General features: G+C 62.6%; 47 protein-coding genes (2 of these 47 running past the window's edge). 31 read left to right on the top strand and 16 right to left on the bottom strand.

The annotated features are described in order from the left end of the window. On the top strand, positions 1–1,778 hold the 3' portion of the coding sequence (locus AO268_RS25180; RefSeq protein WP_099170182.1) for a PAS domain-containing sensor histidine kinase. Its footprint begins 961 nt before the window's first position; the window shows 1,778 of its 2,739 coding nt (coding positions 962–2,739); its start codon lies off the left edge, out of view; its stop codon occupies positions 1,776–1,778. Here the strand turns inward: AO268_RS25180 and AO268_RS25175 are convergent. From AO268_RS25175 to pbpC, 6 genes are all read right to left on the bottom strand, one after another. After that, positions 1,775–3,787, bottom strand: a complete 2,013-nt coding sequence (locus AO268_RS25175) for a pilus assembly protein TadG-related protein (protein WP_099170181.1) — start codon at positions 3,785–3,787, stop codon at positions 1,775–1,777. The two genes, AO268_RS25180 and AO268_RS25175, sit on opposite strands and share 4 nt — an antisense overlap. 356 nt (positions 3,788–4,143) lie before the next feature. Next, positions 4,144–4,701 (bottom strand): DUF4136 domain-containing protein, encoded by a 558-nt coding sequence (locus AO268_RS25170; protein WP_099170180.1) that lies wholly within the window; start codon positions 4,699–4,701, stop codon positions 4,144–4,146. A 45-nt stretch (positions 4,702–4,746) separates the two neighbouring features. After that, positions 4,747–5,349: a DUF4136 domain-containing protein gene (locus AO268_RS25165; RefSeq protein ID WP_076961485.1), complete on the bottom strand. Its 603-nt coding sequence runs from the start codon at positions 5,347–5,349 to the stop codon at positions 4,747–4,749. 24 nt (positions 5,350–5,373) lie between these two features. Next, positions 5,374–6,123, bottom strand: a complete 750-nt coding sequence (locus AO268_RS25160; protein ID WP_076961486.1) for a methyltransferase — start codon at positions 6,121–6,123, stop codon at positions 5,374–5,376. Next, positions 6,116–6,424 (bottom strand): MazG-like family protein, encoded by a 309-nt coding sequence (locus AO268_RS25155; protein ID WP_076961487.1) that lies wholly within the window; start codon positions 6,422–6,424, stop codon positions 6,116–6,118. The genes AO268_RS25160 and AO268_RS25155 overlap by 8 nt, the downstream gene beginning before the upstream one ends. Before the next feature lie 156 nt (positions 6,425–6,580). Then, a complete protein-coding gene (gene pbpC, locus AO268_RS25150; protein ID WP_099170179.1) occupies positions 6,581–8,911 on the bottom strand; it encodes a peptidoglycan glycosyltransferase PbpC in 2,331 nt (776 codons plus the stop codon). Positions 8,912–9,010: 99 nt separating this feature from the next. Here pbpC and AO268_RS25145 point away from each other — a divergent pair, with 99 nt between their 5' ends. Then, the gene (locus AO268_RS25145) at positions 9,011–9,304 is read left to right on the top strand and encodes a hypothetical protein (RefSeq protein ID WP_076961489.1); all 294 of its coding nucleotides are present in this window, start codon (positions 9,011–9,013) and stop codon (positions 9,302–9,304) included. Between the two features lie 156 nt (positions 9,305–9,460). Here AO268_RS25145 and AO268_RS25140 read toward each other — a convergent pair whose 3' ends face one another. Further along, entirely contained in the window at positions 9,461–14,356 is a 4,896-nt protein-coding gene (locus AO268_RS25140) for an alpha-2-macroglobulin family protein (RefSeq protein ID WP_099170178.1), read from the bottom strand. Positions 14,357–14,831: 475 nt separating this feature from the next. On the opposite strand from AO268_RS25140, the gene AO268_RS25135 reads away from it, so the two are divergent. From AO268_RS25135 to AO268_RS25120, 4 genes are all read left to right on the top strand, one after another. Next, a complete protein-coding gene (locus AO268_RS25135; protein ID WP_076961491.1) occupies positions 14,832–15,131 on the top strand; it encodes a DUF6124 family protein in 300 nt (99 codons plus the stop codon). A gap of 197 nt (positions 15,132–15,328) precedes the next feature. Further along, entirely contained in the window at positions 15,329–16,846 is a 1,518-nt protein-coding gene (locus AO268_RS25130; protein ID WP_099170177.1) for a M91 family zinc metallopeptidase, read from the top strand. Positions 16,847–16,983: 137 nt separating this feature from the next. Continuing rightward, on the top strand, positions 16,984–18,327 hold the full coding sequence (locus AO268_RS25125) for an MATE family efflux transporter (RefSeq protein WP_099170176.1): 1,344 nt from the start codon (positions 16,984–16,986) through the stop codon (positions 18,325–18,327). 136 nt (positions 18,328–18,463) lie between these two features. Beyond that, positions 18,464–19,972 (top strand): M91 family zinc metallopeptidase, encoded by a 1,509-nt coding sequence (locus AO268_RS25120; protein ID WP_099170175.1) that lies wholly within the window; start codon positions 18,464–18,466, stop codon positions 19,970–19,972. 9 nt (positions 19,973–19,981) lie between these two features. Here AO268_RS25120 and speA read toward each other — a convergent pair whose 3' ends face one another. The 4 genes from speA to AO268_RS25100 form a co-directional block, all read right to left on the bottom strand. Then, the gene (gene speA, locus AO268_RS25115; RefSeq protein WP_076961494.1) at positions 19,982–21,895 is read right to left on the bottom strand and encodes an arginine decarboxylase; all 1,914 of its coding nucleotides are present in this window, start codon (positions 21,893–21,895) and stop codon (positions 19,982–19,984) included. A gap of 196 nt (positions 21,896–22,091) precedes the next feature. Continuing rightward, positions 22,092–22,463 (bottom strand): translation initiation factor Sui1, encoded by a 372-nt coding sequence (locus tag AO268_RS25110; RefSeq protein ID WP_029297635.1) that lies wholly within the window; start codon positions 22,461–22,463, stop codon positions 22,092–22,094. A gap of 183 nt (positions 22,464–22,646) precedes the next feature. After that, positions 22,647–23,183, bottom strand: a complete 537-nt coding sequence (locus AO268_RS25105; RefSeq protein ID WP_076961495.1) for an NUDIX hydrolase — start codon at positions 23,181–23,183, stop codon at positions 22,647–22,649. 3 nt (positions 23,184–23,186) lie between these two features. Continuing rightward, entirely contained in the window at positions 23,187–24,254 is a 1,068-nt protein-coding gene (locus tag AO268_RS25100; RefSeq protein WP_076961496.1) for a DUF2333 family protein, read from the bottom strand. Positions 24,255–24,528: 274 nt separating this feature from the next. Between AO268_RS25100 and AO268_RS25095 the strand changes: the two genes are divergently transcribed. The 13 genes from AO268_RS25095 (at position 24,529) to AO268_RS25035 (ending at position 41,520) form a co-directional block, all read left to right on the top strand. Continuing rightward, positions 24,529–26,199 (top strand): response regulator, encoded by a 1,671-nt coding sequence (locus tag AO268_RS25095; RefSeq protein WP_076961497.1) that lies wholly within the window; start codon positions 24,529–24,531, stop codon positions 26,197–26,199. 54 nt (positions 26,200–26,253) lie between these two features. Further along, on the top strand, positions 26,254–28,215 hold the full coding sequence (locus tag AO268_RS25090) for a methyl-accepting chemotaxis protein (protein ID WP_076961498.1): 1,962 nt from the start codon (positions 26,254–26,256) through the stop codon (positions 28,213–28,215). A 278-nt stretch (positions 28,216–28,493) separates the two neighbouring features. Continuing rightward, positions 28,494–28,949 carry a type II 3-dehydroquinate dehydratase gene (gene aroQ / locus AO268_RS25085; RefSeq protein WP_057437567.1) on the top strand — a complete coding sequence of 152 codons (456 nt, stop codon included), beginning with the start codon at positions 28,494–28,496 and terminating at the stop codon, positions 28,947–28,949. A 24-nt stretch (positions 28,950–28,973) separates the two neighbouring features. Then, on the top strand, positions 28,974–29,438 hold the full coding sequence (gene accB / locus AO268_RS25080) for an acetyl-CoA carboxylase biotin carboxyl carrier protein (RefSeq protein WP_076961499.1): 465 nt from the start codon (positions 28,974–28,976) through the stop codon (positions 29,436–29,438). A 17-nt stretch (positions 29,439–29,455) separates the two neighbouring features. Next, the gene (gene accC / locus AO268_RS25075; protein WP_076961500.1) at positions 29,456–30,817 is read left to right on the top strand and encodes an acetyl-CoA carboxylase biotin carboxylase subunit; all 1,362 of its coding nucleotides are present in this window, start codon (positions 29,456–29,458) and stop codon (positions 30,815–30,817) included. Positions 30,818–31,090: 273 nt separating this feature from the next. Next, positions 31,091–31,969 (top strand): 50S ribosomal protein L11 methyltransferase, encoded by an 879-nt coding sequence (prmA, locus tag AO268_RS25070; RefSeq protein ID WP_099170174.1) that lies wholly within the window; start codon positions 31,091–31,093, stop codon positions 31,967–31,969. Positions 31,970–31,999: 30 nt separating this feature from the next. Beyond that, positions 32,000–33,211 carry a DUF3426 domain-containing protein gene (locus tag AO268_RS25065; RefSeq protein ID WP_099170173.1) on the top strand — a complete coding sequence of 404 codons (1,212 nt, stop codon included), beginning with the start codon at positions 32,000–32,002 and terminating at the stop codon, positions 33,209–33,211. Positions 33,212–33,397: 186 nt separating this feature from the next. Next, complete coding sequence (dusB, locus tag AO268_RS25060) at positions 33,398–34,411, top strand: tRNA dihydrouridine synthase DusB (RefSeq protein WP_076961503.1); 1,014 nt, start codon at positions 33,398–33,400, stop codon at positions 34,409–34,411. Then, positions 34,408–34,728, top strand: coding sequence for a DNA-binding transcriptional regulator Fis (fis, locus tag AO268_RS25055; protein WP_003186237.1), 321 nt, complete (start codon positions 34,408–34,410; stop codon positions 34,726–34,728). Before dusB ends, fis begins: the two co-directional genes overlap by 4 nt. 81 nt (positions 34,729–34,809) lie before the next feature. Then, positions 34,810–36,417 (top strand): bifunctional phosphoribosylaminoimidazolecarboxamide formyltransferase/IMP cyclohydrolase, encoded by a 1,608-nt coding sequence (gene purH, locus AO268_RS25050; RefSeq protein ID WP_099170172.1) that lies wholly within the window; start codon positions 34,810–34,812, stop codon positions 36,415–36,417. 113 nt (positions 36,418–36,530) lie between these two features. Continuing rightward, positions 36,531–37,823, top strand: coding sequence for a phosphoribosylamine--glycine ligase (gene purD, locus AO268_RS25045; protein WP_076961505.1), 1,293 nt, complete (start codon positions 36,531–36,533; stop codon positions 37,821–37,823). A 103-nt stretch (positions 37,824–37,926) separates the two neighbouring features. Continuing rightward, positions 37,927–40,704 carry a hybrid sensor histidine kinase/response regulator gene (locus tag AO268_RS25040; protein ID WP_076961506.1) on the top strand — a complete coding sequence of 926 codons (2,778 nt, stop codon included), beginning with the start codon at positions 37,927–37,929 and terminating at the stop codon, positions 40,702–40,704. 219 nt (positions 40,705–40,923) lie between these two features. After that, on the top strand, positions 40,924–41,520 hold the full coding sequence (locus AO268_RS25035) for a MarC family protein (RefSeq protein ID WP_003171467.1): 597 nt from the start codon (positions 40,924–40,926) through the stop codon (positions 41,518–41,520). A gap of 8 nt (positions 41,521–41,528) precedes the next feature. On the opposite strand, the gene AO268_RS25030 is transcribed toward AO268_RS25035, so the two are convergent. From AO268_RS25030 to cobG, 5 genes are all read right to left on the bottom strand, one after another. Continuing rightward, a complete protein-coding gene (locus AO268_RS25030) occupies positions 41,529–42,311 on the bottom strand; it encodes a hypothetical protein (protein WP_076961507.1) in 783 nt (260 codons plus the stop codon). A 298-nt stretch (positions 42,312–42,609) separates the two neighbouring features. Then, positions 42,610–44,247 carry a precorrin-3B C(17)-methyltransferase gene (gene cobJ / locus AO268_RS25025; protein ID WP_099170204.1) on the bottom strand — a complete coding sequence of 546 codons (1,638 nt, stop codon included), beginning with the start codon at positions 44,245–44,247 and terminating at the stop codon, positions 42,610–42,612. Further along, positions 44,247–44,981, bottom strand: a complete 735-nt coding sequence (locus AO268_RS25020; RefSeq protein ID WP_373562154.1) for a precorrin-2 C(20)-methyltransferase — start codon at positions 44,979–44,981, stop codon at positions 44,247–44,249. Before AO268_RS25020 ends, cobJ begins: the two co-directional genes overlap by 1 nt. Beyond that, complete coding sequence (locus AO268_RS25015; RefSeq protein ID WP_076961508.1) at positions 44,978–45,604, bottom strand: precorrin-8X methylmutase; 627 nt, start codon at positions 45,602–45,604, stop codon at positions 44,978–44,980. Before AO268_RS25015 ends, AO268_RS25020 begins: the two co-directional genes overlap by 4 nt. Continuing rightward, positions 45,597–46,895 carry a precorrin-3B synthase gene (gene cobG / locus AO268_RS25010; RefSeq protein ID WP_099170203.1) on the bottom strand — a complete coding sequence of 433 codons (1,299 nt, stop codon included), beginning with the start codon at positions 46,893–46,895 and terminating at the stop codon, positions 45,597–45,599. Before cobG ends, AO268_RS25015 begins: the two co-directional genes overlap by 8 nt. Before the next feature lie 112 nt (positions 46,896–47,007). Here cobG and cbiE point away from each other — a divergent pair, with 112 nt between their 5' ends. The 12 genes from cbiE to AO268_RS24950 all read left to right on the top strand — a co-directional run. Beyond that, positions 47,008–48,213 carry a precorrin-6y C5,15-methyltransferase (decarboxylating) subunit CbiE gene (gene cbiE, locus AO268_RS25005; protein ID WP_099170171.1) on the top strand — a complete coding sequence of 402 codons (1,206 nt, stop codon included), beginning with the start codon at positions 47,008–47,010 and terminating at the stop codon, positions 48,211–48,213. Beyond that, positions 48,210–48,935 (top strand): cobalt-precorrin-6A reductase, encoded by a 726-nt coding sequence (locus AO268_RS25000; RefSeq protein ID WP_099170170.1) that lies wholly within the window; start codon positions 48,210–48,212, stop codon positions 48,933–48,935. The genes cbiE and AO268_RS25000 overlap by 4 nt, the downstream gene beginning before the upstream one ends. Before the next feature lie 56 nt (positions 48,936–48,991). Further along, complete coding sequence (locus AO268_RS24995) at positions 48,992–49,324, top strand: type II toxin-antitoxin system RelE/ParE family toxin (RefSeq protein WP_076961511.1); 333 nt, start codon at positions 48,992–48,994, stop codon at positions 49,322–49,324. A 5-nt stretch (positions 49,325–49,329) separates the two neighbouring features. After that, on the top strand, positions 49,330–49,653 hold the full coding sequence (locus AO268_RS24990) for a helix-turn-helix domain-containing transcriptional regulator (protein WP_076961512.1): 324 nt from the start codon (positions 49,330–49,332) through the stop codon (positions 49,651–49,653). 102 nt (positions 49,654–49,755) lie between these two features. Next, a complete protein-coding gene (locus tag AO268_RS24985; protein ID WP_076961513.1) occupies positions 49,756–50,151 on the top strand; it encodes a DUF2946 domain-containing protein in 396 nt (131 codons plus the stop codon). Between the two features lie 45 nt (positions 50,152–50,196). Continuing rightward, positions 50,197–50,679, top strand: a complete 483-nt coding sequence (locus AO268_RS24980) for a copper chaperone PCu(A)C (RefSeq protein ID WP_099170169.1) — start codon at positions 50,197–50,199, stop codon at positions 50,677–50,679. A gap of 19 nt (positions 50,680–50,698) precedes the next feature. Next, entirely contained in the window at positions 50,699–51,121 is a 423-nt protein-coding gene (locus AO268_RS24975) for a DUF2946 domain-containing protein (protein ID WP_099170168.1), read from the top strand. A 94-nt stretch (positions 51,122–51,215) separates the two neighbouring features. Further along, the gene (locus tag AO268_RS24970) at positions 51,216–53,291 is read left to right on the top strand and encodes a TonB-dependent copper receptor (protein WP_099170167.1); all 2,076 of its coding nucleotides are present in this window, start codon (positions 51,216–51,218) and stop codon (positions 53,289–53,291) included. Positions 53,292–53,378: 87 nt separating this feature from the next. Next, positions 53,379–54,761, top strand: a complete 1,383-nt coding sequence (locus tag AO268_RS24965; RefSeq protein ID WP_099170166.1) for a PepSY-associated TM helix domain-containing protein — start codon at positions 53,379–53,381, stop codon at positions 54,759–54,761. 285 nt (positions 54,762–55,046) lie between these two features. Further along, a complete protein-coding gene (locus tag AO268_RS24960) occupies positions 55,047–55,835 on the top strand; it encodes an ABC transporter ATP-binding protein (RefSeq protein ID WP_099170165.1) in 789 nt (262 codons plus the stop codon). After that, entirely contained in the window at positions 55,832–56,779 is a 948-nt protein-coding gene (locus tag AO268_RS24955; protein WP_099170164.1) for an ABC transporter substrate-binding protein, read from the top strand. The genes AO268_RS24960 and AO268_RS24955 overlap by 4 nt, the downstream gene beginning before the upstream one ends. Next, on the top strand, positions 56,776–57,671 hold the 5' portion of the coding sequence (locus AO268_RS24950; RefSeq protein WP_099170163.1) for a FecCD family ABC transporter permease. The gene runs 115 nt beyond the window's last position; 896 of the gene's 1,011 nt are visible here — the first part of the coding sequence; the start codon lies at positions 56,776–56,778; its stop codon lies beyond the right edge, outside the window. Before AO268_RS24955 ends, AO268_RS24950 begins: the two co-directional genes overlap by 4 nt.

Below are 57,671 nucleotides of genomic sequence, written 5' to 3'. Positions count from 1 at the left end.
TTCTGCTGGCGCCGCAACTGATGCGCAGCCTGAGCCCGGAAGATGCACCGACCCAACAAGTGCTGGCCAACTGGCTGGAACTGATCCACCCCGCCGACCGCCAGGAACTCAACAGCCGCCTGCAAGACCTGCAGACCCTGGGCAAGCCCTTGTTGACCAGCGTGCGCCTGCAACGCAGCGACGCCAAGCAGAACCCCATTTGGTATCGGGTCCAGGGCCAGGTGCTGGGGGCCGGCGAGCAGCGGCGCTGGATCGGTTTCATGCTCGATATCAGCGACATCAAGAACCAGCAACTACAGGCCGCCGCCGCCCATGCACGGCTGGACAACCTGATCGCCAGCTCCCCGGCAGTGATCTACGTGCAGCGCTACGTCAACGGTGCGCTGCACCCGGCCTTCTTCAGCGACAGCCTGCTGCCGCTGCTGGGCTGGACCCTGGCCGAATGCACCCACGACACCTCCGTGGAGTGGGTGCACCCCGAAGACCGCGACCTGTACTTCGAGCGCACCCGGCAATTGCTGCGCGAAGGCAGCGTGCGCAGTCGCTACCGTGTGCGCGATCGCCAGGGCAATTACCACTGGTTGCTGGACGAAGCCAAGCTTTTGCGCGACGACCTCGGCCAACCGGTGGAAGCCGTCGGCCTGTGGCTGGACGTCACCGAAGCGACCCTGGCGGCGCAACAGATCAAGGACAGCGAAGAGCGCTACCGCCTCCTCGTCGAAGACTCACCGGCGATGATCTGCCGCTATCGCCAGGACCTGACCCTGACCTTCGGCAACACGCCCCTGGCCAACTACCTGGAATGCACGCCGGCACAACTGCCGGGGATCAACCTGGGCCACTGGTTATCGGAGGAGCAACGCAGTGCCTTTGTAAAACGCATCGGCCAGTTGAGCCCGGAATTCCCGGTCAGTACGGCTGAGATCAGCCTGCAACTGCCGGGACGCGAACATGCATGGTGGGTCTGGTCCGACCGTGGCGTATTCGACGAGCACGGCCAGTTGCAGGAAATCCAGGCCGTGGGCCGCGACAACACCGAAGTGCGCCGCTCCCAGCAGCAACTGACCCAAAGCGCCAAAATGGCCACCCTGGGCGAGATGGCCACCGGCCTGGCCCATGAGATCAACCAGCCACTGAACGTGATGCGCATGGCCATCGTCAATATGCTCAAGCGCCTGGGCAACGGCGACGTGCAGATCGACTACCTGACCGAAAAACTCCAGCGCCTCGACGCCCAGGTCCAGCGCGCGGCCAGGGTGGTGGACCATATGCGCGTGTTCGGCCGCCGCTCGGAGGTCGAGCAACAACCTTTCGACCCGGCCCAGGCGGTGGAAGGCACCCAGTCACTGCTCGGCGAAGGCCTGCGCGGCAAAGGCGTGGACCTGCGCATCACCCCCATGGACGGGCACGTGCAGGTCAACGGCCATGTCGATCAACTGGAACAGGTGCTGATCAACCTGGTGGTCAACGCCCGTGACGCGCTGATGGCGCGGCACGAAAAAAACCACGACTTGCGCCCATGGATCGCGCTGTACAGCGAACACGACAGCCGCCACATACGCATCTGGGTCGAAGACAACGGCGGCGGCATAGACGCGCGCTTGCTGGAGCGGATTTTCGAGCCGTTCTTTACCACCAAACCGATTGGCGTCGGCACCGGGCTGGGGCTGTCGGTGAGCTACGGCATTGTGGAAAACATGGGCGGACGCCTGAGCGTCGTCAACAGTGAGCATGGGGCGCGGTTTTGTGTGGAATTGCCGGTGGTGGGTGGGGGTTAGATTACAAGGTAGGCGTGGCCAGATTGGCAGCTCAGGTTGGCGCCTACATCCCCTTTATTTAGATCGACGCCTAAGGCCAGTAAGAGGGTGTTTATCAGCGAGTCCAGTAACGGTGTCAGTGTGGTTTTGATCGTACTGATCAGCAGGGAAGTGACGCTATTGAGCGTGGTTCCAAGACCACCAATAAGATTGCCTAGCAAATTTTCGTTTCCGGGCTGCGGGCCATACATATTTAGAACAAGCCCCGCTGCTGCTCCCTTGGCAGGGTCCGTGAGCCCACTAACGATATTGCTGGTGGTGTAAGCGTAATAAAACGGTTGCTGCGAAATTTCCGGCAAATCGGGAGAGAGGTAAGTATGCGCAAGGTTTTTACTCCCTCCGACATCGATATTGGCAGATAACCCAATACCACCTCCTACAGAGGGAATACGGGCATTGCAGTCATTGAATATCAGAAAGCGGCGGCATGACTCAGTACCGATATCAACAATCTTCAAGGGTTTCACAACCATCTGGGGCGGAGCTTGACTGCTGCCGAAAATGCTGGATAAGCCGTCAACTTGACCCAGTTTCAGATTGACCAGCGAGGTATTGGTGCTGGTTGTCAGGCTTTTATTGGTAGGGCTTGCGCAGCTGTAGGCAGTTACCCAACTACTGGCGCTGGCAGCCTCTACCGCAATATCCACATGGACAGGCGGAGGCAGAATCTGCAGGTTGGGTGAAGTACACAGTGCACCCAAACCACATGTCAGCGCATTGATCGCGCCCACAATATCAAGCTGTAGCAGCGCTCCCACCGTGTTTGCCAGAGGGCCCGCCAATCCGGTCACGCCGTTCACCAAATCCAGGACCGTGTTCAGTACGGGCAAGTTGACCGAGAGCAGAACTCGTAGTTGAGACGTGCGCACATAGATGCGATTCGGACCGGTTTCAGGATTATGTCCTGCTGCTACAGCTTTGGCTGGATTGCCAACAGCAGATAATTGAGGCGGCTGTAAAACCTGAACCGTAGCGGTGATTTGCGCCACTCCAGGCAAGTCAATCGGGACACTTGCCAACAGGCCGTTTTTCTTGTTGGCCAGTTGCACAAAACCTTCGATCAGATCAAACACCCGCATGTTCACTGCCAGAGACGCCACATCAGTGCCACTCGCAATCTGCAGAATATCGCCCAATACCACTTGAGTAGTACCTGCTGCCGTCTTGAGCGCTTTCAAGCCGACAATCGTTACATCCGTGGTCAGGGTGTTAGTGGGATCCAATACATTGATCGCACTTTGAATTAACTGGCCGACACCGAGGGTATTGCCAAGAACTTCTGTATAACCAACCGCCGTCAGACCCAGATCAAGCTTTAGTCGATCCAGATAATTCAGCAGAGAGATATTGGTATTAATCAAACCATTCCACCCGGCCACCGACAGGTTCAGTCCACCGCCCAACAACCCGCCGAACAAAGCGTTGAGAACAGAGGCCTTGCTGGCTGAGTCCACAACCACGGCGGTGCTGCGAATTGTGAGTGCGGCCACTGGGGTCGCCAACGCCGCCACCGCCGTCGCACTCAAGGTCGTATTAGCGTTATACGTCCCACTGAACAACCGCCACACCCCGTTGGCGATACCGGTTGTGATCGTGTGGGTAGCGACAACGCGGATGGCTTCGTTCTTGGTGGCATCGACAGTGAAGACACGGATGTTGAGGGCATTGGTCAGCAACGTCCCGCAAGTCACCGCCAGTGCGCGGGAGCTGTCGCTGGCGACGACGGTGAAGCCGTTGCGGGTGGCATTCTGCTTGGCGTAATCGACGGCCGTGGTGCTGCCGGAACACTGCCCGCCACGGTTGGCGGCTTCCAGGGCGGCGGTGTCGGCAATGGCCTGCAGCTTGCGTTTTTCCAGGTACAGGCGGCCGCTATCGACCACCAGCAATAGAAACACCAGGGCCAATGCCAGAGTGCTGGCGAATACCAGGCCGATTGCGCCACGCTGGCCAGAACGAAGTCGGGGAGACATCGAGCACTCCTTTGCCGGCGAACTGCCGAGCGCTTACTCTCCTGTAGTGAACAGCAGTGTAGACAAGGCTTGCAGGGGGCGCTGGCAAGTTGCCAGTTTGGCGACTGGCGGGAAGCCCAAGGGCACACGCAACACCTGTAGCTGCGATGCGGGCATCTCGGGGTATCGGGTGTACCGAGGCGATCCCATCGCAGCCTCGCCGGGGCTCGACAGCTCCCACAAGGGAGCGGCGGCACCTGCAAATTTGTCTCAAGGAACACAGATCAAATGTGGGAGCTGTCGAGCCCCAGCGAGGCTGCGATGGGATCGCCTCGGTGTACCTGTTGCACCGCAGCACCCGCATCGCAGCGTGCGACTTACCGTGGCGGGTAGTTGGACAGCACCTTGGTCACCGTCGCGCGGATCGCGGCGCTGCGGTCCTGTGGGTTGGGCGAGCTGCTCATCATCTGTTCGTCGCTGCCGCGCCATACCAATTTGCCGTCCTTGCCGTCGAGCAGGTCGATCTGGAGGGTGGCGACCTTGTAGGTGACGTTGCGGGTTTCGTTGTACATCGGCGCGCCCCAATAACCATTCCACGGGCCGCCCCAGGCGCCGCCGTAGTGGGTGGTGACTTGTTGCTGGCGGTCTTCGACGATCAGGTAGGCCTGCACGTTCACATCAGCCTTGGCCCCGGGGGCTGCCGGGCGCAGGCCGCGTTGGTCGAGCTGGTCGGCCACTGCCTGGCGGATGCGCTGTTCGGTGAGGTCGCTCTTGATCCGTGGATCATCGGGGCGGTACTGCAACGCTGGGTCTTTCCAGGCCCAACTGCGGTAGGCGGCAAAGTCGCGGCTGGCGTCAAAGTCGTGGTTGACCTGATGGGTCTGGCATCCGCCCAGCAGCACGGCAAAAGCAAGCAAAGCGATACGACGCAACATGGTAGTTCTCCAAAGGGCAAACCCAATCTGAGATGAGAATAGCTGTTAACTCGGAGGATACGCCGTCATGGCCTTCTGCACAGCCTGGCGCAAGGCATCGCCGCGTTCACTCAGGCTGCCCTGGCTGCCCGTTTCGGCGCTGGCGCTCCAGACCGGCTGGCCCGTGCGAGCGTCGAACAGGTTGACGCGCACCACCACGACCTGCACTTCATAGGTGCGCACGATCGGCACCGAGTTGTACATGCCGTAGCCGTTGCCATAGCGGTTGTAGCCACCGTAGCCATAGCCATAATCGTCCTGTACCTGGCGCAGGCGTTTCTCCAGATGCACATCGGCGCTGACCAGCAAGTCCGGCGCGCGCGGGCCATGCACCGGGCGCAGGCCGCGCTGGTCGAGGGCGCCACTGACGGCTTCGGCGATCTGCGCAGGATCTGCCCAGGCCGAGCCCGCCGGCAACTGGCCGTTGCGCCAGGCCCAATTGCGGTAGGCGCCATAGTCGCGCACCGGCGCCGGATAGGCGCTGGCGTCAAAGGTGTTGGCCGCCTGGGCAGGCGCCGGCGGCATGGGTTTGGACGCCGCCACATACGGGTTGTGGCTGGAGCAGGCGCCCAGCCCCAGGCACAGCAGGATCAATGCACAGCGCTTCATTTCGATCTCCGCAGACTGGGCCGCTTAAACCGGACGGCAGATCCAGTGCAAATAACGCCCAAGTCCGGCAAAGCTTGGGTGACGACGGTGAGCGAGTTCCATCTCCAACACGTCCTGCAAATGGGTACGGGCCTGGAATTCCATCGGCATATAGTCGTGGAACACCCGCACCCCGCTCTGGCTTTCGACCTGCCACAGGCCTTCAAGTTGCGCCGCCAGCTCCCGTGGGTCCAGGGGCTGTTGCGGGGTCAGGCTGTGTTTTTCGCCGGCCATGTCGTTCTTGCGCATCTTGCGAAAGTGCCCCTTGAGCAAGTTGCGGTAAATCAGCGCATCCCGGTTGTAGAACGCCAGGGACAACCAGCCCCCCGGCGCCGTCAACTGGTGCAGCACCGGCAGGATCGCGTGGGGCTCGGCCAGCCATTCCAGCACGGCGTGGCACAGCACCAGGTCGTAGGGCTCGGTGAGCTGGCCCAGCAGGTCCTGCCACGGCGCCTGGATGAACGTTGCACGCTGCCCCGCCTCGGCGAACCGCTGGCGAGCGCCCTCCAGCATCGGCTCGGCGGGCTCGGCCAAGGTCACCTGATGCCCGCGCTCGGCCAGCCACAACGACATATGGCCCAGGCCTGCGCCGATATCCAGCACGCGCAACGGCCGCGCCGGCAAAGCCTCGGCCAGGTCGGCCTGCAACACTGCCAGACGGATCGCGCCCTTGGCGCCACCGTAGATCTTCTCGGCAAAGCGCGTGGCCAACTGGTCGAAATGACGATCACTCATGGCTAAACCGCCGCTCATTGTCGGCCAGCTTGGCGCTGACCACCTGGTTCATGTCCAGGCCCAGTTCGCCGCACAACAGCAGCAAGTAGAGCACGATGTCGCCCACTTCCTGGCCGGCATGGGCGAGTTGGTCGGCGGGTAACTGGCGCGACTGGTCTTCGCTCAGCCACTGGAAGATCTCCACCAGCTCGGCCATTTCGACGCTGGCGGCCATGGCCAGGTTTTTCGGGCTGTGGAATTGTTTCCAGTCGTTGTTATCGCGGATGCGATGCATGCGTTCGGTAAGGTGTTCGAGATTCATGGGGCGCTCCTGAAGGGGTATAGCTTCGGGCTCAAAGGCGGGGATGGCAAATAAATTTACGGCGCTTGTCAGGGCGCTATCGCAGGCAAGCCAGCTCCCACATTTGGCGGTGTTTACAAATCAACATGGGGGAGCTGGCTTGCCTGCGATGGCGGTCTAATCGACCACGCTGAACTCAACCCTGGCCGTCTGCCCCGCCTCATCGAGCACACTCAGTTGATAGCGCCCCAACTGCTCCAGGCTGGCATTGATACTGTCCTGGTTGGCACTGTCGCCCAGCGGCGCGCCATTGAGGAACCACCAGCGCCGCCCACTGCCGCCCAACGCCGATAGCTTCAAGCGCAGTTGCTGCTGGCTACCCGCCGGCAAGCGCAGCTGGTCGCCCTCACGCACGCCCACCACCGACAACGGCGACGCCGCTGCCAGCGCCGGGGGCGGGCAATCCGGGTCTGGCGCCGGGATACGCGCGTCACGCCGCTCGATCCTCGGCAACCACGGCTCCAGCGGCGCCGGCCACAGGGCAATGTCCCGTGAGACCGCGCCCGGGCAACTGGCCGCCACGCGCAAACCCTTGGCATTGACCCACACGGTTTCCATCAAGCCGACACCCAAGGGCTGATCCAGGGCCTGCAAGGTCGGCGGCGTGGTGCTGTCCAGCGTCCAGGCAAACCGCTGGCGCCGGCAATTGGGGTCGCTGCGGCTCATGGGCTGGCCCAGGGGCCAACAGATCGCCGCCACGCCGACATTCATCGGCACCGCTTTAACCGGCGCGGTAATGCCGCGCTGGCTGTCGCGGTTGGTCAATACATCGTGCACTTGCAGCATCAACGGCGCCGCCGACGCCAGGCCGAACTGGCCGGGCACCGGGGTGCCGTCCGGGCGGCCGATCCACACACCAATCAAATAGCGCGGCCCGACCCCAATGGCCCAGGCATCGCGAAAGCCGTAGCTGGTGCCGGTCTTCCAGGCCAACACCGGGCGCTGCACCAGCTCGGCCCGGGGGTCGCGGTCTGGCCGCGCCTGGCCACTGAGGATGCGCCGCACAATCCACGCCGAGCCTGGCGATAACAGAGGGCGCTCCTTGAGCACATCATCGGGCTGCAAACGAATGGCCGCGCTCTTGCCGTCGCGGGCCAACGCGCTGTAGCCGCCCACCAGATCTTCCAGGCGGCTGCCGGCGCCGCCCAGGATCAACGCCAGGTTCGGCTCGGCCAGCGCCGGTAGCGCCAGGGGCATGCCGCCGATGCGCATTTCGCCAGCAAAGCGCTTGGGCCCATAGGCTTCCAATAGTTGCACCGCCGGCAGGTTCAGCGAGCTGGACAGCGCCGTACTGGCCGGCACCGCGCCGGTAAAGCCCATGGAGAAGTTGCCCGGCCGGTAATCGCCATAGCGCCGTGGCACGTCCTGCAGCAGCGATTCGGAGTGAATCAGCCCCGCGTCCAAAGCCATGCCATACAGGAAGGGCTTGAGGGTCGAGCCCGGCGAGCGCAGGGCGCTGATCATATCCACATGGCCAAAGCGCCGTGCGTCGTTGATATCCACCGAGCCCAGGTAGGCGCGCACGGCCATGCTTTCTTCCTCAACCACCAGGATCGCTGCCGAAGTGTGCTCCGGCAGCCGCGCACGCCAACCCAACAGCAGGTCTTCGAGACGGCGTTGCAGGGTCGCGTCGAGAGTGGTGCGAATCAGTGGCGGGCTGTCAGGGCGGTTCAGGCGGCGCGCCAGCAGCGGCGCCAGGCTGGGCTCCAGGCGCGGCGCCAGCAACAGGGGTTCTTCCAGGGCTTCATCGACCGCCGATTGCGGCCACACCTGGAACTCGGCCAGGCGCCGCAGCACTTTGTCCCGGGCCTCCTGGGCGCGCTGCGGGTGGCGGTCCGGGCGCAGACGGCTCGGCGCCTGGGGCAGCACTGCGAGCAAGGCCGCTTCGGCGTGGGTCAGTTGCTGCGGCGACTTGCCCAGGTACGCCCAACTGGCCGCCGCCACGCCCTGCAACGTGCCGCCGAACGGTGCGCGATTGAGGTACAGGTTGAGGATCTGGTCCTTGGACAGGTGCCACTCCAACTGCGCCGTGCGCCACAGCTGGCGCAACTTGCCCGGCAAGGTGCGCGAATGGGGGTCGAGCAAGCGCGCCACCTGCATCGACAAGGTGCTGCCGCCCGACACCACCCGTGCACCGGTGAGGTTCTGCCAGGTCGCCCGCACCAGGGCCAGCGGATTGACGCCGGGGTGCTGGTAGAACCAACGGTCTTCGTAGGTCAGCAGCGCATCGAGGTAATACGGCGAGACTTCGCCGGTGGCCACCGGGTAACGCCATACGCCGTTGGCATCGGCGAAGCGCCACAGGGGCGTGCCGTCTTCAGCCAGCACCACACGGGCCAGGTCGTCCTTGGGCAGCGGCAGGGGCCAAAGGCGGTCGGCCAGCCACAGCAGGGCGATCACCACCAACAGGCTACCCAGGGTAGCGCGTGCAACTATTCGCAAATTCAAACGGGCAAACCTCTATGCTTCTAGGGAACTCGCCCAGGGGATTGGCGACCAAAGGCTCAGGTCCGGCAGATACGCCCACCCTTTCATCAGGAAACTCATATGCAGGTAGAAAGCTTTTTTGAATGGCTGGGCCAGGCGCTCGGTTCGATCATCCGCTTTATCGTCGACGGGCTCAGTGGCTTGTTCGGCGCCCTGACCCATGCCGGTGGCAACTTTATCGATGGCCTGTCGCGCACCCTGGGCATGGATACCTCGATCGTCAGCATCATCACCCTGATCATTGGCCTGATGCTGCTGTATTCGGCAGTCCGGGCGTTTATGCGGGCCTCGATCATCATGGGGATTATCTGGTTGATGCTGGGGTTGTGGCTGCTCAGTTGGGTTGTGCATTAAGTACAGACCCTGTGGGAGCGGGCTTGTGTGGGAGCAGCGGTGCGACTTGCTCGCGATAACGGTGTATCAGCCACCGAATGTATGGGCTGAAAGATCGCTATCGCGGGCAAGCCCGCTCCCACATAAAGCTACCGCCAGTTCCTATAGGGGTTGGGCTTAACGGCCCTTGATCACCATATCGGCCGGGGTCTCCCCCACTGCCTGCCAGTTCGGCCGGTACATCGACTCCACTTGCGGCGGCGGTACGCGATAGGTCCCCGGCGTGACCGCGCGGGCCAGGTACAGCAGGTGCGTGGTGCCGTAACCATCCAGGTTCAGCGCGGCCACATAGCGATCATCGCGGTATTCCTGATGCTTGATCGACGCATTTTGCATCGACTCGCGCCATTCCTTGACCTGGCTGCTGGCGTTTTCCAGGCTGGCGGCGCTTTGCCCCAGGTTCTGGTTTTCCAGCTCCAGGCCGGCCGGCAACAGGTCCACCACCAGGGCATCCGGCACCCGTTGCTTGTTGGCGCTGACGGCAATGTGCACCAGCACCAGGTCGCCGCTGCGTAGGCTTTGCAGGTTCAGCGGCTGGCCATTCATCCCCAGGTACTCGCGGCGAATGCTCAGGTTTTCGCCGCCCGCTACCGGGGCGTGCTGTGGATAACCGGAGATGCTCAATTGCTGGTAGATCGGCTCGCTGCCCGGGTTGCGCAGGGTCAGCGGTGAAGCCAGCAACGGACCTTCCAGCTTCAGGCCGGACTGGCCATTGTTCAGCTCACGGGTTTCGCCGCCGCTGTGCAGTTGCGCAGTCCAGTTGGTTTCCGGCTTGCCCAGCAAGCCACGCCCGGCGAGGAACAGCGAGTTGCGCTCCTGGGTCGACAGCCATGGGCTGGCCGCCATCTGATCCGACAGCTCGAACAGGCGTTCTTCACGCTTGCCCTTGGCCAGGTCGTTTTCTTCCAGCAGGGCCAGGATCATCGCCTGGTCGCGCAGCGGGCTGCCGTAGTCGGCCAGCCATTCATTGGCCTTGCGGCGCACCGCCAGACCGGCCAGCAATGCCTGGTCGGCACGTGGCTGGTCGCCCATCTTCTGCAAGGCAATCGCCAACTGCACCAGGGGCAGGCCGGAACGCGCATCGCTGCGGCGTTCAAACAGGCTGCGCAACGCGCCCAGCGGGGCCTGTTGGGTGCGCGCCAGCACCAGGCCGGCATAGGCCTGTACGGCAAAACGCGTGTGGTCGGCATTGTCGCTGTAGTCGACCTCGATCAGGTTGCGCTCCTGCACATAACGCAGCAGGCGTTCGCTGGCCTTTTTCAGCGCCTCGGGCGGTACGGCAAAACCCTGGTCGCGGGCGCGTAGCAGGAAGTCGGTGACATAGGCCGTCAGCCAGTATTCCTCATCGCCATCCGCGCCCCACAAGCCAAAGCTGCCGTTATAGCGCTGCATACCCAGCAGGCGCTCGATACCCAGTTCGATCTTGCGCTTGCGCTCGGCATCCGGCTCGCCGGTCAGGCCCAGGCGCGTCAGTACGGCGGCATCGGCATAAAGGGATGGGTACAGGCCGCTGGCCGTTTGTTCCAGGCAGCCATACGGGTAGGCCTTGAGCGCACGAATCTGCTCGCCCAGGTTCAACGGCGGGCGGCTCGATAGGCTCAACAGCGCCTCACGCCCGGCCGGTTCAAACAGGGCCAGCTCGCTGTCCGGCAGGCTCCAGGCCTCGTCCTTGAGCACCGCGCGGTATTGCTTGAGCAGCGCCGGATAAGCCGGGCGCACGCCCAATGTCCATTCGCGGGTAAACGCCGGCAGGTTCTCGCCCGGCAGGTCCAGGCCATTGACCGTGACCTTGAGCTTGCCCTGGCCAAAACCGCCCAGTGCGCGCACCGGAATCTGCAAGGTGGTGCGCTGGCCCTGGGTCAGTTGCACACTTTGCGATGGCTCGCCCAGCAGGGTCAACTGCCCTTCGGCAGTCAGTTGCACATCCAACTTCTGTGCCTTGCCCGACAGGTTGGACAGGTCCAGCGCCAGGCGCGTCTGGTCGCCGCCCGCGAGGAAGCGCGGGGCCGACAGCTCGGCAATCAACGGCGCGGCGATCACGGTCTTGGCTTCGGCCATGCCGTAGCGGTCATCGCTCCAGGCCTGGGCCATCAGGCGCAACTCGCCGTTGAAGTCGGGGATATTCACGCTGACTTCGCCCTCGCCCTGGTCGTTCAAGGTCACCGGCGCGCTTTGCAGGGCGACGATGGTGACGCTGGTGTCCGGGCGCTTGCCGCCCTTGGCCAGCGCCGCGTCACCGCCAAAGGCCAGGCTGGCCAGGCGCCCCTGGCCGGCTTCGATCAACTGCCCGTAGATATCGAACTGGTCCACCCCGTAGGCCTTGCGACCGAACAGGCTGGCATACGGATCCGGCGTCGGGTATTCGGTGATGTTGAGGATGCCCACGTCCACCGCCGCCACCAGCACATGCACCTGTTTGGGCACGCTGCCATCGGCATTTTTTGCCGCGACCTTGACCGTCAGTGGCTGCTTGGGGCGCATTTTTTCCGGCGCCGTCAGGGTCAGGCCCAGCTTGCGCTGAGTACGGTCCAACGGCAGATGCAGCAAGCCCACTGCGCGTTTGGGGGTGATATTGGCCTTGCGCTCGCCGGGACGGATCACCAGAGCACTCACATACAGATCATGGCGCGACCATTTCGGGTCGAGCTTCACCGCAAAGCTCTTGCCTTCGGCCGGCACCTCGATCTCTTGCCACCACAACGGGCCTTCGCTGGACTCCACCAATAGGTAGCCTTTACCGGCCGCCGGTGGGGTGACGGTGACGTTGGCCGTGTCGCCATCGCCATACGCCGGTTTGTCCAGCGCCAGCTTGACCTGGTCCGGGCGCACGGCGCCGCCTTCGGTGTTGTCCTGAGCCTGGTAGCCGGCCCAGAAACGCTTGCTGCTGATCAGCCCGGTCTGCGGGTCTTCGACTTCAACGCGGTACGGGCCCCACTCCACCTGGAAGCTGACCTTGGCCGTGTCGCCGGCCTTGATGTTGACAGTCTGCTCATCGAGGTTGAGGAATTTCTCGTTGTAGTGATAGCTCCAGCCGTCGTTGTCCGAGTAGTTCCAGTAGTAGTCGCGGCGCTCGCGGATCAGGCGCACCTTGAGGTTGTCGGCCGCGAGTTTCTGACCGTCCTGGTTGGCCAGCAGCACCTCGAATTCCGCGGGGCCATCGCCATCGGTTTCCTTGCCCTCGAACAGGCCGCGCAGGCCGGGCAGTTGCTCGGCCGGCCAGACCGGTTGCACCAGGCGCCGGGTGATCGGGCGCCCGCCGGACTCTTGCAGGCTGGCCTGCACGATCAGTTGCAATGGCGACTTGGCCTCGCTCCACTTGCTTTCCAGGGTCAGTTTTTCCTGGCCCTGGGCATCGAGCACGCTTTCGTCCAGCTCAAAATCCTGGCTCAGTTCTTCTTCCGTTACCGAGCCAAACTCATAGCCTGGCAGGGCTTTGACCGCCTCGCGCAGCGGGCGCACATACACTTGCCCGCTCAGGCGATTACCCGCCGCCGGGGCGCCATAGAGGTAGCGGCCGTTGACCTGGATAACGGCGTTGTCCGCCGGGCTCAAGGGCGTGTCGCTGCCCTTGAGCTCCAGGGCCAGGCGCTCGGGCAGGAAGTCCTCGACAAGGAACTCATACAGCTGCGGCCTGCCGTCACCCAGGTCGAACACCAGTTGCCAGCGCCCGGTCGGCGCTTCGCCGGCCAGTTGCAGGGGGTATTGATAGAGGCCCGAGGCATCGGCCTCCCATACAAATTTGCGGCTGACCTGTTCATCCGGGCGGCGCACTTCGACACTCACCGGTTGCGGCTTGACCGCATTGCCGTCCTTGTCACGCAGCAGGGCGTTGAGCAGCACGGTTTCGCCAGGGCGGTACAGGTCGCGCGGGCCGAACACAAAGAACTGCAACGGGTGTGCGGGCTGGCCGCCGATATCGAACTCGGCCAGGTCCAGCGCCGCGCTGTCGAGGCGCAACAGGCTGGTTTGCTCGCCCTGCTTGGCCAGCAGCACCTGGGCCTTTTTCGGCAGTGGCAGTTCGGCGTGGCCGCCCTTCTCGGTCTTGCCCTGGCCCAGCACGCGGCCTTCGGCATCGAGGACTTCCAGCTCGACGCCATCCAGCGCCTTGCCGCCTTCCAGTGCCTGGGTAAACACATCCAGGCGGTTGGCATAACGGTGTACCGACAGGCCGATATCACTGAGGGTAAACAGCGTGGCCGGTTGCGAATAGTTGTAGGTGCCCGAAGCGCGCATCACCGCCAGGTACACGCCCGGCTGTTGCAGTTGCTTGAGGCCGGCGATGGGCAGCAGCAGGGTTTCGCGGGTATTGCGCGCAGGATTGAGATCGAAACGGCCGCCGTACACCAGGTCGGCCATGGGCAGCAGTTCGCGGGATTCATAGCTTTGCAGGCTGGTATTGCGACCCCACTGGGCGAGGAAGGCCGGCAGCGATTCAGGCTTGATACGGAAGAACTCAACGTCGATCTTGTCGACATTCAGCGCGATCACCGGCAAACCTTCGGCCAGGCGGGTGGGCAACAGGGTGCCACGGCTGGCGAAACCGACGGTGGCTTGCAGGTCGCGGGTTTCCAGGCGCGCAATGTACTCGGCGGCGAGCTTGGCGTCATTGACGCCGCGCAGGCCGGCGTCCACAGTCAGCACCAACTTGCGCTGGGGCTCCAGGTGGCGCAGGCGCAGCTCCATCAGGTTATCGGAAAGCTCCCAGGCACCGTCGACCTTGCCGGATTTGCTGTCCACCAGGTGCAGCTTGTCGGCGAACTTCTGGTCTGGGTCCAGCGGGATCGAAAAACTCACCGACAAGGTGCTGGCGCCATCCAGTTGCACCTCAGACACGTCCACCACGCTTAACTCACGGCCGGCATAACGCTGCTTGAGCGTCGCCACATCCACCGCGGCCTTGGCCGGCGCCGTCACCGCTGCCGCAGGGGCCGCGGGAGCTGCTGGTTTGTCGGAAGAATCGCAGGCGCTCAGCAGGGCCAGCGCACAGGCCAGGAACAATCCTTTGTTAAGCATGGGGCACTCGTTGTAAGGGTGTCTGAGGGGTGAACTATATATCAGCGCCAGTGAAGCGGGTTATGGTGGCGATCACATTGACCGACGGAGGGTGGTTTGGTTCTCGATCACCTCAAAAGCGCAGAAAATTCCCTATGGGAGCTGGCTTGTCGGGCTGGCATTTGGTCATGGTTTGTAAAGGGCCAGCAAGGCGTGTCGCTTTAAATTGCAGGACGTTTCCTAGACAATCCTTGGCGCCTTGTGCCTGTTGGAATCGGTGACTAGTCTGCGATCCGTCACTGCTTATCAGTGATCGGGTTTAGTCGCCCGACTCCAAATTCGGCGCATGGTCCATGTAGTTTTATGGTGGCTGTGCGCAGGGCGCCTTCGGGTGCGCCGGAGTTTCCGATTTTGGCCGGTCGACTAACCTGCGTACAGCCGCCACCTTCGTTAGTCGCGACAGGTTCGGCTTCAGAATCAAATTCGGAGCTAAGCCATGAATAAAATTGTCCCCGACCCACCCTGCGACCTGCTCAACGACCGCGCCGCCTTCAATCGCGCCCTCAGCCACTATCTACCGACCCAGGGCTTCCACTCCATCAGCGAAGAACTGAGTTTTGAAGACTCCCTGCTCTACACCGCCAGCCTGCTGAACAGCGCCTCGGCCACTGCGCTCGACTGTGGTGAACACTTGCCCGGTGCCGAACGGGCCAAGGTGCTGGCGGTGTGGCATTTGCTGGAGATCGCCAAGACCACGGTCGACCGCTCTATCGAGTGCTTGCATCCCCCGGGATAAACGCGATCAACAAGGTAGGAGCCTGCTTACCGACTCCTACCTTCAAAATCCAATAAACCCGCTCGCTGATCCCGGACAACCAACTCCTCGCTCTCGATTAGTTACAAACACATGCAGCTTTTTTTCGGATTAAAAACCACAGATTCTTTAAACCTGCGAGGTTAAACAGTGGCCCTCATAACAAGGTAGATCTGTAAATGAATATACTCCCGAGCCCATCAACACCGCCCACCCCCCCTCCAGCTGCCAACACGCCTAAAATACAAGAAGGCCTACGTTACCTCACGCCTTTAGTCGATGATGGCAACGCCAATATCCAACATCTATCAGATTATAAAACCGACCCTCAAGGCAAGCTGGTCCCGAATGCCAGCAGAGTCCTGATTACCACTGCAGATCGGGCTGACACTATCAACATCACGATAGGGGCAGACCAACAACTCAATGCACGTATAAATGGCAAAGACTACAAACTACCACTGAATGCAAACAACGATGTGCACTCGCTGAGAATCCAGACCCAAGGAGGTAATGACCGTATTACCGTAGACAAGAACATCAACATCGAAATGCACATAGACGGTGGCGACGGTGATGACTATATCGAGGCCAATGGACGAACCGGCAGCGTATTAGGAGGCAAAGGCAACGATTACATACGCCTGGGCACCGGCCATATGGTTGCCTTGGGCGGAGATGGCGACGACATCATGATCGCAGGCACCGGTAACTCCACGATGCTGGGTCAAAAAGGCAACGACAAGTTATACGCCGACTATCCCGCACCGAAGACCAACCTACGCCAGGTTTACCTCAATGGCGGCCAGGGTAACGACGAACTCTATGCCGGGACCGGCAAAACCATCTTGAACGGCGGCCCCGGCAACGATAAGCACGTAGGTTATCGTCAGACTACTTTCTATACCGGCGCGGGCCAGGATACAGTCCATTCCTATGATGTTCAGGATCGGATCTACGCTAAAAAAACCGACACGATCCACAAACCCGCACAGGTAAACACCACCCATGTTGAATACAACAGCAACGCGGGTAAAAAAGGCCTGAAAATAGAAGGCACTCCAGAGTTCACTGAACAAACAGAGGATTACCTTGAACAACTCAGGGGATCGCCGGTCGGGCAGAAAGTACTGCAGGAAATGGACCGCCTTGCCGAAAAAAATGGCACCCACGTCACCATAAGTAGATCCCCGCTGTTTGAGGCGAACACTTACAGCCAATCTAATTCGGTTGGAGAGATCCCACGCGCCAGCCGGCTTCCTGAGCATGAATTTCTGCCTGAATACGGCCATATAACAAATGGCGTCGCCGGATCAAAAGCCGTAGATGGCGTAATCGGCTTTCTTCCAGAGCATTTCACGAAGGCCTTTGACACATCCCCCTTAATCGCCATGGACCATGAAACAATTCATGCCATCGTCTTTGCCGAGGGCAAAGGCATAGCCGGCGATAAGCCGATCTTTGATAAAGAAGGCAAGCCGGTCATGTTCCAGGGCGCACAGCTCAGGGTGAAGAACGCAGAGTATCAAGCTGTCGGTCTTCCAACCAAAACCCGACCCTTCGACTTCGACAACGATCCCTCGACACCGCCCACAACAACCAACACGTCGCCGTTCACGGAAAACGCCCTGCGTGAAGAAATGGGCGTACCGCTACGCGATCGATACGCGGAAGAAGAGCCCCCACTCATCGGTTAGGGCTGGGGCACAAGCCCCTTCACAAGACTGCGCCTGGGATCACGCTGGCTGTTTTTCAGCTAGCATAACCAGCCCCCCTATCCAATCTGCTGTACTGCCAATGCATGGGTACAATGCTCCTCCCCCAAGGAGCCCCCATGTCCACCTTACTCACCGACTGGCGCCACCGCCCCACCCATCGCCGTGTCTGGGCCCTGGCCGCGCCGATGATTCTGTCGAATATCTCGGTGCCGCTGGTGGCCCTGGTGGACAGCATGGTCATCGGCCACCTGCCCCACGCCCACCAATTGGGCGCCGTGGCCGTGGGGGCCAGCCTGTATACCTTCCTGGCCTGGGCCATGGGGTTTCTGCGCATGGGCACCACCGGCTTTGCCGCCCAGGCCGCGGGGCGCAATGATGGCGCGGCGCTGCGGCAAATCCTGTTGCAAGGCTTGTTGCTGGCGCTGGGGTTGGCGATGGTGCTGGGCACGGTGGGCATTCCCTTGAGCCACTTGGCGCTGGAGTGGATGCAGCCCTCGGCCGAGTTGAATCAACTGACCCGCGAATTCTTCCACACCCGGCTGTTCGGCCTGCCTGCCGCCCTGGCTACCTATGCCTTGGTGGGCTGGTTCCTGGGCACGCAAAACGCCCGGGCGCCGCTGGCGATTCTGTTGACCACTAACCTGGTGAATATCGCCCTGAACCTGTGGTTTGTGCTGGGCCTGGACTGGGGCGTGGTCGGCTCGGCGCGGGCCTCGGTGATTGCCGAGTGGACCGGCGCCCTGCTTGGCCTGGCCCTCACGCAAAAAGCCTTGCGCGCCTACCCCGGGCATATCGCCTGGGCGGCGCTCAAGATCTGGCAAAGCTGGCGCGCGCTGCTGGCGGTCAACCGCGACATCTTTATCCGCAGCCTGGCGCTGCAATCGGTGTTTTTCATGATCACCGTGCAAGGCGCGCGGCTGGGCGATGCCACCGTCGCCGCCAATGCGCTACTGCTCAATGGGCTATTGCTGACCGCCCATGCCCTGGACGGTCTGGCCCACGCGGTGGAAGCGTTGTGCGGCCACGCCATTGGCGCCCATGACCGCCAGGCCTTGCGTCGCTCGTTGGTGGTCGCCTGTGGCTGGTCGCTGATCGCCAGCCTCGGGTTTGTGCTGTTGTTTACCTTCGCCGGCCACTTGTTTATCGCCATGCAGACCGATATCCCCAGCGTGCGCGAAACCGCCGATATCTACCTGCCATACCTGGCGGTACTGCCGTTGATTGCGGTGTGGAGTTATCTGTTGGACGGTTTGTTTATCGGCGCGACCCGTGCGCGGGAGATGCGCAACGGCATGTTGCTGGCGGTGCTGATTATGCTGCCGCTTGCCTGGGCGTTGCAGGGGCTGGGTAACCACGGGCTGTGGATAACGTTCCTGCTGTTTATGGCAGTGCGCAGTTTGACGTTGTGGGCGATTGCCTGGCGGCTGCATCGGCAGGGGCTGTGGCTGGGCGCTAACTGAAGGAGCACGGTCCAAAACGCTGGGCCCTGCGTGCAAAAATCAGCAACCATGGCTTACAAAGTGCCTTAGCGCTTTCCAGAGACGGGAACCACACAACCAGTGTGTTAACTCCCCACTCTCAAGTAGGCCAACAACCATGTTTATTAAAACATCCGCGACTTCGACCCCTACTCCTGGACACCTCACTACGTCCCTGTCTAACACCCCCAATGCTGGAGCGCCCAGAAACCCTTATGAAAAAGTGTTGGCGGATGATGGCAATGTCAAAATACTGTTTAAACCCATCAAAGAAAGAGACCCACTTTCCAACACCCTAAACACGCGTAACCAAGTACAACTCAGTACTACTTACCGCTCGGACAAAGTTCATATCAGCGTGGATCAAAACAACAAGCTTGTCGCCTCCGTCAACGGAAAAGACTACAAGCTTCCGCTCTCGGCAGATAATAAATCGCACTCCTTGAATATCATGACCGGAGGCGGTAACGACCATATTTCCATTGATAAGCGTGTCAACATAGAACTGCACATCGACGGCGGAGACGGCAATGATGTAATTCATGCAGAAGGAAACACAACCACGGTAAAGGGTGGCAAAGGCGACGATCAGATCATCCTGGGGCGTGGCAATACCGCCGCATTGGGCGGGGACGGCGATGACATCATGATTGCAGGCAGCGGCAATGCGGTCATGTCCGGCGGCAAAGGCAACGATCGCCTGTATGTCGGTGCCGGGCCCGACAATAGAGTGCTATACCTCAATGGCGACCAGGGTAACGACCTGCTACATGCGGGCCCTGGCACTGTTGTGTTAAACGGAGGACGAGGAAATGACATACTTTCTGGTTATAACCAAACTACTTTCTATAGCGGTGACGGGAAAGACACCATTCACTCCTATAATAAAAACGATAAAATTTATGCAAAACCCAAAGACAAAATCAACAATCCAATGGCAGCCAAAGTCACCCATTTGGAATATGCCGAGAGCGGTAAGAAAGGTTTGAAAATAGAAGGCACACCCGAATTTATAGAACAGATGGAAGACATTGTAGATCGCCTAAGAGGCTCCCCCGTCGGCCAGGAAATGCTAAAAAAGATGGATCAATTCGTCGACGGCACGCGCGCGCCCATCACCGTCGCCGAGGGTGATTTTGAATACGAGCCGCATATTGACCACGTAGAAAACTTATCGGTCAAAGAGCTTCAAAACGATCCATATCCATCAGAATTTGGCTTTATAAGAAATAACCAACCGGGCTCAGTTTCGGCTCACTCCAGGATCGGCGCCAATCCCGTTTTTTTTGATAAGGATTTTGCCACGCCACCTGAGATCGCGTTCCAACATGAACTCGCTCATGCCTACGATGGCGGTACCGGAACGTTAATACCCGGCAGCGGTGATGTAATAGGTACAGATGGGATCCCCATCTTCCAGTTCGGAGAGCCGGCTCAAGTCGAAAACAGGGAATATCAAGCCGTTGGACTTCCCACGGCAGCCACCCACTTCGATGCTGAAAACGACCCTGACAACCCGATGAACAGCAAAAACCCCGCCCCCCTCACGGAGAACGCCCTGCGTGCCGAAATGGGCGTTCCGTTGCGCGACCGGTATGACGTGGATGAAGCGCCGCGCATCGGATAAGCCCGTGGCTCAGGAAGACAGGTAAGACGAACGCGTCAGCCCCAGGCGCAACGCATCCAGGAACTGGGTACGCTCCGCCGCTGTGATCTTCGCGCTGGCGCACTTGTCGCGGTAGTGGGTCATCAACTCCTCCGGCGACAAGTGCACGTAGCGCAGCATGTCTTCGATGGTGTCGTGGGTCTCGATCCCGGCGCTGTACACCGAACCGTCTGCGCGCTGGTAGATGTTCACCGAGTCGGTGTCACCGAACAGGTTGTGCATGTCCCCGAGGATTTCCTGGTAGGCGCCCACCAGGAAGATCCCCAGCAGGTAGTCTTCGCCTTCGTTCAAACCATGCACCGGCAGGCTGGTCTCGATGCTTTGCTCGTCGACGTATTGCTTGATCTTGCCGTCGGAGTCGCAGGTCAGGTCTTGCAGTACCGCACGGCGCATCGGCTCTTCGTCGAGGCGATGCAGCGGCAGGATCGGCAGGACCTGGCCGATGGCCCAGGTGTCCGGCAGGCTCTGGAAGACCGAGAAGTTGCAGATGTACTTGTCGGCCAGCTTGTCGTTGAGCTCGTCCAGCACCTGGCGGTGCGAGCGCTGGCGGGCCTTGAGCGAGTTGTGCAGGCGGCGACACACGGCGAAGTAGCATTGTTCGGCCAGGGCCTTTTCCGCGAGGGTCAGCTTGCCGTCGGCGTACTGCGCGGCCACGTCGCTCATGTAGTGGGTGGCGCGCCAGTAGGTTTCGGTGACCATTTCAATGTCGGTCGGGCCCAGCAGGTCGACCAGCCATTGCACGGTTTCCGGCAGGCTTTCCTTGTTCTCGATCACCGGCACGTCGTCGTTGTGTTTCTCGACGTCGGTCACCTGCACCACCAGCATGGCGTGGTGGGCGGTCAGGGAGCGGCCGCTTTCGGAGAAGATGTTGGGGTGCGGCAGGTTCTGCGCGTCGCAGAATTCCTTGAGCATGCCCACCACGACGCCGGCGTAGTCATCCATGTCGTAGTTGATCGAGCTGGCATTGCGCGAGTGGGTGCCGTCGTAGTCCACGCCCAGGCCGCCGCCAACGTCGATGTGGTCCACCGGCAGGCCGAGGCTGCGCAGTTCGCCGTAGTAGCGGATGGCTTCCTTGAACCCGTGCTGGTAGTCCGCCAGGTTGGCGATCTGCGAGCCCATATGAAAGTGCAGCAGGCGGATGCCCTGGTCCAGGCCCGCAGCGCGGAAGCGCTCGACCACCGACAGCAACTGCGCTGCCGACAGGCCGAACTTGGACTTCTCGCCACCGGTGTCGGCCCACTTACTCGACGCCAGGGACGACAGGCGCACCCGCAGGCCGACCTGGGGCTTGACCTTGAGGTTGGCGGCTTCTTCGATCACCAGGCCCACTTCGGACTCTTTCTCGATCACGATAAACACGTTGTGGCCCAGCTTCTGGCCCATCAGCGCCAGGCGGATGAACTCACGGTCCTTGTAACCGTTGCAGACGATGGTGCCGCCTTTCGGCGCCAGGGCCAGCACGGCCAACAGTTCAGGCTTGGAGCCGGCCTCCAGGCCGATGGACACGTCCTGGGTGGCGATGATGTTCTCGATCACCGCTTCCTGCTGGTTGACCTTGATCGGGTAGAGCGCGGTGTATTTGCTCTGGTATTCCAGGCGTTCGATGTTCGCGTCGAAGGCACCGGTCAGCTGGCGCACGCGGTCTTGCAGGATATCCGGGAAGCGCACCAGCAGGGGCAGGGACAGGCCGCTTTTGCGCAGCTCGTCCACTTGCTCGTACAAATCGATGGGCGAACTGTTCGGGCCGTTCGGACGGACTTCAACGCGACCGGCATCATTGATCGCGAAATACCCGGCCCCCCAATGGCGAATCCCGTAAACACTGCGGCTGTCCGCAACTGTCCATTGGCTGCCATCGTCTTTGCGTGTGCGTCGTACGGACATCGAAGTCCCCTATATAAAGTCGAAGAGCGCCACCCAAGTTAGAGGCTGGCGCAGTCTAAAGAGTGAAAATGACGATTTGCCTGTGAGAGAGGTAGACCCCCCTTGCAGGACAGAGTTTAGACACCGGTCAGGAACAGGCTCTGTGAAACCATGGAGACGACGAGCGCGCTCGTCGGTGCGGGTTTCACAGAGGCTGCTAGCCGCCGGACTTCTTCGCCTTGTAACCGAGCTTGATCAACTCGGCCAACAGCAACTCGACGTGGTCGCCCTGGATTTCGATGATCCCGTCTTTCAGGGCGCCACCGGTGCCACAGCGCTTTTTCAGCACGGTGGCCAACTCCTTGAGTGGCTCGGCCGCCAGGGGCACGCCGGTGATGGTGGTCACCGTCTTGCCGCCACGGCCCTTGCTCTCGCGGCGTACGCGGGCAATACCGTCACCTTCGGGAATCAGGGTCTGTTTGCAGGTACAGGCGTCCACGGGCTGGCGACAGTCCGGGCAATGCCGACCTGCGTCGGTGGAAAACACCAGGCCACCAAGGGCGGCGAAGGATGCGGCTTTTTTGGCCACCGGCAATCCTCTTGGGAGGATGAAGACTGATCAGTGCCCGTCAACGGGATCACCGACCGCGAAGCCCCACTCAGGCAGGGGCAGCGCTACCGAACCGCCAAGGCGGTTCGGCTTGAAAAGTCGCGCAGTGTAACGGCAAAAAGCCTACTTGCTAAGAGCCAAATGGCGCCAATTTATGCAACTTTAGCGACGCGCCGCCAGATAGCGTTTTAAGGCGGCCAGGGAGTCGGGGCAATAGGACTTTTGCTCGATATCCTCCAGCACCGCCTCGATGGGCATAAAACGCGCCTCCAGCACCTCTTCGGGCTGCAATTGCAGCGGCCCGTCCCAGACCGCCGAGAACGCCGAGCACCAGAGCCGGTTGCCCGTGTCTTCGAAAAAGAAGTGGTCGTGGGCGGTCAGTTCCACGCCGCTGACGCCCAACTCTTCTGCCAGCTCGCGGGCGGCCGACTGCTCGTAGGTCTCGCCCGCCGCCACCATGCCGCCCGCCGCCACGTCCCAGTAACCGGGATAGATGGCTTTGCTCAGGGTGCGCCGATGCACGCACAGCTCACCCTTTGAGTTGAACAGCATGATGTAGGTGCCGCGCCCGATCAGCCCACGCTCGCGCAGGTCGGCACGCACCAGGGCGCCGAGCAGGTTGTCCTGCTCGTCGACCCAGGCAATGTGCTCGGCATCCGAGGCCGCGCGGTGCGCGACCTCCTTGGCGCTATCGACCATGGCTCAACCCTGGTTCAGCAGTTGACGCAAGTCGATCACTGCCGCGTTGGCACGGGAGATGTAGTTGGCCATTACCAGCGAGTGGTTGGCCAATACGCCGTAGCCGCTGCCATTGAGGATCATCGGGCTCCACAGGGTTTCCTGGGAGGCCTCCAGCTCACGAATGATCTGGCGCACGCTGACGGTGGCGTTTTTCTTGGCCAGCACGTCGGCAAAGTCGACTTCGATGGCGCGCAACAGGTGGGACAGGGCCCACGCCTGGCCGCGGGCTTCGTAGAACACGTTGTCGATCTGCATCCATGGGGTTTCCACCACTTCCTCATCGACCTGCGGCACTTCGCCCGGCGCCAGCGCTTCGGTTTTCAGCGCGGTGTTGAGCTTGACCCGGCCGACGCTGGCCGACAGGCGCTGCGACAACGAACCCAGGCGGGTGGCGACATCGCCCAGCCAGTTGTTCAGGTTATCGGCGCGGGCATAAAACAGGGCGCCCTTTTGATTGGGGTCGGACAGGCGTGCCTGATAGCGGTTCAGGGAGTTGATGCCTTCCTGGTACTCCGATTCGCTGGAAGGCAGCACCCAGCTCTTGTTATCGAAGTTGAAGCGCGGCTCGGCCTTGGCCAGGTCGGCATCTTCGGCCGATTGCGATTGCGAGCGGGCGAAGTCCTTGCGCAGGGCGCGGGTCAGGTCACGCACCTGCACCAGCACGCCATATTCCCAACTGGGCATGTTGTCCATCCACAACCCAGGCGGGAAGCGGTCGTTGGAAATGTAGCCCCCAGGCTTGTTGAGCAGGGTGCCCACCACGGTCTTGACGGTTTCGACGGTGGTAAAGCCGATCACCATTTGCTTGCCGTCTTTTTCGGCGGCCAGTTGTGCGTTTTGCTGGACCGGGAACAAGGCCGGCTCCTGGCTCCAATACCAACCCAGGCCACCGGTGACCAACAGGTAAATCACAACCAGGGTCAGCAGGGCCCGGCTCATCAGCAGATTACGAAAATAGCTGCGGGAGGCCGACGTGGGCGCAGGGCTTGGGCCTGGGGCGCTGCCTGCACGGTTTTTCCAGTCCAGCATGGCGGATATCCTTTCAGTCACTTGAGTTCAATAGCTACGACCACAACCCTACCCCATCGTGCCCGTCGGTGCGGGGCTTTTCATCAAGGTGGCGCAAAGCTGGCACTCAACTATAAAGGATGGGCGCTGATGCGCCTACGCGACCTAACGGTCAGCAAATGAATCCTTTGGACAGTGCAGTTAATTGACGTATGACACGCGTGCGAATGAAAAGAGGTGCTAGCATAGAGCCACCAGTCGACCTCAGCATGCACCCTTACCTAGTAGTCAGGATATGACCGAGCCAGAAGACCCAAGCCGTGAGCGTCTCAAGCAGCACTTTGCCCAGCGGGTAATTCATCAGGCGCGTCAAATTCTTGAGATCTGGCAGCGTTTGCAGCGCAGCGAATGGTCGAACGCCGAATTGAGCGAACTCAGCGAGGCCAATCTGCGCCTGCTACGGTTTGCCGAGCGTTTTGAACAACCCGAGCATGGCCAGTTGGCCCGGCACATCATCGAGTCGCTTAAAGCCGTGGACGAAAACCGCGGCCGCCTGAGCAGCCACCTGATCACCGACCTCAACCGCCTGATGCAGCGCCTGTCGCGCACCGGCCTGCGCCAGGGCGACCAACTGGACCAGACGTTCCTGCCGCCGATGCGCAAGCCCATCTACGTGATGCTGGCCGATCACGACCGCGCCGAACGCCTGGCCAAGCAGTTGGAATTCTTTGGCCTGAGCGCGCAATCCCTGGACAGTGTGGCCGCCTTCCGCGACGTCATGGCCGACCGCCTGCCGGCGGCGATTGTGATGGATGTGGACTTCTGCGGCGCCGGGCTGGGCCTGAAGCTGGCCGCCGAAGCCCAGGAAGGCCTGGAACAGAAACTGCCGCTGCTGTTCTTCAGCCTGCACGAAACCGACACCCCTACCCGCCTGGCCGCCGTGCGCGCCGGTGGCCAGGAGTTTTTGACCGGCACCCTGGAAGCCTCGAGCCTGCTGGAAAAAATCGAAGTGCTGACCTGCGTCGCCCAGTACGAGCCTTATAAAGTACTGATCATCGACGACTCCCGCGCCCAGGCCATGCACACCGAGCGCCTGCTCAACAGTGCCGGGATCGTCACTCGCACCCTGATCGAGCCGATCCAGGCCATGGCCGAACTGGCGGACTTCCAGCCCGACCTGATCATCCTCGACATGTATATGCCGGCCTGCACCGGCACCGAGCTGGCCAAGGTGATCCGCCACAATGACCGCTATGTCAGCGTGCCGATCATCTACCTGTCGGCCGAAGACGACCTGGATAAACAACTGGACGCCATGAGCGAAGGCGGCGACGACTTCCTCACCAAGCCGATCAAGCCGCGCCACCTGATTACCACCGTGCGCAACCGCGCCGCCCGCGCCCGCCATCTCAAGGCGCGGATGGTGCGCGACAGCCTGACCGGCCTGTACAACCACACCCATATCCTGCAACTGCTGGAAGATTGCAGCTTCCGCTCGCGCCGCGAGAACAAGCCGCTGAGCTTTGCCATGCTCGACATTGACCACTTCAAGCGGGTCAACGACAGCCACGGCCACCCCATGGGCGACCGCGTGATCAAGAGCCTGGCGCTGTTTCTCAAGCAGCGCCTGCGCAAGACCGACTACATCGGCCGCTACGGCGGCGAAGAGTTCGCCATTGTCATGCCCGACACCGACCTGGACGCCGCCTGCAAAGTGCTCGACGAAATCCGCGGGCGCTTTGCCGAAATCCATTACCCGGCCCAGCCCCAGGATTTGTGGTGCACCTTCAGCGCCGGCGTGGTCGAGCTGTGCGGCGGTTCCGACAGCCTGATGATGGCGGCCCAGGCCGACGAAGCGCTGTACCGCGCCAAGGATGCCGGGCGCAATCGCGTACACGCTGCGCGTGCATCAAAGCAAAGTGCCATCTTTTCACCGGACGCCACTGACTCCGTCATAACCTTGTAACCAAAGCGCAATAACTTCAGGCAACTATCCTTCCGCCGTTGGTTGAAACCACGCATGCGCCTGAAGCTGCTGACGAATCTGAACACCCTTCTGCTGGTCGCCGTTTGCCTGGCCCTGGGCGCTACGCTCTGGTGGTCGCAACGGGCCCTTGAGCGGCCCTACCTGCTGATGGAGCGCTACCTGGGCCTGTCCCAGGCCTTCCAGAACCAGACCGCGCGCAATATCGACGATTACCTGGCCAGCGGCGACGCCCTGCGCCTGAGCGCTGCCGGCCAGAGCCTGGAAACCCTGCTCCAGCACCTGGATGAGCTGCCGCCTGAGCTGACCCAACAGTTGCGCCCCGGCCTGCTGGACCTCGACGGCTTCAGCAAGACCGACCTGCTGGCCGCCGGCAAACTGGCCGGTGACCCACAAGCCCTGTTGCTGCAAGCCGAGCGGGAACTGGGGGCCAATCTGGAGCAACTGGGCCAGTACGCCATGGGCGTCAATTCATTGGACGCGGCGCGTTATCTGCCGCCGCTGCTCGCCGCCTCGCAGCATCTGGGCCGACTGTCCCTGGCGCGGGACAAACTGGTGAGCAGCGGGCGCAGTGAACTGGCCGACGATGTGGAGCGTGAACTGGCCACTATCCGCAGCCAGGCGGACGTGCTTGAACAGCTACCGCTGTTGGGCGTGACCGCCAGCAGTGCCTCCAACAGCGATGACTTTTCCGCCTTGATGGGCCTGGAAAGCAGTCAGACCACGGTGGCCGAGGACACCGGCGTGGGCCTCAAGCGCGAGCTCAACAGCCTGCTCACGCGCTACCCGGCAGAGCTTGCGCGGACCCGCGAGCAAATCCACAAACGCACCGAACTGGCCGCCGCGACTCATCTGAAAATCAACACCGTGCAGCAAGCCATCGCCGCGCTGGAGCCCGAAGTGCGTGCCCAGCACGCCCGGATCCAGGGCGAAGTACGGGTGATCCAGGGCGTGATGATCGGCCTGATCCTGCTGATCGCGCTGCTGATCGACACCCTGCAACGGCGCCTGGCGCGGGTGCTGACCGGCCTGGCGCCGGCCTTGTCGACCTGGGCCGAGGGCGACTTCAGCCAACAGATCGCCCTGGGGGCGACCAACCGCGAACTGCATGATATTGAAGCCTCGCTCAATCGCCTGCGGGCTTACCTGGTGAACCTGGTGGGCACTATTCGCGCCAATGCAGAAGAAGTGGCCGGCAGCAGCCGCGCCCTGGCCGAACTGAGTGGCGGCCTGCATGACGGCGCCGAACGCCAGGCCGGCGACACCGCGCAAATCCGCGATTCACTGGGGGAACTGGAAGCCACCATCCAACAGGTCGCCGGCGACGCCAGCCAGGCCGCCGGGGCCAGCCGCAGTGCTGGCGAGGCCGTGGAGCATGGCCAACGGGTGATCGGTTTGAGCCTGACCGGCCTGCACGCGCTGGTGGGCGAAGTGCAGGACAATGCGCAGATGATCGAAAAACTCGCCGAAGAGTCCGCCACCATTGGCAGCGTGCTCACGGTGATCCGCTCGATTGCCGACCAGACCAACCTGCTGGCGCTCAACGCCGCCATCGAGGCCGCCCGCGCCGGTGAAGCCGGGCGCGGGTTTGCGGTGGTCGCCGACGAAGTACGCTCCCTGGCCCAGCGCACGGCCGGCGCCACCGCCGAGATCCAGACCCTGATCGCCGGCCTGCAAACCGCCGCCCGACAATCGGTGGACGGCATGCGCGCCCAGGTCGAACACGCCGAAGCCACCGCCCAGCAAGCCCAGGCGGCCGACGGCGCGCTGGATGAAATCGTCGGCGCGATCCAGACCATCTCCGACACAGCCATCCGTATCGCCGACGTAACGGCCCAGCAGAGCGGCGCGGTCAGTGAAATCCGCGATAACAGCGAGCGCATCCACCAGTTGGGCGAGGACAATCTGTTGCGCATTGGCCAGGGCCGCAGCCAGGGCGAGCATCTGCTGGTGCTCGGCGGGCAGCTCAATACCGCCGTGCAGGCCTTCCGCGTCTGATCGTTCCCACGTTCCGCTTGATCGTTCCCACGCTCCGCGTGGGAATGCATCCAGTGACACTCTGTGTCACGACGTTAAGGCGGGACGCGGAGCGTCCGGGGCAGCATTCCCACGCGGAGCGTGGGAACGATCAATGACCGGATCGCGCACCTCAGTCACATACTTTGCGCAATCCTCGCTAATCGTGCTGGCTATTGCAGAGAACTGGACAGTCACAAAGGCTTTGCGGCATAGTCGCCGGGTTCTGGCGTACCCACCTCCAATAACAAGGAACAGCGATGGCGACCTTACTGGTTCTGCACGGACCCAACCTGAACCTGCTCGGCACCCGCGAACCGGGTGTGTACGGTGCAGTCACCCTCGAACAGATCAACCTCGATCTGGAGCGACGGGCCCGTGAAGCCGGCCACCATCTGCTCTACCTGCAAAGCAATGCCGAGTATGAATTGATTGATCGGATTCACGCCGCGCGCAGCGAAGGCGTGGACTTTATCCTGATCAATCCCGCCGCTTTTACGCACACAAGCGTTGCATTACGTGACGCGTTGCTGGCGGTGAGCATCCCATTCATCGAAGTGCATTTATCGAACGTGCATAAACGCGAAGCTTTCCGCCATCACTCTTACTTCTCCGACGTAGCGGTAGGAGTGATCTGCGGCCTTGGCGCCAGCGGTTACCGACTGGCCCTGGAGGCCGCCCTGGAACACATTGAAGAACAGGCTAAACGCCCCTGACCGACCCTTGGGAGTTGATGATTCATGGATATCCGTAAAGTTAAGAAACTGATCGAACTGCTGGAAGAATCCGGTATCGACGAGCTGGAAATCAAGGAAGGCGAAGAGTCCGTACGGATCAGCCGCCACAGCAAGACCCCGGCCCAACAGTTCTACGCGCCACAGATGCAAGCGCCGGCGCCTGCCGCTGCTGCTCCGGTCGCCGCACCTGCTGCCGCCGCAGCGCCTGCTGCACCGGCCGCGCCAGTGCTCAACGGTTTCGTGGTCAAGTCGCCAATGGTCGGTACCTTCTACCGCACCCCAGCACCGACCTCGCCAGCCTTCGTTGAAGTGGGCAAGACCGTGAAAGTGGGCGACACCATCTGCATCGTGGAAGCGATGAAAATGATGAACCACATCACGGCCGAAAAAGCCGGCGTCATCGAATCCATCCTGGTAGAAAACGGTCAGCCGGTTGAGTACGACCAGCCGCTGTTCACCATCGTTTGAACCGCGGAGCGCCTTCGATGTTGAAACCTGCGAAGAAACTGCAAAAAGTCCTGATCGCCAACCGCGGCGAGATCGCGCTGCGGATCCTGCGCGCCTGTAAGGAAGAGGGCATCAAGACCGTCGCTGTTTACTCGACGGCCGATACCGAACTGATGCACGTGAAACTGGCGGACGAAAGCATCTGCATCGGCCCGCCACTGGCCACGAACTCGTACCTGAAGGTCTCGAACATCATCGCCGCGGCTGAAGTGACTGGCGCTGATGGCATCCACCCTGGCTATGGCTTCCTCGCGGAAAACGCCGATTTCGCCGAACAGGTGGAAAAATCCGGCTTCGCCTTCATCGGCCCGAAAGCCGAGACCATTCGCCTGATGGGCGACAAGGTATCGGCCAAGGACGCCATGATCGCCGCCGGCGTGCCAACCGTACCAGGTTCCGACGGCCCGCTGCCGGAAGACGAGGAAACCGCCCTGCGCATCGGTCGCGAAGTCGGTTACCCGGTGATCATCAAGGCCGCCGGCGGTGGTGGTGGTCGCGGCATGCGCGTGGTGCACAAGGAAGAAGAGCTGATCGAAGCCGCCAAGCAGACGCGCTCCGAAGCCGCTGCCTGGTTTGGCAACCCGATGGTCTACCTGGAAAAATACCTGACCAACCCACGTCACGTGGAAGTCCAGGTACTGTCCGACGGCCAGGGCCACGCCATCCACCTGGGCGACCGCGATTGCTCGCTGCAACGCCGTCACCAGAAGGTCCTGGAAGAAGCACCGGCACCGGGCCTGGATGAAAAGGCACGCCAGGAAGTCCTGGCACGCTGCGTCAAGGCTTGCATCGACATCAACTACCGTGGCGCCGGGACCTTCGAGTTCCTCTACGAGAACGGCCGCTTCTACTTCATCGAGATGAACACTCGTGTGCAGGTAGAGCACCCGGTGTCGGAGATGGTCACCGGTATCGACATCGTCAAGGAGATGCTCAGCATCGCCGCTGGCAACAAGCTGTCGTTTACCCAGGACGACGTGAAGATGCACGGCCACTCCCTGGAGTGCCGGATCAACGCCGAAGACCCGAAGACCTTTATCCCAAGCCCTGGCCTGGTCAAGCATTTCCATGCGCCCGGCGGCAACGGCGTACGTGTGGATTCGCACCTGTACAGCGGCTACAAGGTTCCGTCCAACTACGACTCGCTGATCGGCAAGCTGATCACCTGGGGCGCCACCCGCGACGAGGCCATGGCCCGTATGCGCAACGCCCTGGACGAAATCGTGGTCGACGGCATCAAGACCAACATCCCTCTGCATCGGGATCTGGTTCGTGATGAAGGCTTCTGCGAAGGCGGTGTGAACATTCACTACCTGGAACACAAGCTGGCCAACCAGTAAGTTCGTGCTCCACCCACAAAACCGCCTTCGGGCGGTTTTGTCGTTTATGGACCCACAAGAACACCACAACCCCCTGTGGGAGCTGGCTTGCCTGCGATAGCGGTGGGCCAGGCACTGATGAGCAAGCTGACACCCCGCCATCGCAGGCAAGCCTGCTCCCACATTTGGCCCCCGTGCTGTCAGTGGTGTCGTCTTATCCTCGCCGCTCGCGTAAACTTGCGCCCTTTCGCAGCCCCACCCCGCTGCACACTCATTTTTTCAAAGGTGCCCGCCATGCCTTGGCTGCAAGTCCGTCTCGCCATCAGCCCAGAACAAGCCGAAACCTATGAAGACGCGTTCCTTGAAGTAGGCGCCGTGTCGGTGACCTTCATGGACGCCGAAGACCAGCCGATTTTCGAGCCTGAGCTGAACACCACACCCCTGTGGTCCCACACCCATTTGCTGGCGCTGTTTGAAGACGGCACCGACGCCAGCAGCGTGTTTGCCCATATGGAACTGCTGACCGGCGGCCCGCTGCCCGAGCACCATAGCGAAGTGATCGAAGACCAGGACTGGGAACGCAGCTGGATGGACAACTTCCAGCCCATGCGTTTCGGCCAACGCCTGTGGATCGTGCCAAGCTGGCATGCCGCTCCCGAGCCTGAGGCGGTCAACCTGCTGCTGGACCCGGGCCTGGCATTCGGCACCGGCACCCACCCGACCACCGCCCTGTGCCTGGAATGGCTCGACGGCCAGGACCTGCAAGACTGCAACGTGCTGGACTTCGGTTGCGGCTCGGGGATCCTGGCCATCGCCGCGCTGCTGCTGGGCGCCAGGCAAGCCGTCGGCACCGATATCGACGTCCAGGCCCTGGAAGCCTCCCGCGATAACGCCGGGCGCAACAACATTGCCGAAGGCAAATTCCCACTGTACCTGCCCGAGGATTTGCCCCAGGTGCAGGCCGACGTGCTGGTCGCCAATATCCTGGCCGGGCCGCTGGTCTCGCTGGCCCCGCAACTGTCGAGCCTGGTCAGGCCGGGTGGGCGCCTGGCGCTGTCGGGGATCCTCGCCGAACAGGGCGAAGAAGTCGCCGCCGCCTATGCCCGGGACTTCGACCTGGACCCCATCGCCAACCGCGATGGCTGGGTACGCATCAGCGGTCGTCGGCGCTAGAATGAGCGCCTGTATGAATCGGATGGCCGCATGACCGACAGTTTCGTCACCCAGTGCCCGCATTGCCAAACCCGTTTCCGCGCAAGCCATGCTCAATTGAGTGTGGCCCGTGGCGTGGTTCGCTGCGGCTCGTGCCTGCAAGTGTTCAATGCCGCCCGGCAACTGCTGGAGCAGCGTGCCCACGCGCCTGAAACGCCGGCCGCCGAAGCACCGCCACGCGCCATCAGCCAGAAACAGTGGGCCGCCGAAGAGCTGGACCTGGACCACCTGGACCTCGACGAAGAGCTGGCCAAGCTGGAGCGCCGGGAGATCCAACACACCCAGCCCCAGGGCAGCGACCGCCGCCAGGCCGGCGCAGACCGTCGGCAAAAAGACGAACCGATGAGCGCCAGCCGCGACACGGCCAAGGCTGAAGAAGAACAGTGGGCCGCCAGCCTGTTCAGCGAGCCGCCGGACGAACGGGCTGCGACAATCGCCCACGCCGAGGAAACCGCCGAGCCGGCCCCGGCCCCCGTGGGCAAACCCCAGCGCACCGAACCCTCGATGTCCTTCGACCTGCACGAGGTGGACGACGAGCCCACGGTGCATGCCGACGATACCCGTACCGCGCCCGAGCCGCTCATCGACAGCGAGCCGGACGCGCCCATCGAGCCCGAGCCACGCCGCAAGCGCACGCGCGCCACGGGCAACGCCCATGACGAGATGCTGCAAGACCTGGAAGACGATCCGCTGCACCTGTACAGCGGCAAACGTCCCGCCGGTTGGGGCCGCCGCCTGCTCTGGCTGACCCTGGCGCTGCTGGCCGCCGCCGCCCTCACCGGCCAGTACATTGCCTACCAGTTCGACGACCTGGCCCGCCAGGACAAATACCGGCCATGGTTCCAGGAACTGTGCCCGACACTGGGCTGCACCGTGCCATCACGGGTCGATATCGCCCACATCAAGAGCAGCAACCTGGTGGTGCGCAGCCATCCCGAGTTCGCCGGCGCCCTGGTGGTGGATGCCATCATCTATAACCGCGCCACGTTCTCCCAGCCGTTCCCCCTGCTGGAGCTGCGCTTTGCCGACCTCAATGGCCGGATGATCGCCAGCCGGCGCTTCAAGCCCGCCGAGTACCTGAGCGGCGAGCTGGCCGGCCAGACCGAGATGCCGTCCCAGACCCCGATCCATATCGCCCTGGACATTCTCGACCCAGGCCACAAAGCCGTGAACTACAGTCTCAGTTTCCACTCCCCCGAGTGATTGGCGGCGCGCATCAAGGTTCGGACGGCTGGGTATTGACTTGGCCGTCCACGACCAAACCGCTGGCAATAAGAAAATAACTGCTCAGATTTTATCCAATTCAGCCTTTAACCAGTCATCGAGAGCGGGTATCATGCCAACCCTTTTTCGAACTCTAATGATCCGGCCCCACAACAGGGAAGTCCTATGTCGGCGGTACGCATCGGCCCATATACATTGCCAAACGCTCTGATTCTCGCCCCGATGGCGGGTGTCACCGACCAGCCCTTTCGTCAGCTGTGCAAACGTTTGGGCGCAGGCCTTGTAGTCTCGGAAATGGTCACCAGCGACATGAGCTTGTGGAACACCCGCAAATCGCGGATGCGCATGATCCACGAAGGTGATCCCGAGCCACGCTCGGTACAGATCGCCGGTGGCGATGCGCAAATGCTGGCGGATGCGGCCCGGGCCAATGTGGAGCTGGGTGCACAGATAATTGATATCAACATGGGCTGCCCGGCCAAGAAGGTCTGCAACAAGGCCGCCGGTTCCGCCCTGTTGAAAGATGAGCAGTTGGTGGCCGAGATCCTGCACGCCGTGGTGGGTGCAGTGGATGTGCCGGTCACCCTGAAGATTCGCACCGGCTGGGACCGGGACAACAAGAACGGCCTGACGGTGGCGAAGATCGCCGAACAGGCAGGCATTACAGCGTTGGCGGTGCATGGCCGCACCCGCGCAGACCTTTATACCGGTGAAGCCGAATACGACACCATTGCTGCCATCAAGCAGGCGGTGTCGATTCCGGTCTTTGCCAACGGCGACATCGACTCGGCCGAGAAAGCCCGGCGCGTACTGCACGCAACCGGTGCCGATGGCCTGTTGATCGGCCGGGCTGCCCAGGGGCGGCCATGGATTTTTCGTGAGATCGAGCACTTTCTGCGTACTGGCGAAATCATGCCGGCACCGGCACTGTTCGAGGTGGAACGTATTCTGCTAGAGCATCTGGCCGCCCTGCACACCTTCTATGGAGACGTGATGGGCGTGCGCATTGCTCGCAAGCATGTGGGTTGGTATCTCGCAACCCTGCCCGGCGCCAGAGAGTTCCGTACCGGGTTCAATCGTTTGGATGAAACGCAAGCACAGGTCACCGCCGTTCGTGAGTTCTTTGCCGAACGAGACAAGAGCCTGAGAGCAGGGGACGGAGAAGGGGTGGCCGCATGACGATGATGACCGAGACTTTAGTGAGTGGAACAACACCCGTGAGCGACAACGTCAATTTGAAACAGCACCTCAACACGCCGAGCGAAGAAGGCCAGACCCTTCGCGGGAGCGTGGAGAAAGCGCTGCACAATTATTTCGCCCACCTTGAGGGCGCGGCCGTCACGGATGTGTACAACCTGGTGCTCTCCGAAGTCGAGGCGCCCCTGCTCGAAAGCGTGATGAACTACGTCAAGGGCAACCAGACCAAAGCCAGTGAGCTGCTGGGCCTGAACCGTGGGACCCTGCGCAAGAAGCTCAAGCAGTACGATTTGCTGTAAGCATTCAATCAAACCAGAAAGGCGCCCGCGTAAAACCGGTCGCCTTTTTTGCTGACTCCTTTGCTTTTGATGGAAATTGAGATGACCGACCAGACTACCCGCCTGCCGATCCGCCGCGCCTTGATCAGTGTTTCCGACAAGACCGGGATCCTCGAATTTGCCCGGGAGCTGGAAGCCCTGGGTGTGGAAATCCTCTCCACGGGCGGGACCTTCAAACTGCTGCAGGACAACGGCGTGGCCGCAGTAGAAGTCGCGGACTACACCGGTTTCGCAGAAATGATGGACGGTCGGGTCAAGACCCTGCACCCGAAAATCCACGGCGGCATCCTCGGCCGTCGCGGTATCGACGATGCCATCATGAGCGAGCACGGCATCAAGCCGATCGACCTGGTGGCCGTCAACCTCTACCCGTTTGAAGCCACCATCAACAAACCAGGTTGCGACCTGCCAACCGCGATCGAAAACATCGATATCGGCGGCCCGACCATGGTGCGCTCGGCCGCCAAGAACCACAAAGACGTGGCCATCGTAGTCAACGCCAGCGACTACGGCCAAGTGCTGGAAAACCTCAAGGCCGGGGGCCTGACCTACGCCCAGCGCTTCGACCTGATGCTCAAGGCCTTCGAGCACACGGCCGCCTATGACGGCATGATCGCCAACTATATGGGCACCGTGAACCAGGCCGCCGAAACACTCATCACTGAAGGCCGCAGCCAGTTCCCGCGCACCTTCAACAGCCAGTTCATCAAGGCCCAGGAAATGCGCTACGGCGAGAACCCGCACCAGAGCGCGGCGTTCTACGTGGAAGCCAAGCCGGCCGAAGTGGGGATCGCCACTGCGACCCAGCTGCAAGGCAAAGAGCTGTCCTACAACAACGTGGCCGATACCGACGCCGCGCTGGAATGCGTGAAAAGCTTCGTCAAGCCGGCCTGCGTGATCGTCAAGCACGCCAACCCGTGCGGCGTGGCCGTGAGCCCGGACGCTGAAGGCGGGATCCGCCAGGCCTACGAACTGGCCTACGCCACCGATACCGAATCGGCATTCGGCGGCATCATCGCCTTCAACCGCGAGCTGGACGCCGAGACCGCCAAGGCCATCGTCGAGCGTCAGTTCGTCGAAGTGATCATCGCGCCAAGCGTTAGCGAAGAGGCCCGTGCCATCGTTGCGGCCAAGGCCAATGTGCGCCTGCTGGCCTGTGGCGAGTGGTCGGCTGACCGCGCTGCGGCCTGGGACTACAAGCGTGTCAATGGCGGCTTGCTGGTACAGAGCCGCGATATCGGCATGATCGGCAGCCAAGACTTGAAAGTGGTCACCCAGCGCGCACCGACCGAGCAAGAGATCAACGACCTGATCTTCGCCTGGAAAGTGGCCAAGTACGTTAAATCCAACGCCATCGTCTACGCCAAGAACCGCCAGACCATCGGTGTCGGCGCCGGCCAGATGAGCCGCGTGAACTCGGCGCGTATCGCCGCGATCAAGGCCGAACACGCCGGCTTGCAGGTGGTGGGGTCGGTGATGGCATCGGATGCGTTCTTCCCGTTCCGTGATGGCCTGGACAACGCTGCAAAAGCAGGTGTGACGGCCGTGATCCAACCGGGTGGTTCGATGCGCGATGCCGAGGTGATCGCCGCGGCTGATGAAGCCGGCATAGCCATGGTCTTTACTGGCATGCGCCACTTCCGCCACTGATTGATCGCGCCCACGCTCCGCGTGGGCGCGCAGCCTGGGACGCAGAGCGTCCGTAGAGGCATTCCCACGCAGAGCGTGGGAACGATCAACTAACAGAATTTGAGGTTTTTGAAATGAATGTTTTGATCATTGGCAGCGGTGGCCGTGAACACGCTCTGGCCTGGAAAGTCGCCCAGGACCCACGCGTACAGAAAGTCTTCGTCGCCCCCGGCAACGCCGGCACCGCCATTGAAGCCAAGTGCGAAAACGTCGCCATCGACGTCTTGGCCCTGGAGCAACTGGCCGACTTTGCCGAGAAGAACGTGTCCCTGACCATCGTCGGCCCTGAAGTGCCGCTGGTGGCCGGTGTCGTGGACCTGTTCCGCAGCCGTGGCCTGGACTGCTTCGGTCCGACCGCCGGCGCGGCCCAGCTGGAAGGCTCCAAGGCGTTCACCAAGGATTTCCTGGCCCGCCACAAGATCCCGACCGCCGACTACCAGAACTTCACCGAGATCGAGCCGGCCCTGGCTTACCTGCGTGAAAAAGGCGCGCCCATCGTGATCAAGGCCGATGGCCTGGCCGCCGGCAAAGGCGTGATCGTGGCGATGACCCTGCAAGAAGCCGAAGACGCGGTGCGCGACATGCTCGCCGGCAACGCCTTCGGTGACGCCGGTTCGCGGGTGGTGATCGAAGAATTCCTCGACGGCGAAGAAGCCAGCTTCATCGTGATGGTCGACGGCAAGAACGTCTTGCCGATGGCCACCAGCCAAGACCACAAGCGCGTCGGCGACGGCGACACCGGCCCGAATACCGGCGGCATGGGGGCCTATTCCCCTGCCCCGGTGGTCACCGCCGACGTACACCAGCGTGTAATGGACCTGGTGATCTGGCCGACCGTGCGTGGCATGGCCGATGAAGGCAATGTCTACACCGGTTTCCTGTACGCAGGGCTGATGATCGACAAGGCCGGCAACCCGAAAGTCATCGAGTTCAACTGCCGCTTCGGCGACCCGGAAACCCAGCCGGTGATGCTGCGCCTGCAGTCGAGCCTGGTGCTGCTGGTGGAAGCCGCCCTGGCCCAGGCCCTGGACAAGGTCGAAGCCCAGTGGGACCCGCGCCCGAGCGTCGGCATCGTGCTGGCCGCCGGTGGCTACCCTGGCGACTACGCCAAGGGTGATGCGATCCAGGGCCTGGACGCAGCGGCCACCCTGGAAGGCAAGGTGTTCCATGCCGGGACCGCGCTCAAGGATGGCCAGGTAGTTACCGCAGGTGGCCGTGTGCTGTGCGCCACCGCCATGGGCGCCAGCGTCGATGCCGCCCAGCAGCAAGCCTACACGCTGGCCGCGAAGATCGACTGGCAGGGCTGTTTCTACCGCAAGGACATCGGCTACCGCGCCATTGCCCGTGAGCGGGGCGAAAATCAGTAAAACAGCTATCCGTTCGGCTAGGCAGGGGCCTTTTGCCCTTGCCGTCCGATTACGGTCCCGCGCATAGTTAACCCCGTGCATTAACCTACGAAGGGATTTCGCCGTGCGCTGGCTCAGGATCGCCATAGTTTTTACTGTCAGCCTGCTGACCCTGCTCTGTCTGTTGCCGGCCCAGGCCGTTGCCCAAGGCAGCGGCTGGGCCGTATTGCTGGATGAGCAGGCTGACCTGCAACTGAGCGACATTCGCTCCCCACGCTACACCAACCAATTCAGCCCCATCGAACTGGACCGGATCACCGCCGCCGAGCCCAATGGTGCGCTGTGGGTGCGCTTCAAGCTGCAACCCGGCAAGCACGAGCAAGTGCTGCGGGTCTTCGCGCCGGACCTGGCGCACCTCAATCTGTATGTGCTGGACGGCGACACGCTGATCGAGCAACTGAACACCGGCACCCGCCAGCCCCAGGCCGAACGCCCGCTGCCCAGCAGCGACTTCATGCTGCCCATGCCCCAGAGCCAGAAGCCCCTGGACGTGTATGTGCGCCTGGTCTCGGAGCATGAACTGCGGCCGTACCTGACCCTGGAACCGGCCGTGATGGCCGCCGCCAACCAGACCCAGACGCTGGTGTATGGCCTGCTGTTCGGCTGCCTGCTGATGCTGATCCTGCACAACCTCGCACGCTACGCCTACCATCGCTCGCGCAGCAGCCTGTGGCTGGCGGCCTGCGAAGTGTTGCTGTTACTCAGCCTGTTGCTGCTGCTCAACCTGCTGGGGCCGTGGCTGCCGGACTGGCACGCCATCCAGACCCCAGGCGCTTATATGGCCTTGCTGCTGACCGCGCCCTGCGGCTTGATGTTCGCCTACCGTTTCTTTGCGCCCCTGGGTCCGCACCCGCTGAACAAGCTGCTGATGGCGGATATCCTGTTGATCGTGCTGTGTGGCCTGTTGCTGTTGTTCGTCAACACCCTGCCGCTGAATATCATCACCTACGCCCTGGTGGCGTTGGCCGGCCTGAGCATGCTGTTTGTCTCGGCCTACCACTGGCAAAAAGGCTACCGGCCGGCGCGGCTGTTCATGCTCGCCATGCTGGTGTTCAACACCGGCACGCTGATTATCCTGCCGGCCCTGCTGGGCCTGACCCTGGTGGCCCCGCAAGGCCTGATCATCACCCTGCTGGCGGTGATCTGCCTCAGCGGCCTGTTGATGAGCCAGGCCCTGGGCGAGCGCCAGCGCAGCATTGTCGAGGATCGCTTCAGCCTCAGCCGCGACCTGGCCGCCAGCAACGCCGAAATCGCCGCCAAAGCCGAGTTCCTGGCAAAGATCAGCCATGAAATCCGCACGCCCATGAACGGCGTGCTGGGCATGACCGAGTTGCTGCTGGGCACGCCTTTGTCGGTCAAGCAGCGCGACTATGTGCAGACCATCCACAGCGCCGGCAATGAACTGCTGACGTTGATCAACGAGATTCTCGACATCTCCAAGCTCGAATCCGGGCAGATTGAACTCGATGATGTGCAGTTCGACCTCAATGCCCTGATCGAAGACTGCCTGAGTATTTTCCGCGCCAAGGCCGAGCAGCAGAACGTCGAGCTGATCAGCTTTATCCAGCCCCAGGTGCCACGGGTCATCAGTGGCGACCCGACGCGCCTGCGCCAGGCCCTGTTGAGCCTGCTGGAAAATGCCCTGCAAAAGACCGACGAAGGCGAAGTGCTGATCGTGGTGGCCCTGGATGAACGCAGCAGCAAACCGCGCCTGCGCATTGCCGTGCAAGACAGCGGCCTGCCGATGGAAGCCGCCGAGCGCGATGCCCTGCTGCACAGCGAACTGCACAGCAAGAACTTCCTCTCGGCCACCCGCCTGAGCGGCCACCTCGGCCTGGTGATCGCCCGCCAACTGATCCTGTTGATGAATGGCGAGTTCGGCATCAAGGCGGGCAGCCAGCAAGGCAGTACGCTATGGCTGACCTTGCCCCTGGACCCGGAGCGCCTGGAGCACCCGACTTCCGACCTCGACGGCCCGCTGCAAGGCGCACGGGTGCTGGTGGTGGACGACAACGACACCTGCCGCAAGGTGTTGGTGCAGCAATGCACCGCCTGGGGCCTGAATGTCAGCGCCGTGCCGTCGGGCAAGGAAGCCCTGGCCCTGCTGCGTACCAAGGCGCACCTGCGCGACTATTTCGATGTGGTGCTGCTGGACCAGAACATGCCCGGCATGACCGGCATGCAACTGGCGGCGAAGATCAAGGAAGACCCGAGCCTGAACCACGACATCCTGCTGATCATGCTCACCGGCATCAGCAACGCGCCGAGCAAGATCATCGCGCGCAACTGCGGGATCAAGCGCATCCTCGCCAAACCGGTGGCCGGCTACACCCTCAAGACCACCCTGGCCGACGAGTTGACCCAGCGCAGCAAAGGTGTGGTCCAGCCACGCCATGCCGCGCCGAACGTCCCCGTCGCCATTACCGTGCCCAGCGATTTCCGCATCCTGGTGGCCGAAGACAACAGCATCTCCACCAAAGTGATTCGCGGCATGCTCGGCAAGCTCAACCTGCAACCCGACACCGCCAGCAATGGCGAGGAAGCCTTGCTGGCGATGAAGGCCCAGCGCTACGACCTGGTATTGATGGACTGCGAAATGCCGATCCTCGATGGTTTCTCCGCAACCCAGCAATTGCGGGTCTGGGAAGTCAGTAACCAACGCACCCGCACGCCGGTGGTAGCACTGACCGCGCACATCCTCTCGGAACACAAGGAGCGCGCGCGCCAGGCCGGGATGGATGGGCACATGGCCAAGCCGGTGGAGCTGTCGCAACTGCGCGAGTTGGTGGAGTACTGGGTGACACAGCGTGAGCAGCCGACGGAGCAGGCGCATACGTCCTGAATCACCCACATCCCTGTGGGCTTGTGTGGGAGCTGGCTTGTGTGGGAGCTGGCTTGCCTGCGATAGCATCGCCTCGGTGTAACTGAAAAACCAGGGTGCCTGCATCGCAGGCAAGCCAGCTCCCACACAAGCCAGCTCCCACATTTGCTCGGTGTCGCTCTTTCGAGTCGCAGTCCTGATAAACTCCCCCTCGCCCTCCCTTCGCTGTGAGCTCCCGCCATGCTCCACGTGTTGTTCAGCGTTTATTTGAAGATGCTGGTGCTGTACAGCCCCTTCTTCGTCTTGTCCTGCTTTATCAGCCTGACCCGTGGCTATTCCAGCAAGGAACGCCGACGCCTGGCCTGGAAGGTCGCGCTGGCGACGCTGGTGTCGAGCGTGTTGCTCTACCTGTTCGGCCGGGTGATTTTCAGTGTGTTTGGCATCACTGTGGATGCCTTTCGCATCGGCGCCGGCAGCGTGCTGTTTATCTCCGCCCTGGGCATGGCCCAGGGCAAATCGGCAGTGCAGACTGACAATGTGCAGCAGGATGTGACCATCGTCCCGCTGACCATCCCCTTGACCGTCGGCCCCGGCACCATCGGCGCGCTGCTGGTGATGGGCGTCAGCCAGCCCCATTGGGATGACAAGCTCACCGCCATTCTCAGCATTGCCCTGGCCAGCCTGACCGTGGGCGTGGTGCTGTACCTGTCCAACCGCATCGAACGCATCCTCGGCGACCAAGGGCTGCAGATTGTCAGCCGCCTGATGGGGTTGTTCGTGTGCGCACTGGCGGCACAGATCATCTTTACCGGCGTACGCGGTTACCTGGTGCCCTGAGTCCCCGGTCAGATCCGATATTGGGCGATGGCCAGCAAGACCTTGTCGCCTGCACTCTCGCGCAGTTGCTTGAGCGTGGCATCGTTGACCGCTGCGGGATTGAGCATCAGGCAGGTCTGGCCGCTATAGGCTTCGACCGTGGAGCTGTCCCATTCGAGAAAAGGAATGCCCACTTTCTGGCTGACGCCGTGGGCGCTGTAGGTCACCAGCACCATCAACACTTCACCGTCGACCTCGGAACAGGACGCCAGGCCAAAGTCGCCACCTTCATGATTGACGACGTTGCGCTTGAACAGATCAAACGGTGCCGACAGCTGCTTCAAGGCCTCGAAAGCATCCGCCGCCAACTTGGGCAGCGCCATGGCCAGGGAACCGGAAAGGAACGTCGAGGCCACCGTGGACGTGATGATGTTCAACGCCGCCATCTGCACAGACAACCCCTTCACAGAGGTGGTGACCCGCTCGAAACTACTGCGTATCGGCAACCACCCCAGGCTGGTCATGACCTTGATGAACTCGTCGTACCAGGCCTGCGTGCCACGCGCCAGCTTCAGCACATCACTCACGTAGCTGCTGGCCAGCAGATAACTCTTGCGGGTGTACTCCTTGTTGAGACGGCTCATGCCCGCGACAAACGAAAACACACTGTTATTGATCACCGCGCCATTCAAGTCACCCTCGGCCTGGACCGGCCCTGGCGGACTTGACGGCTGCCTGGTCAGCGGCAGTCGGTAGGCCGCAATCAGCTTGTTCTTTTTTGCCATATTGATTCGTTTATGTTTGCGCTCCATAACTGTTTCTCCACTAAAACCCACACGGGCTTACAAGAAACACTAGTCGCCCGATTGAACTTTTTTCAGTAGGTACGCCGAGGGTTATTACGCTGTAGGAAGGTTCTACATATTCTAAAACCCCCGCAAACACTGGGGATCGGCGGGCACCGGATAACGGCTGTCTTACTTTCTGCAACTAAAAGAGAGGAACCGTTAAATGTGTTGCGAAATCGCGGGGCCGAATACAGAAATTTCCGTCAGATCGGTTTGAGCTTTTCGGACACATCAGCGACCCCAGGGCGGGGTCGCCGAGACTTCAGGAGGCAGGTTTCTCGCCATACCAGCGCGGCGTGTACACCCACTCACCGCCACCTACCCGAGGGAACGTGCAGGTGGTGGACGACCCGATCAGCACCATGGTGCGCATATCCACCTGGTCCGGGGTCAACTGGCCCAGGGTGGTGGTGCGCAGCGTCTGCCCGGGGCGGCCAATATCGCGCCCCAACACCACCGGCGTGGCGGCAACGCGGTGCTGGGCGACGATCTCCAGGGCACGCCCCAGTTGCCAGGGGCGCGAACGGGAGATGGGATTGTAGAACGCCAGGGCCAGGTCGGCCTCGCACGCCAGGTCCAGGCGTTTCTCGATGATCGACCAGGGCTTGAGGTTGTCCGACAGCGACATCACACAGAAGTCATGCCCCAGCGGCGCACCGGCCTGGGCCGCCGTGGCGAGGGACGCCGAGACCCCCGGCAGGATTTCCAGCTCGACCCGTTGCCAGGCCGGGTCGCTGGACTCGTGCAACGCTTCCAGCACCGCCGCGGCCATGGCGAACACGCCAGGGTCGCCGGAAGACACCACCACCACCGAACGACCCTGGGCCGCCAGCTCGAAGGCATGCCGCGCCCGTTGCATCTCTTCGCGGTTGTCGGTGCAGTGCTGCACCTGGTCGGCACGAAACGGCCCGGCCATGCGCACATAGGTTTCGTAGCCCAGCACATCGCTGCAACGCGCCAGTTCAGCCTTGACCGCCGGCACCATCAGCTCGGCAGCGCCAGGGCCCAGGCCGATCACCGCAAGGCGGCCACGGGGGCGGCCCAGTTGCGCCAGGTCCACCGGCGCGGCGCTCGAATGGATGACCAGCTCCGGCCCGGCGGCCAGCGCCGTAAAGCGCAGCGGTACGCCCAGTTCCAGCGCCGCTTCATGCAATTGGCCGTTGGCCATGTCGGCAGTATCGGCCAGCAGGCACGCCAGGGACTGCACGGCGATGCCATCTTGCTGCAACGCCTGGCGCACCCGTGCAGCCAAGTCGATGCCGGGACGACAGGCGACCCAAGTGTTTTTCGGATAGATCAGCAACTCGTTGGCCGCCGGCACCCGCTCGGCGCTGCCGACATGGATGCTCAGGCGCGCCTGCTGGTCCTGCGCCAGGTTGGCCTGGTCCAGCCATGGCGCGGCGCCTTCGATACGCACGTGCTCGCCGGCCAGCAGGTCCGAGACAAAGCGCTTGCCCAGCTCAAGGTCTGCCAGTTGATAACCCTGGGGCGGGTTGAGCAGGCAGGTGCCAAAGCGCAGTTCACCACTGGTGGTAATCGCGGCCGCCACCCCCAGGGCTGCGGCGATTTCCCGCGCCATGAGATTCACCCCGCCCAGGCCCCCAAGCAACGGCACCACCGCACTGCCGTCTTCAGCAACGGCCAGCACCGCCGGCTCCTCGCCTTTTTCCAGCAGCAGGGGCGCCAGGGTGCGGATCACAATCCCGGCCGCGCACAGGGCAATGATCGGCGTGCCCTGCTGATACAACTGGCGCAGGGTCGCGCCAAATTCGCTATAGGCCTGGTCGGCGCCCTCCACCCGGCCGGCCAGGCCGTGGATCAGGGCGCCGGGGTACACCTGCTGGATGCTGCGCGCGGTGGCCAGGCTGCCCTGGCCGAGGATGACGATCGCCGGCGTTATCACCCTTGCCACCTTTCGCCCGGCACGATGATCAACGAGAAATATGGCGAAGACATCGGCTCGACCTGATCCAGCGCGACGATTTTCTGGTTGGCCATGGTGGCGCGCTCCACATACAGCGCGCGCCCGGCCAGCCCCAGTTCCTCCAGCACCTGGCGCACCTTGGTGAAGTTGCGCCCCAGCTTCATGATCACCGCCGCATCGGCATCCGCCAGGCGCCGCTTGAGTTCGTCATGGGGCAGCACGCCAGACAAGACCGACAGGCTCTGGTTGCGATACACCAACGGCGCCCCCAGCACCGAGGCACCACCGAGCATCGAGCACACGCCGGGGATGACCTGGGCCTCGTAGCGCTCGGCGAGGCGGTCGTGCAGGTACATGTAGGAACCGTAGAAGAACGGATCGCCTTCGCAGATCACCGCTACATCACGCCCGGCATCCAGGTGCGCAGCCACGTCGACACTGGCGGCGTCGTAGAAATCGCTGATCACCTGTTCATAGGACAGCGGCGCCGGCAAGGCTTCGGTGGTCACCGGGTACACCAGCGGCATCAGCGTCTGCTCGGGCACCAGGTGCTCTTCGATAATGCCGAACGCATTGCCCTTCTTGCCCTTGGCGACAAAGTACGCGACCACCGGCGATTCGCGCAGCAGGCGCAGGGCCTTGAGGGTGATCAGTTCCGGGTCGCCGGGGCCCACGCCCAGGCCGATCAAACGTCCACGCGCCGGCATCATTCGACCTCCGTGGCCAGGGCGTTAACCGCCGCGGCGGCCATTGCACTACCACCCAGGCGGCCCTGCATGATCACAAACGGCACGCCACGGCTGTCTGCGGCGAGCATCGCCTTGGACTCGGCGGCGCCGACAAAACCCACCGGGAAACCGAGGATCAGCGCCGGCTTGGGGGCGCCGGCGTCGAGCATTTCCAGCAGGTAGAACAAGGCCGTCGGGGCATTGCCGATCACCACCACGCTGCCTGCCAGGTGCGGGCGCCACAGTTCCAGGGCGGCCGCAGAACGGGTGTTGCCCAGCTCCCGCGCCAGCTCGGGCACGCTGTCGTCGCGCAAGGTGCAGATCACCTCGTTGTTGGCCGGCAGACGCGCCCGGGTCACGCCTTCAGAAACCATCCGCGCATCGCACAGGATCGGCGCACCCGCGGCCAGGGCTTCGCGCCCGGCCTTGCCCGCGCCTTCAGAAAACTGCAGACCGTCGATGGCCTCGACCATGCCGCAGGCGTGAATCACCCGCACGGCGAGTTTCTCCAGGTCGGCGGGGATGCGATCCAACTTGGCCTCTGCGCGAATGATCGCAAAGGAGTTGCGATAGATCTCCTGACCGTCGCGGATGTAATCAATCATCGGTGCTGCTCCGTGGACGGGCACGCAACACGGCGCCCGCCGCTTCAATAGAAAGGTTGTGCGCGTGCAGGCGGCCGAAACCCGGCTGGCCTGCATCGCGAAAATAGAGGTCGTAGTGCCCGGTGCCCACCGCCAGCAAGGTGACCGGGGCAATGTGCGCCGCAGCACACGTGCGCGGGCAGCCAGACAGGTGCACATCAAGGCCATGGCCCTGAAGCAACGTGGCCAGGTGCAGGGCGTCGGCCTTGGTGTCGGCCTGGGCCTTGGCGCAGCCGCTGGACCCGGTGCAGGCAATCATCCGCGCCAGGGCCTGGTCGGCCGAACAGAGGAAGCCCAACTGCGCCAGGCCTTCGGCAACGCGCGTGGCAACGTCCGGCGCCAGATTGGGCAGCAGCAAGCCTTGCCATGGGGTGAAGCGCAATGTGCCGTCGCCATACTCCAGGGCCAGTTGCGCAGCGCCACGCAGCATGGCCGAGTCCAGGCGCCCCAATGGCGTGACGGCGGCCACGTAGACCCGCTGCGGTTGGCGCTGTGGATAAGTGCCCAGGCGCAAGCTGCTCGGGCTGGCGCGGCGGCGATAGCCATCGGCGGGGAGCAACGGCAGGCGCAAACGCCCGACGAAGTTATCCACAGGCGTTTGCGCCAGCACCTCGCGCATGCGGTTCTGGTCGGGGCGGGCCAGGTCGAGGAACAGCTCCAGCACCGCGACGACCAGTCCATGCCCTTGCTCCACAGGGACAGCGGCCAGCGGCGGGTCTTGCGCGGGGCAACCGGCCAGGCCGAATGCCAGCCAGGTCTGGCCCTGTGCGGCATAGGCCGATAACCACAAGTCGTGATGATGTTCGAGCATCGCCAGGGCTTCGCCGCCATCCAGCTGCACGGCGAACTTGGCCGACAACTCATGGAAACGCGGATGGGTTTGCAGGGTGGCGAGGATCTGCTCCGCCAGGGGCCGGGTGTCCAGCAACATGTCGCGGTCGATGCCAGCGCCGGGGCTGAGCATCACGTTGCGCACATCATCACCGCCGGCGGTGGTCGGGCCCAGGCCGGCGGCCAGCAGCTGGGCGATCAGGCCGTCACGCTCCGGGCCGATGCCGCGAATCTGCAGGTTGGCGCGGTTGGTCGCCTCGATCACCCCACCGGCGTAAACCTGCGCGGCGTGCGCCACGGCCAATGCCTGCGCGGCGGTGATGGCCCCACCGGCCAGTTTGATCCGGCAAATCCCGCCATCCAACGCCTGGACAATACGCAGCAACCCCGGGCAACCCGAGGGACGTTTGCTGGTGGACAGAGGAAGTGGCTTCACGGGGGGCTACCGGTTCACGGGTAAAGGCGCGGTATTATGCCTGCTTTGTCCGGCGGCATGAAAAGCCTGCCCGTCGGATGTCGTTCAAGGAATCAATATGTCGCCCTGGCTGACGGTAGTAGGCATCGGTGAAGACGGCTTCAAGGGCCTGGGCAGGCATGCCCGGCATGCTCTGTTGCGCGCCTCTCGTATCATTGGCGGCCAGCGCCAGCTGGATTTGCTGCCGGTGTGCATCCGCGGCGCACGCGAGCTGTGGCCCAGCCCGTTTTCCCTGGAGCCGCTCCTGGCCCGGCGCTTTGAGCCGGTTTGCGTACTGGCCAGTGGTGACCCGATGCTCTACGGCGTCGGTGCCAGCCTGGCGCGGCAGGTGGCGGCAGATGAGCTGTTGATCCTGCCGGCGCCCTCGTCGGTATCGCTGGCGGCGGCACGCCTGGGCTGGCCGTTGCAGGATGTGCTGACACTCTCGGTGGTCGCCCGCCCGGTGGCCGCGCTCAATGCCCACCTGGCCAGCGGTGTGCGCTTGCTGGTGTTGAGCAACGACGGCCAGAGCCCGGCCGCCATCGCCGCGTTGTTGCGCGCCAGCGGGTTTGGCCCGAGCCGCCTGAGTGTGTTTGAACACCTCGGTGGCACCGCCGAGCGGCGCATCGATGGCCACGCCGAAAGCTGGCAGGACCCGCCGCTTGCCGCGTTGAACCTGGTCGCCATCGACTGCCTCGCCGACGCCAATACCCCGCGCCTGTCGCGCTTGGCCGGCCTGCCGGATGCGGCGTTCCAGCATGACGGGCAACTGACCAAACGCGATGTGCGGGCCATGACCCTCGCCCGCCTCGCCCCGACTCCCGGCGAATTACTGTGGGATGTGGGCGCCGGCAGCGGCTCGATCGGCATCGAATGGATGCGCGCCCACCCCAGTTGCCGCGCCCTGGCGATTGAAGCCGATGCGGGCCGCCAACAGTTGATCGAACACAACCGCGATGCCCTCGGCGTGCCGGGCCTGCAATTGATTCGCGGCAGCGCGCCCCAGGCCCTGGCAGGGTTGGAAGTGCCCGATGCGATTTTCATCGGCGGCGGCGTGACCCGCGACGGCGTGCTCGACACCTGCTGGCAACACCTGCGCCCGGGTGGGCGGCTGGTGGCCAACGCGGTGACCCTGCAAAGCGAAATGACCCTGATGGCCTGGCGCGCACAGCACGGCGGCGAACTGACCCGCCTGCATGTGGCCCAGGCCCAGCCCCTGGGCGAATTCGACACCTGGCGCCAGGCACTGCCCATCACCCTGCTTGAAGTGATCAAGCCACGATGAAACGCATCCTGCTGCTGGGCGGCGTCACCGAAGCCCTGACCATCGCCCGCACCCTGGGCCCGCAACATATCTACAGCCTGGCCGGAATCGGCCGGGTGCCCACCGACCTGGCGTGCCAGGTGCGCGTCGGTGGCTACGGCGGTGCCGAGGGGTTGGCGCAGTTTGTCCGCGCCCAGAACATCAGCCTGATACTCGACGCCACCCACCCCTATGCCGCACAAATCAGCGCCAACGCCGCCCAGGCTGCGCGCTTGTGCGCGATCCCCTGCTGGGCCCTGCGCCGTCCCGCCTGGCAGCCACAACCCGCTGATGACTGGCGCGAAGTCAGTGACTGGGCCGGGCTGGTCGAGGCCCTGAAACCCTTCCAGCGCCCACTGTTCACCCTCGGCCGCGAACCGCTGCAACACCTCGACGAAATCCCCGCCGGGCAGTTCTGGACCTTGCGCACACTGGACGTCTACCCCGGCAACGAGCGTTGCGAAGTGATCGGCGCCCGTGGGCCGTTTTTGCTCGAGGATGAACGGGCATTGTTTGAACGACGGCAGATCGATGTATTGATCAGCAAAAACAGCGGCAGCAGTGCCACCGAACCCAAGCTGCAAGTGGCCCGCGAGCGCGGCGTGCCGGTGGTGGTTTTGCAGCGGCCGGTGTTGACGGGGGTGGATCGGGAGTTTTTGACGTCCCAAGAAACACTCACAGCGTTGGCAGATTTCACTCAATAAGTCAGGATCGCTCGCTTGCTTGATTAGTAACCTATTTGTTACCTTCGAGGCGAGCGATGATTGAGATCGAAGAATATAAACGCGACGGCCAAACCAGCCCATTCAAACAATGGTTTTTATCCCTGAGCGTCCAGGCACGTCTTAAGGTTTCAACATCATTGCTTCGGCTAGAAATGGGCAACACCAGCAATATCAAGTGGTTCGATGGGATGGGGGAATACCGGATCGATTGGGGCCCGGGGTATCGAATTTATTTGATACAGGAAGGCCAGCGCCTAATCATCCTGTTCGGTGGGGGCGATAAGTCCAGCCAGAAAAGAGATATCAGGGCTGCAAAATCGCTGATCCGCGATTATCAACGCGACAAAAAAACGGAACAAAAGAGGTAGCCAGCATGGCACTTACCCGCAGTTATAAACTCACGATTGCCGAAGCCGCCCAGCGCGACCCAGAGTTTGCCCAGGCACTCCTCGACGAGGCTGCTACGCTATTTCTCAACGGCGAACCAGAATTGTCCCGCATCATTCTGCGCGACCTGGTCAACGCCACTGTTGGTTTTGAGGGTTTGGCAAAGGAGACGGCCAAGCCGAGCAAAAGCTTGCATCGCATGCTTTCGGCTCATGGCAACCCAAGCATGGATAACCTGGCTGCGATATTTGCGGTACTGCGAAAGGGACTTGGGGTCGATATGCAGGTGCATGGCGTTCCCGTTACATAACTTGGGATCACTGCGACACCAAACCACACCAGCAACTTTTACTTATGCCCCCCGATCAGGCTAAATACCCACTTGATCGCTTAACCCTACGGATTGTCCGCCATGGCCCGTCAACGCTTTGCATTTGCCTGGATCGCCTGCCTTGCAGTGCTGTTCAATGCGTTTGCCATGCCGAACGCTTGGGCGATGCAGCAAGGCAAAAGCCCTGCCGAGCAATTGCTGTGGGGCAGTTTCTGCTCGTCCACCGGCAACAAGCTGGTGGCGATGTCCCTGGGTACGCTGGAGATACCGGCGCCGCAACAGGACGAGCACTCCAGCATGCAGCATTGCTGGTGCTGTTCGGGCTCGGCGCCGTTGGTGGCGCTGCCGGGGCATGTGCCGCAGTTGTATCTGACCCGGATCGACCCGGCGCCTGGCCTGCCATCGCCGGCCCTGCAAGCCCCGACCCCGCGCCAGCAATGGCCGAGCCTCAACCCCCGCGCCTCTCCTACCGTTTGATCACTTCGCAATCGAACTGCGTTTGAATCGTTCTGGAGAACTGCCATGCTCAAATCTTCCCTGCTTCTGGCGGCTTTGCTGCTGCCTGTGTTCGGTGCTGCCAATGCCGATGACTACAAGGCCGGCGACCTACTGGTGAGCGATCCCTGGTCCCAGGAATTGCCGCCCAATGCGCCGACGGTCGCCGCCTACTTTGTGATCCATAACCAGGGTGAAGCCCCGGACCGCCTGCTCAGTGCCGATACCCCAGTGGCGGCCAAGGCCGAGCTGCATGAGCATGTGATGCAGGGCGACCTGATGAAAATGCAACAGGTGCCCAGCGTGGCCGTGCCGTCCAAGGGCGAGTTGACCTTCGCGCCGATGGCCTATCACGTGATGCTCCTGGACCTGAAGGATCGCAGCCAGTTGCGCGATGGCCAGCACTTCCCGCTGACCCTGAACTTTGAAAAGGCCGGCCCCGTAAAAGTGCAAGTCTCGGTACAAAAAGCCCCGCCGATGGTCAACCACGCGCACCAGCACGCCCAGTAACCACCACAGGCCGCTCCCCATGGGTGCTCCCGCCAACCGGTCGATCCTGCGCCGCCGCCAGCCCCTGAGGCTGGCCCACGGCAGCTGGATCAGCCTGTTCGCCATGCTGATGATTTTTATCGGACCGCTGATTTCCCAAGCGATGCCGATGGATCATCACGCCGGCATGTCCATGCAGATGTCCATGGAAGACGTCTGCCATGCCGCGCCCCAGCCCCCGGCCGACCCTGCCAAGGCCCCCGCCGCCGACCACGTGATGTGGGAGAAATGCGGCTATTGCAGCCTGTTGTTCAGTTGCCCGGCCCTGCCTGGCAGCGTGTCATTTGTGGCCCTCGGCAGCCCGCCGCCGGCCACTGGCCTGATCCCCGTACCGCGCCTGGGCCATGCCCGGCAGAGCATTTTCCCCGGCGCCCGCAGCCGCGCCCCACCCAGCCAGTCGTAAACCGCCAATCACACACCACTTCGCACGGCCGCCTTCACACAGACAGCCCCAGGCTGCTGGCCGTGTTGTTTACGACTGATGGATGGAATTTTTCATGTCCAGGTTTCCTGCTGACACCCGTATGGGATGTACCCCTGTACTCGCCGTTTTGTGCGGTGCACTCTTGACGCCACAGGCCTATGCCGACGACCACGCCGAACACCACAATGAGCTGAGCCCGACGGTGATTACCGGCGTTGCCCCCAGCTCGCCACTGACCATCGTCACCAACCCCAAGGACCCGCGCCAGCCGGTGCCGGCCAGTGACGGCGGCGACTACCTCAAGACCATCCCCGGCTTTGCCCTGGTGCGCAACGGCGGCACCAATGGCGACCCGGTCCTGCGCGGCATGTTCGGCTCGCGCCTGAATATCCTCACCAACGGCAGCATGCTGCTCGGTGCCTGCCCAGGCCGCATGGACGCGCCCACCTCCTATATCTCGCCGGAAACCTACGACAAACTGACGGTGATCAAGGGCCCGCAAACCGTGCTCTGGGGCCCTGGCGCCTCGGCCGGCACGGTGCTGTTCGACCGTGAGCCGGAGCAGTTCGGCGAACTCGGCACGCGGGTCAATGCGAGCATCCTCGCCGGTTCCAACGGGCGCTTCGACAAAGTAGTGGATGCCGCCGCCGGTGGCTCCCAGGGTTATATCCGCGTGATCGGCAACCAGGCCCACGCCGATGACTACAAGGACGGTAACAACGACACCGTCGCCTCGCGCTACGACAAATGGAATGGCGACGTCGCCCTCGGCTGGACCCCGGACGCCGACACCCTGCTGGAGCTCACCGCCGGCCGTGGCGATGGCCAAGCGCGCTACGCCGGACGCGGCATGGACGGCTCGCAGTTCCTGCGCGAAAGCCTCGGCCTGCGCTTCGAGAAGTCCAATATCGGCGAGGTGCTGGACAAGGTCGAGGCCCAGGTCTACTACAACTACGCCGACCACGTGATGGACAACTACAGCCTGCGTACGCCGTCGGGCACCGGGATGATGGCCGGGCCCATGGCCTCCAACGTCGACCGCCGCACCCTCGGCGCACGGATCAAGGCCACCTGGCGCTGGGCCGATGTGCAACTGATCAGCGGCATCGACGCGCAGACCAACGAGCACCGCCAGCGCGGCAGCTCCGGTATCGACACCTACAAGAACCTGCCGCGCACCAAGGACGCCGACTTCCATAACTACGGGGTGTTTGGCGAGCTGACCTGGTACGCCGCCGACAATGACCGGCTGATCACCGGCGCCCGCCTGGACCGCGCCTCGGCCAAGGATTACCGGCAAAGCATCGGCAGCGGCATGATGAGCCGCGCCAACCCCACCGCCGGCGACACCCGTGCCGACACCCTGCCGTCCGGCTTCGTGCGCTATGAACACGACCTGGCCGACAGCCCCACCACACTCTACGCAGGCCTCGGCCACGCCGAGCGCTTCCCGGATTATTGGGAGTTGTTTTCGCCCAAGCTTGGCCCGGCCGGATCAGTGAACGCCTTCGACGCGATCAAGCCGGAGAAAACCACCCAGTTGGACTTCGGCCTGCAGTACAAGACCGCTGAGCTGGAGGCCTGGGCCTCCGGGTACATCGGCCAGGTGCGCGACTACATCCTGTTCAACTACACCCCCGGGATGATGGGCATGACCTCCCAGGCGCAGAACATCGACGCACGGATCATGGGCGGTGAATTGGGCGCCGCCTACAAGCTGACGTCCAACTGGAAAGCCGATGCCACCCTGGCCTATGCCTGGGGCAAAAACAGCAGCGACGGCAAGGCCCTGCCGCAAATGCCGCCGCTGGATGCACGCTTCGGCCTGACCTACAGCGAAGACGACTGGAGCGCCGGCGCCTTGTGGCGGGTGGTGGCGGCGCAAAACCGCATCGACCAGAACAAGGGCAACGTGGTCGGCAAGGACTTCGCCAAGAGCGGCGGCTTTGGCGTGTTCTCCCTCAATGCGGCGTACCGCATCAATAAGAACTTCAAGGTCAGTACCGGTGTCGACAACCTGTTCGGCAAGGCCTACGCCGAGCACCTGAACCTGGCCGGCAACGCCGGGTTCGGCTACCCGGCCAACGACCCGCAAGCCATCAACGAACCGGGGCGCACGCTCTGGACCAAGGTGGATATGAGTTTCTAACAACCGGTGGGAGACGGCTTTATGTGGGAGCGAGCAAGCCCGCTCCCACCGACCGACCTATAAATAAAAACCTTGCGGAGCACCCTGATGAATCCACCAAAGATTTCCTTCTACAACCTGGCCTGGCGCTGGCATTTCTACGCCGGGCTGTTTGTTGCGCCCTTCATGGTGTTGCTGGCCGTGACCGGCATCATCTACCTGTTCAAGCCCCAGCTGGACCCGCTGATGTACGCCGACCTGCTCAAGGTCGAGCCCGCCGCGCAGACCCTCAGCGCCGACGAGCAACTGCAACGGGCGAAGGCCGCCTACCCCCAGGGCACGATCAGCAAATACCTGCCACCGGTGGACGCCAGCAGCAGCGCGCAATTTGTCCTGCACAATGCCGGCCACGAACTGACAGTGTTCGTCGACCCCTATCGCGGCAACGTGCTCGGCGAGCAGGACGCGGCCTACAACCTGCAAGCCATCGTCCGTGCCCTGCACGGTGAGTTGATGATCGGCACCACCGGTGACCGCCTGATTGAACTCGCGGCGGGCTGGGGTGTGATGCTGGTGGTGTCCGGCCTGTACCTGTGGTGGCCACGGGGTAGATCCGCCGCCGGCATCCTGTGGCCGCGCCTGGGCGGTCGCGGGCGCCTGTTCTGGCGTGACCTGCACGCGGTCACCGGGTTCTGGGGCGCGGCGTTCCTGCTGCTGATGATCCTCAGCGGCCTGACCTGGAGCGGCTTCTGGGGCAAGCAATACGCCGACCTGTGGAACCACTTCCCAGCGGCGATGTGGAACGACGTGCCGCAATCCGACCAGCAGGCCCGCAGTCTCAACACTGCGACGCAACAGACCGTGCCCTGGGCCCTGGAAAACACACCGTTGCCGATGTCCGGCGAGCATGCCGAACACATGCAGCACGGCGGCATGCACCACGGCCCGGCCGCCCCCGCGATCAGCCTGCAACAAGTGGTGGACCTGGCCACCGCACGCCAGGTCGAGCCGGGCTACAGCATCACCTTCCCCGCCACGGCCACGGGCGTGTTCACCATCGCCGTGTTCGCCAATGACCCGCGCAATGACGCCACCCTGCATGTCGACCAATACACCGGCAAGGTTCTGGCCGATGTGCGCTGGGAGCACTACAACACCGTGGCGCGGGTCACCGAGTCCGGGGTGATGCTGCATGAGGGCAAGATGTTCGGCGTGGTCAACCAGATCATCGTGCTGCTGGTGTGCCTGATGATTCTCTTGAGTGCGGTCAGCGGCCTGGTGATCTGGTGGAAGCGCCGGCCCCAGGGTGGCCTGGGGGTTCCGCCGTTGCGCCATGACCTGCCGAAGTGGAAGACCGCAATGGCGATCATGCTGGCCCTGGCGATTATTTTCCCGCTGGTCGGCGCCTCGCTGATCGGGGTGTGGCTATTGGATCGGCTGGTGTTGGCGCGCTGGTTCAAGCAACGTGAGTCGGCCTCATCTTCGGCATGAGGTTGGCGAGATGCCCTACATAGAGGCGTTATGTATCTTACGCGGGCTTTCATCACCAACCTAAGAAGTGTTAACTTATAACACTTGCAGCATTGCCCCCCCACTCGAAGCCAGCAGCCAGTACCGTGACGGCGGACTACACATGCACCCTGTGGGAGCGGGGCTGCCCGCGATGGCGGTGTATCAGTCAACTAATGTATCGACTGACACTCAGCCGTCGCGGGCAAGCCCGCTCCCACACAAGCCCACTCCCACACTCGATCGCTGCTTGACTTGAGATAGTTGATGCCCACACTCAACCTCCGCCACCTCGCCTGGTCCCCCCAGGGCCTGGGCCACTGTCATCACCAGTTCCACCTGCGTGATGCCAGCCTGCAGGTGGGGGCGGGGGAGTTTGTCGGGTTGATCGGGCCCAATGGCAGCGGCAAAACCAGCCTGTTGCGCTGCGCCTATCGCTTCAGCAAGCCCGAGCAGGGTGAAGTGCGCCTGGATCACCAGAACGTGTGGAAGCAATCCGCGCGCTGGTGCGCCCAGCGCATTGCCGTGGTGCTGCAGGAGTTCCCCGACGCCTTCGGCCTGCGGGTCGATGAAGTGATCGCCATGGGCCGCACCCCGCACAAAGGGCTGTTCGACAGCGATACCCCGCACGACCGCCAACTGATTCAACAGGCCCTCCACTCCGTCGGCCTGCTGGGCTTTGAAGACCATGCCTTCGCCACCCTGTCCGGCGGTGAAAAGCAGCGTGTGATCCTCGCCCGCGCCCTGGCCCAGCAACCGCAATTGCTGATCCTCGACGAGCCGACCAACCACCTCGACCCGCGCTACCAACTGGAGCTGCTGGGGCTGGTCAAGCGCCTGAAGATCGGCACCCTGGCCAGCATCCACGACCTGAATCTGGCCGCTGCCTTCTGTGATCGCCTGTACGTGATCAACCATGGCCGTATCGTCGCCAGCGGCACGCCCCACGAGGTGTTGACCGCCGAACTGCTGCGCGAGGTGTTCGGGGTCGAGGCCTTGATCGATACCCACCCCCTTTCCGGCTACCCGCGAATCACCTGGATAACCCAACCATGATCCTGCGTTCCCTGCTGTGCCTTGCCCTGCTGTGCGGTGCAAGCCAGGCCTTTGCCGAGGCCACTCGCTACCCGTTGACCATCCAGAGTTGCAACCGCGAGGTGACCTTCAACCAGGCCCCCGAACGCGCGGTCAGCCACGACATCAACATGACCCAGATGATGCTCGCCCTGGGCCTCAAGTCGCGCATGGTCGGCTACAGCGGCGTGACCGGCTGGAAGGCGGTGACCCCGCAAATGGCCACCCTGCTTGACGGCCTGCCGGAGCTGGCGAGCAAGTACCCGTCGGTGGAAACCCTGCTCAATGCCAATGTGGATTTCTTCTTCGCCGGCTGGGACTACGGCATGCGCGTGGGGGGCGACCTTACCCCGCAAACCCTGCAACCGTTGGGCATCAACGTGCTGGAGCTGACCGAGTCCTGCGCGTTCGTGATGAAGCGCCCGGCGGCAACCCTGGACGATACCTATAACGACCTGCGCAACCTGGGCCGGATCTTCGATGTGCAGGACCGCGCCAACGCCCTGATCGCCCGGCTGCAGGCCCAGGTCGGCGCAGTGCAGAACAGCCTGCCCGCCGAACAGCCACGGGTGTTCCTCTACGACAGCGGCGAAGACCGCGCCATGACCTCCGGCCGCCTGGGCATGCCCCAGGCGCTGATCGCTGCCGCCGGCGGGCGCAATATCCTCGACGACGTGGACGCCAGCTGGACCCGGGTCAACTGGGAGACGGTGGTGGAACGCAACCCTCAGGTGATCGTGATCGTCGACTACAGCGAAATCACCGCCGAACAGAAAATCCAGTTCCTGCTGGATAACCCGGCCCTGCAAGCGGTGGACGCGATCAAGCAGCGGCGCTTTATCGTGATTCCCTACGTGCAGGCCACGCCGGGTATCGACAATGTGCTGGCGGTAGAAACCCTGGCCAAGGGGTTCCACGGCCAATGATCGAGCGCCGCTATGCCTTGCTGCTCGCCGCCCTTGGCGCGGTGCTGCTGGCCTCCTGTGTGGTCTCGCTGGGCTTTGGTTCGGCGCGGGTGCCGGTGGACGTGGTGTGGCGGATCCTGCTGCACAAGGCCCTGGGTATCGGGGCGGTGGATTGGGCGGTAGGCCAGGAACATATCGTTTGGCTGATCCGCGTGCCGCGCATGTTGCTCGGCGCACTGGTGGGGGCCGGGCTGGCGCTGATCGGCGCGGTCTTGCAGGCGGTCACACGCAACCCGCTGGCCGATCCGCACCTGCTGGGGGTGACCTCGGGCGCCACCCTGGGCGCAGTGATTGTGGTGTTGCATGTGGGCGAAATCATCGGCCTGCTGACCCTGCCCATCGCCGCCTTTATCGGCGCGCTGCTGAGCATGCTGGTGGTGCTGGCGGTGGCCAGCCGCAATGGTCGGCTGGAGAGTGATCGCCTGTTGCTGTGCGGGGTGGCGGTGTCATTCGTGATGATGGCAGCGGCTAACCTGCTGCTGTTCATGGGCGACCATCGCGCCGCCTCGGCGGTGATGTTCTGGATGCTCGGCGGCCTGGGCCTGGCGCGCTGGGAATTGCTGGCGGTTCCCAGCCTCACCGTGCTGCTGGGCCTGCTGTTGCTGCTGGGCATGGCGCGCCCGCTCAATGCGCTGATGGCCGGCGAGCAGACCGCCGTGACCCTGGGCCTGAATGCGCGCAATGTGCGCCTCAAGGTGTTCTTGATCGCCTCACTGCTGACCGGCGCCCTGGTGTCGATCAGCGGCTCCATCGGCTTTGTCGGCCTGATGGTGCCGCATATCGCCCGGCGCCTGGTGGGCGCCGAACACCGGCGCCTATTGCCGGTGTGCGTGCTGTTGGGCAGCCTGTTCCT

It is taken from the genome of Pseudomonas sp. ICMP 8385, assembly GCF_002699915.1.
Taxonomy (GTDB): domain Bacteria; phylum Pseudomonadota; class Gammaproteobacteria; order Pseudomonadales; family Pseudomonadaceae; genus Aquipseudomonas; species Aquipseudomonas gessardii.
Note: the sequence above shows the minus strand (reverse complement) of the source record. Positions and strands in the feature narration are given on the sequence as shown.

Bases quoted from the DNA above. Each gene is read 5' to 3' on its own strand.
- AO268_RS25175 (WP_099170181.1), bottom strand. From the start codon at position 3,787: ATGTCTCCCCGACTTCGTTCTGGCCAGCGTGGCGCAATCGGCCTGGTA.
- AO268_RS25170 (WP_099170180.1), bottom strand. From the start codon at position 4,701: ATGTTGCGTCGTATCGCTTTGCTTGCTTTTGCCGTGCTGCTGGGCGGA.
- AO268_RS25165 (WP_076961485.1), bottom strand. From the start codon at position 5,349: ATGAAGCGCTGTGCATTGATCCTGCTGTGCCTGGGGCTGGGCGCCTGC.
- AO268_RS25160 (WP_076961486.1), bottom strand. From the start codon at position 6,123: ATGAGTGATCGTCATTTCGACCAGTTGGCCACGCGCTTTGCCGAGAAG.
- AO268_RS25155 (WP_076961487.1), bottom strand. From the start codon at position 6,424: ATGAATCTCGAACACCTTACCGAACGCATGCATCGCATCCGCGATAAC.
- AO268_RS25145 (WP_076961489.1), top strand. From the start codon at position 9,011: ATGCAGGTAGAAAGCTTTTTTGAATGGCTGGGCCAGGCGCTCGGTTCG.
- AO268_RS25140 (WP_099170178.1), bottom strand. From the start codon at position 14,356: ATGCTTAACAAAGGATTGTTCCTGGCCTGTGCGCTGGCCCTGCTGAGC.
- AO268_RS25135 (WP_076961491.1), top strand. From the start codon at position 14,832: ATGAATAAAATTGTCCCCGACCCACCCTGCGACCTGCTCAACGACCGC.
- AO268_RS25130 (WP_099170177.1), top strand. From the start codon at position 15,329: ATGAATATACTCCCGAGCCCATCAACACCGCCCACCCCCCCTCCAGCT.
- AO268_RS25125 (WP_099170176.1), top strand. From the start codon at position 16,984: ATGTCCACCTTACTCACCGACTGGCGCCACCGCCCCACCCATCGCCGT.
- AO268_RS25120 (WP_099170175.1), top strand. From the start codon at position 18,464: ATGTTTATTAAAACATCCGCGACTTCGACCCCTACTCCTGGACACCTC.
- speA (WP_076961494.1), bottom strand. From the start codon at position 21,895: ATGTCCGTACGACGCACACGCAAAGACGATGGCAGCCAATGGACAGTT.
- AO268_RS25105 (WP_076961495.1), bottom strand. From the start codon at position 23,183: ATGGTCGATAGCGCCAAGGAGGTCGCGCACCGCGCGGCCTCGGATGCC.
- AO268_RS25100 (WP_076961496.1), bottom strand. From the start codon at position 24,254: ATGCTGGACTGGAAAAACCGTGCAGGCAGCGCCCCAGGCCCAAGCCCT.
- AO268_RS25095 (WP_076961497.1), top strand. From the start codon at position 24,529: ATGACCGAGCCAGAAGACCCAAGCCGTGAGCGTCTCAAGCAGCACTTT.
- AO268_RS25090 (WP_076961498.1), top strand. From the start codon at position 26,254: ATGCGCCTGAAGCTGCTGACGAATCTGAACACCCTTCTGCTGGTCGCC.
- aroQ (WP_057437567.1), top strand. From the start codon at position 28,494: ATGGCGACCTTACTGGTTCTGCACGGACCCAACCTGAACCTGCTCGGC.
- accB (WP_076961499.1), top strand. From the start codon at position 28,974: ATGGATATCCGTAAAGTTAAGAAACTGATCGAACTGCTGGAAGAATCC.
- accC (WP_076961500.1), top strand. From the start codon at position 29,456: ATGTTGAAACCTGCGAAGAAACTGCAAAAAGTCCTGATCGCCAACCGC.
- prmA (WP_099170174.1), top strand. From the start codon at position 31,091: ATGCCTTGGCTGCAAGTCCGTCTCGCCATCAGCCCAGAACAAGCCGAA.
- AO268_RS25065 (WP_099170173.1), top strand. From the start codon at position 32,000: ATGACCGACAGTTTCGTCACCCAGTGCCCGCATTGCCAAACCCGTTTC.
- dusB (WP_076961503.1), top strand. From the start codon at position 33,398: ATGTCGGCGGTACGCATCGGCCCATATACATTGCCAAACGCTCTGATT.
- fis (WP_003186237.1), top strand. From the start codon at position 34,408: ATGACGATGATGACCGAGACTTTAGTGAGTGGAACAACACCCGTGAGC.
- purH (WP_099170172.1), top strand. From the start codon at position 34,810: ATGACCGACCAGACTACCCGCCTGCCGATCCGCCGCGCCTTGATCAGT.
- purD (WP_076961505.1), top strand. From the start codon at position 36,531: ATGAATGTTTTGATCATTGGCAGCGGTGGCCGTGAACACGCTCTGGCC.
- AO268_RS25035 (WP_003171467.1), top strand. From the start codon at position 40,924: ATGCTCCACGTGTTGTTCAGCGTTTATTTGAAGATGCTGGTGCTGTAC.
- AO268_RS25030 (WP_076961507.1), bottom strand. From the start codon at position 42,311: ATGGAGCGCAAACATAAACGAATCAATATGGCAAAAAAGAACAAGCTG.
- AO268_RS25020 (WP_373562154.1), bottom strand. From the start codon at position 44,981: ATGATGCCGGCGCGTGGACGTTTGATCGGCCTGGGCGTGGGCCCCGGC.
- AO268_RS25015 (WP_076961508.1), bottom strand. From the start codon at position 45,604: ATGATTGATTACATCCGCGACGGTCAGGAGATCTATCGCAACTCCTTT.
- cbiE (WP_099170171.1), top strand. From the start codon at position 47,008: ATGTCGCCCTGGCTGACGGTAGTAGGCATCGGTGAAGACGGCTTCAAG.
- AO268_RS25000 (WP_099170170.1), top strand. From the start codon at position 48,210: ATGAAACGCATCCTGCTGCTGGGCGGCGTCACCGAAGCCCTGACCATC.
- AO268_RS24995 (WP_076961511.1), top strand. From the start codon at position 48,992: ATGATTGAGATCGAAGAATATAAACGCGACGGCCAAACCAGCCCATTC.
- AO268_RS24990 (WP_076961512.1), top strand. From the start codon at position 49,330: ATGGCACTTACCCGCAGTTATAAACTCACGATTGCCGAAGCCGCCCAG.
- AO268_RS24985 (WP_076961513.1), top strand. From the start codon at position 49,756: ATGGCCCGTCAACGCTTTGCATTTGCCTGGATCGCCTGCCTTGCAGTG.
- AO268_RS24980 (WP_099170169.1), top strand. From the start codon at position 50,197: ATGCTCAAATCTTCCCTGCTTCTGGCGGCTTTGCTGCTGCCTGTGTTC.
- AO268_RS24975 (WP_099170168.1), top strand. From the start codon at position 50,699: ATGGGTGCTCCCGCCAACCGGTCGATCCTGCGCCGCCGCCAGCCCCTG.
- AO268_RS24970 (WP_099170167.1), top strand. From the start codon at position 51,216: ATGTCCAGGTTTCCTGCTGACACCCGTATGGGATGTACCCCTGTACTC.
- AO268_RS24965 (WP_099170166.1), top strand. From the start codon at position 53,379: ATGAATCCACCAAAGATTTCCTTCTACAACCTGGCCTGGCGCTGGCAT.
- AO268_RS24960 (WP_099170165.1), top strand. From the start codon at position 55,047: ATGCCCACACTCAACCTCCGCCACCTCGCCTGGTCCCCCCAGGGCCTG.
- AO268_RS24955 (WP_099170164.1), top strand. From the start codon at position 55,832: ATGATCCTGCGTTCCCTGCTGTGCCTTGCCCTGCTGTGCGGTGCAAGC.